This window comes from Actinoplanes sp. NBRC 103695, assembly GCF_030269485.1.
Lineage (GTDB): Bacteria > Actinomycetota > Actinomycetes > Mycobacteriales > Micromonosporaceae > Actinoplanes.
Genome location: NZ_BSTL01000031.1, coordinates 1 through 57,671 on the forward strand (window position 1 = coordinate 1; position 57,671 = coordinate 57,671).

General features: G+C 70.9%; 38 protein-coding genes and 1 pseudogene (1 of these 39 running past the window's edge). 23 read left to right on the forward strand and 16 right to left on the reverse strand.

Annotated features, from left to right (window positions below):
* Nucleotides 1–108 precede the first annotated feature (108 nt).
* Nucleotides 109–873 carry an NsdA family TPR-like regulatory protein gene (locus QSK31_RS39270; RefSeq protein WP_285689819.1) on the reverse strand — a complete coding sequence of 255 codons (765 nt, stop codon included), beginning with the start codon at nt 871–873 and terminating at the stop codon, nt 109–111.
* A 313-nt stretch (nt 874–1,186) separates the two neighbouring features.
* Between QSK31_RS39270 and QSK31_RS39275 the strand changes: the two genes are divergently transcribed.
* The 6 genes from QSK31_RS39275 to QSK31_RS39300 all read left to right on the forward strand — a co-directional run bounded on the left by QSK31_RS39275 (nt 1,187) and on the right by QSK31_RS39300 (nt 5,646).
* On the forward strand, nt 1,187–1,378 hold the full coding sequence (locus QSK31_RS39275; RefSeq protein ID WP_285689820.1) for a hypothetical protein: 192 nt from the start codon (nt 1,187–1,189) through the stop codon (nt 1,376–1,378).
* Nucleotides 1,379–1,436: 58 nt separating this feature from the next.
* Nucleotides 1,437–2,153, forward strand: coding sequence for a hypothetical protein (locus tag QSK31_RS39280; protein WP_285689821.1), 717 nt, complete (start codon nt 1,437–1,439; stop codon nt 2,151–2,153).
* On the forward strand, nt 2,150–3,016 hold the full coding sequence (locus tag QSK31_RS39285; RefSeq protein ID WP_285689822.1) for an SAM-dependent methyltransferase: 867 nt from the start codon (nt 2,150–2,152) through the stop codon (nt 3,014–3,016). Before QSK31_RS39280 ends, QSK31_RS39285 begins: the two co-directional genes overlap by 4 nt.
* Nucleotides 3,017–3,483: 467 nt before the next feature.
* Nucleotides 3,484–4,605: a radical SAM protein gene (locus QSK31_RS39290; RefSeq protein ID WP_285689823.1), complete on the forward strand. Its 1,122-nt coding sequence runs from the start codon at nt 3,484–3,486 to the stop codon at nt 4,603–4,605.
* Nucleotides 4,602–4,766, forward strand: coding sequence for a hypothetical protein (locus tag QSK31_RS39295; protein ID WP_285689824.1), 165 nt, complete (start codon nt 4,602–4,604; stop codon nt 4,764–4,766). Before QSK31_RS39290 ends, QSK31_RS39295 begins: the two co-directional genes overlap by 4 nt.
* A 184-nt stretch (nt 4,767–4,950) precedes the next feature.
* Nucleotides 4,951–5,646: a hypothetical protein gene (locus QSK31_RS39300; protein WP_285689825.1), complete on the forward strand. Its 696-nt coding sequence runs from the start codon at nt 4,951–4,953 to the stop codon at nt 5,644–5,646.
* A gap of 85 nt (nt 5,647–5,731) precedes the next feature.
* Here QSK31_RS39300 and QSK31_RS39305 read toward each other — a convergent pair whose 3' ends face one another.
* Together QSK31_RS39305 and QSK31_RS39310 are read right to left on the reverse strand one after the other, a co-directional pair.
* Nucleotides 5,732–5,953: a hypothetical protein gene (locus tag QSK31_RS39305; RefSeq protein WP_285689826.1), complete on the reverse strand. Its 222-nt coding sequence runs from the start codon at nt 5,951–5,953 to the stop codon at nt 5,732–5,734.
* Nucleotides 5,954–6,217: 264 nt separating this feature from the next.
* A complete protein-coding gene (locus QSK31_RS39310) occupies nt 6,218–6,790 on the reverse strand; it encodes a DUF2637 domain-containing protein (protein ID WP_285689827.1) in 573 nt (190 codons plus the stop codon).
* Between the two features lie 536 nt (nt 6,791–7,326).
* Between QSK31_RS39310 and QSK31_RS39315 the strand changes: the two genes are divergently transcribed.
* From QSK31_RS39315 to QSK31_RS39330, 4 genes are all read left to right on the forward strand, one after another.
* Nucleotides 7,327–7,821 (forward strand): hypothetical protein, encoded by a 495-nt coding sequence (locus QSK31_RS39315; RefSeq protein WP_285689828.1) that lies wholly within the window; start codon nt 7,327–7,329, stop codon nt 7,819–7,821.
* Nucleotides 7,822–7,882: 61 nt separating this feature from the next.
* Entirely contained in the window at nt 7,883–10,972 is a 3,090-nt protein-coding gene (locus QSK31_RS39320; RefSeq protein WP_285689829.1) for a S8 family peptidase, read from the forward strand.
* 84 nt (nt 10,973–11,056) lie between these two features.
* Nucleotides 11,057–14,833, forward strand: coding sequence for a methionine synthase (gene metH / locus QSK31_RS39325; RefSeq protein ID WP_285689830.1), 3,777 nt, complete (start codon nt 11,057–11,059; stop codon nt 14,831–14,833).
* Between the two features lie 5 nt (nt 14,834–14,838).
* Nucleotides 14,839–15,591, forward strand: a complete 753-nt coding sequence (locus QSK31_RS39330) for a VOC family protein (RefSeq protein WP_285689831.1) — start codon at nt 14,839–14,841, stop codon at nt 15,589–15,591.
* A gap of 16 nt (nt 15,592–15,607) precedes the next feature.
* Here QSK31_RS39330 and QSK31_RS39335 read toward each other — a convergent pair whose 3' ends face one another.
* Genes QSK31_RS39335 through QSK31_RS39345 form a run of 3 tightly spaced genes read right to left on the reverse strand, consistent with a single transcriptional unit; the run spans nt 15,608 to nt 18,311 of the window.
* Complete coding sequence (locus QSK31_RS39335) at nt 15,608–16,798, reverse strand: low temperature requirement protein A (RefSeq protein WP_285689832.1); 1,191 nt, start codon at nt 16,796–16,798, stop codon at nt 15,608–15,610.
* Nucleotides 16,799–16,822: 24 nt separating this feature from the next.
* Nucleotides 16,823–17,554, reverse strand: a complete 732-nt coding sequence (locus QSK31_RS39340) for a GAF and ANTAR domain-containing protein (protein ID WP_285689833.1) — start codon at nt 17,552–17,554, stop codon at nt 16,823–16,825.
* A gap of 28 nt (nt 17,555–17,582) precedes the next feature.
* Nucleotides 17,583–18,311, reverse strand: a complete 729-nt coding sequence (locus QSK31_RS39345; protein ID WP_285689834.1) for a GAF and ANTAR domain-containing protein — start codon at nt 18,309–18,311, stop codon at nt 17,583–17,585.
* Between the two features lie 261 nt (nt 18,312–18,572).
* On the opposite strand from QSK31_RS39345, the gene QSK31_RS39350 reads away from it, so the two are divergent.
* The 6 genes and pseudogenes from QSK31_RS39350 to QSK31_RS39370 all read left to right on the forward strand — a co-directional run bounded on the left by QSK31_RS39350 (nt 18,573) and on the right by QSK31_RS39370 (nt 26,528).
* A complete protein-coding gene (locus QSK31_RS39350) occupies nt 18,573–18,959 on the forward strand; it encodes an STAS domain-containing protein (protein ID WP_285689835.1) in 387 nt (128 codons plus the stop codon).
* A 401-nt stretch (nt 18,960–19,360) separates the two neighbouring features.
* Nucleotides 19,361–19,666, forward strand: coding sequence for a hypothetical protein (locus QSK31_RS39355; RefSeq protein WP_285689836.1), 306 nt, complete (start codon nt 19,361–19,363; stop codon nt 19,664–19,666).
* A 95-nt stretch (nt 19,667–19,761) separates the two neighbouring features.
* Nucleotides 19,762–20,385: pseudogene (locus tag QSK31_RS49310) on the forward strand (diacylglycerol/lipid kinase family protein); the annotation flags it as partial.
* 121 nt (nt 20,386–20,506) lie between these two features.
* Entirely contained in the window at nt 20,507–20,740 is a 234-nt protein-coding gene (locus QSK31_RS49315) for a hypothetical protein (RefSeq protein ID WP_502873085.1), read from the forward strand.
* 347 nt (nt 20,741–21,087) lie between these two features.
* Complete coding sequence (locus QSK31_RS39365; protein WP_285689837.1) at nt 21,088–22,587, forward strand: KamA family radical SAM protein; 1,500 nt, start codon at nt 21,088–21,090, stop codon at nt 22,585–22,587.
* Between the two features lie 5 nt (nt 22,588–22,592).
* Complete coding sequence (locus QSK31_RS39370) at nt 22,593–26,528, forward strand: Pls/PosA family non-ribosomal peptide synthetase (RefSeq protein ID WP_285689918.1); 3,936 nt, start codon at nt 22,593–22,595, stop codon at nt 26,526–26,528.
* A 68-nt stretch (nt 26,529–26,596) separates the two neighbouring features.
* Here the strand turns inward: QSK31_RS39370 and QSK31_RS39375 are convergent, their stop codons facing one another.
* The 4 genes from QSK31_RS39375 to QSK31_RS39390 all read right to left on the reverse strand — a co-directional run bounded on the left by QSK31_RS39375 (nt 26,597) and on the right by QSK31_RS39390 (nt 43,522).
* Nucleotides 26,597–28,036, reverse strand: coding sequence for an ATP-binding protein (locus tag QSK31_RS39375; RefSeq protein WP_285689838.1), 1,440 nt, complete (start codon nt 28,034–28,036; stop codon nt 26,597–26,599).
* Nucleotides 28,037–28,113: 77 nt separating this feature from the next.
* A complete protein-coding gene (locus tag QSK31_RS39380) occupies nt 28,114–31,122 on the reverse strand; it encodes an AfsR/SARP family transcriptional regulator (protein ID WP_285689839.1) in 3,009 nt (1,002 codons plus the stop codon).
* A gap of 132 nt (nt 31,123–31,254) precedes the next feature.
* On the reverse strand, nt 31,255–36,849 hold the full coding sequence (locus QSK31_RS39385; protein ID WP_285689841.1) for an RHS repeat-associated core domain-containing protein: 5,595 nt from the start codon (nt 36,847–36,849) through the stop codon (nt 31,255–31,257).
* 37 nt (nt 36,850–36,886) lie between these two features.
* On the reverse strand, nt 36,887–43,522 hold the full coding sequence (locus tag QSK31_RS39390) for a LamG-like jellyroll fold domain-containing protein (RefSeq protein WP_285689842.1): 6,636 nt from the start codon (nt 43,520–43,522) through the stop codon (nt 36,887–36,889).
* A 129-nt stretch (nt 43,523–43,651) separates the two neighbouring features.
* Here QSK31_RS39390 and QSK31_RS39395 point away from each other — a divergent pair, with 129 nt between their 5' ends.
* Nucleotides 43,652–45,334: a cellulase family glycosylhydrolase gene (locus tag QSK31_RS39395; RefSeq protein WP_285689843.1), complete on the forward strand. Its 1,683-nt coding sequence runs from the start codon at nt 43,652–43,654 to the stop codon at nt 45,332–45,334.
* Nucleotides 45,335–45,578: 244 nt separating this feature from the next.
* On the opposite strand, the gene QSK31_RS39400 is transcribed toward QSK31_RS39395, so the two are convergent.
* The gene (locus QSK31_RS39400) at nt 45,579–46,019 is read right to left on the reverse strand and encodes a DUF5994 family protein (RefSeq protein WP_285689844.1); all 441 of its coding nucleotides are present in this window, start codon (nt 46,017–46,019) and stop codon (nt 45,579–45,581) included.
* 203 nt (nt 46,020–46,222) lie between these two features.
* Between QSK31_RS39400 and QSK31_RS39405 the strand changes: the two genes are divergently transcribed.
* Both QSK31_RS39405 and QSK31_RS39410 read left to right on the forward strand, forming a co-directional pair.
* Nucleotides 46,223–47,239: a fatty acid desaturase family protein gene (locus QSK31_RS39405; RefSeq protein WP_285689845.1), complete on the forward strand. Its 1,017-nt coding sequence runs from the start codon at nt 46,223–46,225 to the stop codon at nt 47,237–47,239.
* 141 nt (nt 47,240–47,380) lie between these two features.
* A complete protein-coding gene (locus QSK31_RS39410; RefSeq protein WP_285689846.1) occupies nt 47,381–47,785 on the forward strand; it encodes an RNA polymerase sigma factor in 405 nt (134 codons plus the stop codon).
* Here QSK31_RS39410 and QSK31_RS39415 read toward each other — a convergent pair.
* From QSK31_RS39415 to QSK31_RS39425, 3 genes are all read right to left on the reverse strand, one after another.
* Entirely contained in the window at nt 47,748–48,476 is a 729-nt protein-coding gene (locus tag QSK31_RS39415) for a GAF and ANTAR domain-containing protein (protein WP_285689847.1), read from the reverse strand. The two genes, QSK31_RS39410 and QSK31_RS39415, sit on opposite strands and share 38 nt — an antisense overlap.
* Nucleotides 48,477–48,490: 14 nt before the next feature.
* Nucleotides 48,491–49,195 carry a GAF and ANTAR domain-containing protein gene (locus tag QSK31_RS39420; protein ID WP_285689849.1) on the reverse strand — a complete coding sequence of 235 codons (705 nt, stop codon included), beginning with the start codon at nt 49,193–49,195 and terminating at the stop codon, nt 48,491–48,493.
* A gap of 139 nt (nt 49,196–49,334) precedes the next feature.
* Nucleotides 49,335–51,395: a galactose oxidase-like domain-containing protein gene (locus QSK31_RS39425; protein ID WP_285689851.1), complete on the reverse strand. Its 2,061-nt coding sequence runs from the start codon at nt 51,393–51,395 to the stop codon at nt 49,335–49,337.
* Nucleotides 51,396–51,504: 109 nt separating this feature from the next.
* On the opposite strand from QSK31_RS39425, the gene QSK31_RS39430 reads away from it, so the two are divergent.
* The 4 genes from QSK31_RS39430 to QSK31_RS39445 are packed head-to-tail and all read left to right on the forward strand — an operon-like array spanning nt 51,505 to nt 55,827.
* Nucleotides 51,505–52,815, forward strand: coding sequence for a TolB family protein (locus tag QSK31_RS39430; RefSeq protein WP_285689852.1), 1,311 nt, complete (start codon nt 51,505–51,507; stop codon nt 52,813–52,815).
* Nucleotides 52,816–52,860: 45 nt separating this feature from the next.
* Nucleotides 52,861–54,333 carry an McrB family protein gene (locus QSK31_RS39435; protein WP_285689854.1) on the forward strand — a complete coding sequence of 491 codons (1,473 nt, stop codon included), beginning with the start codon at nt 52,861–52,863 and terminating at the stop codon, nt 54,331–54,333.
* 1 nt (nt 54,334) lies between these two features.
* The gene (locus tag QSK31_RS39440) at nt 54,335–55,501 is read left to right on the forward strand and encodes a 5-methylcytosine restriction system specificity protein McrC (RefSeq protein WP_285689855.1); all 1,167 of its coding nucleotides are present in this window, start codon (nt 54,335–54,337) and stop codon (nt 55,499–55,501) included.
* Nucleotides 55,498–55,827 carry a hypothetical protein gene (locus QSK31_RS39445; RefSeq protein ID WP_285689856.1) on the forward strand — a complete coding sequence of 110 codons (330 nt, stop codon included), beginning with the start codon at nt 55,498–55,500 and terminating at the stop codon, nt 55,825–55,827. Before QSK31_RS39440 ends, QSK31_RS39445 begins: the two co-directional genes overlap by 4 nt.
* On the opposite strand, the gene QSK31_RS39450 is transcribed toward QSK31_RS39445, so the two are convergent.
* Entirely contained in the window at nt 55,812–56,654 is an 843-nt protein-coding gene (locus QSK31_RS39450) for an endo alpha-1,4 polygalactosaminidase (protein ID WP_285689858.1), read from the reverse strand. The two genes, QSK31_RS39445 and QSK31_RS39450, sit on opposite strands and share 16 nt — an antisense overlap.
* Before the next feature lie 119 nt (nt 56,655–56,773).
* Nucleotides 56,774–57,671, reverse strand: partial view of an AAA family ATPase gene (locus QSK31_RS39455; protein WP_285689859.1) — the end only. Its footprint extends 2,186 nt past the window's final position; 898 of the gene's 3,084 nt are visible here — the last part of the coding sequence; the start codon falls outside the window, past its right edge — the gene reads right to left on this strand; it ends in the stop codon at nt 56,774–56,776.

Here is a 57,671-nt window from a genome sequence, read left to right on the forward strand (position 1 = left end):
CTGACGAATACCTCTGGGCGTCGGCCCACCCGGCACCACCCCTCTCAACAACGAGAAGGACAGCCTGCCCGAAACACCCTCAGAACCGACGGATTACACGGCCAACGTTCAAAGACGAGGCACTAGGCGTAGGGCTTGGTGGAAGTATCGCTGCGCTACGCCTTGAACATCTGAGTCGTAGGCGCAGATGCCGGCCAGGGCGGCCAGCCCTCCGGTTGATCGGAAGAGATCCCGGCCCGTTCCGTCGCCATATGAGCCGGACAGTAACGGTGTTGTGTGCTCGTTCAGGAAGTTGACAACTCGGCTTCGCGTGGCGACTCCGCCGACCTGCCTGTACATCGTCTCGTAGCGGGTCCGAGCGGCTTGGAGAACAATGATGTCGCCCGGTTGCACCCGTGGTCCTGCTCGCCGCGAGACGTCGCGGTCCTCTGGCGGATTTTCCCACTCCCAGACGGGAACGATGGCGCGATTGCCGGAGATCACGGGGGAGTCCGATGACCCTGAACGCTGATCTTGGCGCCACAGCGAGCCAGCCCGTGTCACGAAATCAGTCAGCTGAACTGCTTGATCCCCAGCTGATCGCCCCATGCCGACGTCGTGTAAATCAATCCGCCGGCCGAGTTGTTCGCTGAGGATCTCGCAGATGATCTCAGGCGTGCGACCGCGCGGACGTTGGCCATTCACCCAACGTCCAACGGAGGTGTGGTCGTAGCGCGTCAACTTCTGACCCCGAGGCTGGGCCTGGTTGATACGGGCCGCCAGCCCGGCGCGGGACATACCGCTTTCTTCTAGTAAGGCAGCGAGGAGAGCGTTCGACTCCATGTCACCGACCTTCCGCAGCGTGCCGAGGTGCTCAGCGTAGCGGGTTCTCATTCACACCCCGTGTGAACCAGAACCATCAGGTCATCAGTATCAAACTCTTCTGAATGCCCAACGCCGGTAGTTAGCTCGGGTCGAACCTGATGCGGCTCAGATTGCCTCTGTGGTGCGCAATAGGAAGATCTGATTGGAGCTCACAATGTTGATCATGGCCGTCGTTACGGCGCTGGTGGTGGGGTTTCTAGCGGGGCTGCTCTCGTTCAAGGTCAAAGCCCGATGGTGTCCGAGCTGCGGGGGGTCGACCCGGGCGTCGGCTCGTGAGTTGGTCGGACGGTCGTGATGGCAGGGAACAGTGGCCGTCGATCCCTTGACTCGGCTGAGGCGCACCTCCCTCGTCAACAACGCGATGCGCCCGCACGTCGACCCCGGCAGCTACCGCGTGCACATACCCCCGGACCCGCCCGAGCACGTCGACCCGGACAGCTACCGCCAGCTGAGCGCCGCCGGGCGGCCGTACCCGTCGGACCACTACCTGATCGCCGCCGTGATCAACATCTGAACACCACAGACCCGTCCCGCCCGTATCGCCGTGCGCCGCCGACAGAAACCCGATCGCCATGACATCGCTCGACACCGCCAGCCGTGACCAGCTCGCCGCTCTGGTCAACGCCGTGGAAACCAGCACCGGCCGCACACGACGCCGCGCCAGCCGCCAGCTGTGCGCCGTGCTGGACGGCTACCCCGCCACCGTGCGGGCCTGCACAGACCCGGTGCTGGTCCAGGCCGTGCTGTACTACCGACCACAAAGGCGGTCGCAGCGGTGGCGGCGCTTCGAGTGGGTGGCCTACGCCTACCAGGTCACCCGGGAACTCCCCATCGGCAACAAGACCCGGGCCGCAGCCGCCGTGTGCTGGGCGACCCAGCTGAGCGAGCACGGCAACCCCGCAGCCGCCACCAGCGTGATGCGCGAAACGCTACGCGACGATCTACGCGACAGCGGCCCCTACACGATGTTCCTGACCGGGCTCGGCGCCCAAGTCCGCCACGACCGCGGCGAATACGTCAGCGCCCTGAACACCCTCGACCAGCTCTGGGCACACTGGCAGGCCGCTCACCACACCAACCACCAGCTCGGCCACGACCTGCTACACACCTACCACGCGATGCTGACCGCCTGCGGCCACACCACCACCGCGCACACCCTGCTCAGCACCGCCACCGCCCTCCTACCCGCCATCGACCTGACGACGACCGCGCCCACGGCCAAGCCGCTGCGCGACCATCACATTGCCTGCACCAACCGGGCACCGGCAGACCCGGCGGTGCGCCGATGAACCCGACCGGCGGCAGCCCCGCCCAACCTGTTCCGACCCGCGGGTTCGGCTTCGACACCTCGATCATGCACCCCGCCCGCCGCTACGACTACTGGCTCGGCGGCAAGGACAACTTCAAAGCGGACCGCGCCTCCGGCAACGCCATCGCCGCCCGGTTCCCCGGGGTCAGGACCGCCGCGATCGAGAACCGCAACCTCGGCCGCCGGGTCGTCGGCTGGGCGGCCCGCGACGGCATCACCCAATTCCTCGACATCGGCACCGGCATCCCCACCCCCTCGAACAACACCCACGACATCGCGCAAGCCATCCACCCCGACGCCCGGGTCGTCTACGTCGACAACGACCCCGTCGTCCTCGCCCACGCCCGCGCCCTGCTCACCAGCCACACCCCACGGGGCCGGGTCGCCTACCTCGACGCCGACATCGGCGACCCCGCCGCCATCCTCGCCGCACCCGAATTCACCGACACCATCGACCTGCGCCGACCCGTCGCGGTCCTGCTATTCGCCGTCCTGCACTTCCTGCCCGACGACAACCACGTCCGCGACATCCTCACCACCCTCACCGCCCCACTCCCACCCGGCAGCATCCTCGCCGTCAGCCACGCCACCTACGACTACATGCCCACCTCCACCCGCAAAGCACTGCACACCGAACTCGCCCAACACCCCGAACAACACGGCACCCCCACCCCACGCATCCGCGAACAACTGTCCGACCTGTACACCGCCACCAGCCTGACACCCGTCGCACCGGGCCTGGTCCCCACCATCCGATGGCGCCCCGAACTCGAACCCCACCCCCGCGATGGGGTCACCGACGCGGACGCCAGCATCTACGCCTACGTCGCGAGACGGCCATGACCGGCAACAGTCAGCCCACGCCACCGCTCTGCGACACCGGCGACCTGACGTCAAGGACGGCTGGTGTCTTGCTGGCGAAGTTGAACGTCGTCGCGGATATCGCCGCCACCGTCCGCCGACATCGGCGAGCGATCGCGAGCTTGCGGCTCGTCATCGACCGGCCGCCGCCTTCTGCTACCCGTCGAGGACCTCTACACCCCAGAAGGCGGAGGCATGCCGCCAGAGCACGCCGCGCACACCACCCGAACTGCACCGAGCGAGCTGCACCGCCGGGTGCCTAGTTCCGCAAGTGGTCGCTGCTGCTCAGCGCGCACCAGAGCCACCCAACGGAGGACCGATGACATTCATCGAATGACCGGTGGTAGGGCTGTCGGCGCGTTCCGTGGCTGAACTGCCTCGGCGGGGCGCGTGCCCGGTACTGCGCGACACGAAAGTTGAGGTAGGGCGAGTCACCGAGGGAGATTGAGATGCCAGTGATCGTGAGTCCGCAGGAAGACATCTACGTCGCTGTCCGACCCGGCGCTCAAGCCGGCATGCAGCTGCCAACGTCACATTACGACCAGGTCGCCCAGGCCGTTTTCGGCGGCGCGCCGTTGCCGGAGTGGTTCATCGATGCCGCACGTCAAGCGTGGCAGACCGACCTTGCCGGGCAGCCCGCCACCGATGCCGTGCTGGTGCGTCAGCGCTCGACCGCTCCGGTGATTTACAGCCGGGCCACGTGGGAGATCAACAAAGGGTGCAACTTCTCCTGCGAGCACTGTTACCTGGAACAAAGGCCCTTCGCCGGGCTTCCCCTGGCCGAGAAACTGCGCCTGATCGACATGCTCGCCGAGATCGGCGTGCTCTGGTTCCAGATCACCGGCGGGGAACCCCTGATCGATCCGCACTTCCCGCCGTCCTACCTCCGCGCGCATGACGCCGGGATGATGATCGAGATCCTCACCAACGGTTCACGCCTCGCCCGCGAACCTATGATCACCCTGTTCGCGGCTGCCCGTCCGCACAAGATCACCGTCTCGATGTACGGGGCAAGCCCCGAAACCGCTGACGCGCTGACCCAGACCCGGGGAGCGTTCAACAACGCCTACTGCGGCCTGCTGGCAGCCAAGGACGCCGACCTGCCGATCGAAGTCACGATCATCGTCACCAAACACAACGTCGACGAACTCGCCGACATGCGCGCGCTGATCGATGAACTCGGGTTCCCGCGCAATGAGTACGGATCGATCTCGCCGACCTATACCGGCAGCGGATCGCCGCTCGCCGCTCAGGCACCCGGCTGGCTCAACAAGAGCGCCATCTTCGACGGCTGCCCGGCAGGGCACACCTTCTTCCACGTCGACCCGCACGGCATGGCGACCATGTGCAAGGTCGGCCGGGACAACCCGATCAGCCTCATCACCGACGGCCCTGAAGGCCTGCTGCGTCTGCCCGCGATCGCGGACGCCCAAATGCTTCGCACAGGCGGATGCACAGGTTGCACTCTGTCGTCCTCCTGCCGGGTATGCCGACCCATGGCGCGCGTGTACCAGGAAGCGAAGGCACCACTGCAGAATTACTGTCGGCACGGCGAAAGGACACCGTCATGACCATCACCGCTGTTGAGATCACCACCCGGCCCCCGGCCGAGACCACCACCCGGCCAGCAGGCCGCGCCCCGGAGCCGGCGGGCGTGGTCATCGTCGCCAACGTCGAGGCCCTCGCCAGCACGAACGTGGCCCGCTGCAACGACGACAACCCGTACCGCTGATCACTGAATAACAGCCCTCGGACGGTATGCCGCGCCATGGCGGCGCCGTCCGAGGGCAACCATCGTCACGAGGATCCGAATGCCCGTCACACGTGTCAGCTACCACGACCTACCCGCCGCCGTCCGCGACGCGATCGAGGACACGATCGGTCCGGTCGTCAACGCCGCGCCATCGTCGGCGGGAATGAACAGCGCCATCGCCGCCACGCTGCACACAACATCGGGCTCCTACTTCGTGAAAGCCTTGCCCACAAGCCATCGCTGGGTCTGGACACAGCAACGCGAAGCCGACATCGCGCCGTACCTCCGCGCGGTCGCGCCAGCTCTGGTGGATCACCTTGTCATGGACGACTGGGACCTGCTGATCTTCGAAGCCTTGGACGGTCACCACGCCGACTACAGCCCCGGCTCACCCGATCTCCCGAAGATCCTCGACCTCCTCAACCGCATCAGCCACACACCCACACCGGACGTCGAGCTTCGCGACGCCGCCCAGCGCCTGGCCGACTACACCACCCACAAGGCTGACCTCGAATACTTCACCGGCGGCTCGCTGCTGCACACCGACTGGAACAACACCAACGTCATCGTCGGCGAGCAGGCGCGGATCGTCGACTGGGGCTGGGCCACTCGCGGCGCCCCGTGGCTCGACGCCGGCTACTGGATCATTTGGCTCATCGCAGCCGGGCATTCACCGCAAGCCGCCGAAGAGCGGGCCGCTCACATCCAAGCCTGGACCAGCGCGACTCCCGACGCTGTCACCGCATTCGCCGCCGTCAACGCACGACTATGGGCCGACATCGGCGCCGACCGGCCCGACTCCTGGACCCGAGCTTTGGTAACAGCCTCAGCTCAATGGCAACGACACCGCTCGGGGTGACTGCGCCCTCCGCCAGCACCCCCGCCAGCCAGGGATCCGTTCGACCTGGCCGGGGCACGACAGTCCGCCCGATCCGAGAGACGGCTTATGTGGCGGTGATGTCGTCGATCTGTGCGGCCACCGCGACCAGTTGATCGGCAGCATCAAGCCGGACATGGTCGAGGCGCTCGATGACTTCCAGCTCGCGATTGCGTAAGGCGTCTTTCTCGGCGGAGGAGAGCGCTGAGCGTAGATAGTCGTAGGCAACACTCAGCTTGGCGGTTGGGTCAGCGGCTCCGTCGAGTTTCGCCGCCCAGCGACGGTCCATGCATGCCTCCAAGTACTGTCGTGCCCCGTCACGACGGGGTGATCGCCCGCCTATCGACGATCGCCTCTATTTTCCGCGGCTGAGGCCATCGGCGAAATGCCCGCATCCATGAGTGAATCCGGCACCAATGAAGGTGGTCCCGCAGCGCGGGCCCGGCGTTCCAGGCCAAGTTTGCGACACCGAATGGACTGATCCAGGCGGATCCGGAAGGAGCTACAGCCGTACTTGCGAAGCCGGTCATCGGTTCGGACTTTTCCGGGCACGCTAAGCCACTACCTCTGACAACGGATCCGTGTCCTTCGAGTGTGATCGCCCGGACGAAGGGTCGATCGAGATCACATCCCGTTCCGCCTTGAGGATCTTGAGCAGGAGTGAGGCGCGAGCGTTGGACACGCCGTGCCCGTCGTCGCGCATGGCATCCGCGAGGTTGTCTCGCGACAGCGACCGGCCGGCATTGGCCAGCGCCGCCCGAGCCGCCCGCGCGGCCGGAATCAGTTGCGCCATGGAGCGAACCTCCACGGTGCTGCTGCCTGGTCGCCGGTGCGAAGTTGGCCCGGGAGGTCCGGCCGCCCCGGCGGGGGATGCCCGGCCGATCAGCCTGGCCGGGCGCGGACGGAGCGGCGTCGCTCGTCCGATCCAGCCGGTGTGGCGACCGGCGCGACGCTGCGCGACCGGGTAGAGACTGGCCACGATCTCCAGTCCATCGACGCTGATCGGGAAGGCGTAGGACTTCCACCCCAGTTGACCGTGGTGGGTGGCCAGCTCCCGCATGTGCGCGAAGCTGATCGCGCCCGCGACGATGGCCAGGCCGCCGACGAACAACACGGTCAGAATCATCAACGCTGTGTCGGTTCGGGTCCTCGCGCGATCACCTTCCCGTCGCTCGCGGCGAACACGAGCAGGGCCGAGAGCGCATCGATTACGGGCCGCGCGTCATCTGCGCGTAGGGACAGCTCTGCCTCGCCTAGCTGTATCCGCAGGAAGGAGTTGCACGGCCAAGGGGCGCACGCCTCGGTGAGCCAGGCCGTGGCGTCCCGGGCGGTCAGCCCCATCGTCGTAGCGAGATCCAGCCGGACTGGAGCGGAATGGTGTTCGCCGCCCTCGCCGAGCCGGCACCCGTCGGCCTGGCCGACGGGGTCGGCAGTACAGCGGGACCGGTCGCACCACGCCGGGTGCGGACCCCTATGGACGGTTGGGATGTGTTCTGAGCAGCGCAAACGCCGGATCTGAATTCCGGGCTTCTTTCGGTCATTGACTACGGTCAAGTCGCAGACCGCCAGGGGACTGGCCCGGCTGCGTGAACTGCTCGGCGACCCGCCGCCGGGTACCCACGATCCCCGCATTCCCGTCACCGCTTCCGAGAGGACCAACCGATGAACGACGTCAAGGAACTGCTGGGGCGGGCGCTCGGCGGCACGGCGACGCCGGAGCCCGATCCGGCGGACGACGTGACCCGCGGACATGCGCTGCTGCGTCGCCGGCGCCGGACCCTGCTGTCGGGGACGGCCGCGGCCGCGCTGGTCCTGGTCGCGGTGCCGGTGAGCATGAGCGTTCTCGGGGCCGGCGCCACTCCCCCGGGTGCGGGACCGGCGGCGTCGACCGCGGGCCGGGCGCTGCCGGCCGTCGAGCTGGTCGCCTACACGAGTACGCACGACGCGATGCCGGGGCGGGACGGCACCAAGGTTTCGGTGAACGGGCAGCCGGGCTATCTGCGATCCGACGGCGGCGGCCAGTACCTGACCTACCGGTCGGCGGCCCGCTGGGTGGACATCCAGGCCCCGGCATCGCTGGGCTGGAGCGGCGCCGACGTCGTGGAGTTCGCCGCCGGGATCACGGTCAGCAGGAAGGCCCAGGACAGCCACGGCTGAGTTCGTCCGGAAAACCTCGTCCGATGTGCACAAAAGACGACTCGGCTTCGTCTTCCCCCATGTGTTCACACTTCGAAGAAGATCACTGGCAGCGGCACTGATCCTGGCGCTGCCGACGGCGGCGGTCGCGGGCAGCCCGGCCGCCGCCGCGGAGAACCCCACCGGCGGCGCGGCCCGGACCGTCACGCTGATCACCGGCGACCGGGTCAGCGTCACCGGCGCGGCCGTCACCGTGGCCCCCGGACCCGGCCGCGCCGGCATCCCCTTCGCGACCAGCACGGTCGACGGCCGTACCCGGGTCGTCCCGGCCGACGCCATGTCGCTGGTGCGCGCCGGCAAGCTCGACGAACGGCTGTTCGACGTCACCGGGCTCATCACGGCCGGCTACGACGACCGGCGCACCGACCTGCCGTTGATCATCAGCGGGGGCGCGGCGGCGAGCGGCACCCGCGTACGCAAACTGCCCAGTCTCGGCGCGACGGCCGTGCGTACGCCGAAGAAGGATCTCGCCCGGGCCTGGACGGCCCGGACCGGCAAGGGGAAGGTCTGGCTCGACGCCAAGGGCGAGTTCACCGCCGCGGACGGTGTCCAGCAGATCGGCGCCACGCTCGCCTGGCAGGAAGGGTTCGACGGCAAGGGGGTGACGGTCGGGGTGATCGACTCCGGCGTCGACGTCACCCACCCCGACCTCGCCCCGGTCGTCGCCGCGCAGACCGACTTCTCCACCGGCACCCCCACCACCGGGGAGGTGCACGACTACGTCGGTCACGGCACCGCGGTCGCCTCGATCCTGGCCGGCACCGGCGCGGCGTCCGACGGCCGGTACCGGGGTGTGGCCCCCGGAGCGCGGCTGGTCTCCGCCAAGGTCGGCGACTGGGAGGTCACCGAGTCCGCGGTCATCGCCGCCATGGAGTGGACCGCCGGCACCGAGCACGCCAGGGTCGTCAACATGAGCCTCGGCTTCCCGAACACCGCCGGGAGCGATCCGTTGGAGAGCGCGGTCGACGAGCTGACCGAGAAGTACGGCACCCTGTTCGTGGTCGCCGCCGGCAACGACGGCAACAACGGCAACGACCAGAACAACGGCGACGACTACATCATCGGCTCCCCCGCCGACGCCGCCGCCGCGCTCAGCGTCGGCGCCGTCGACCGCGACGACCGGCTCGCGGCCTTCTCCAGCCGGGGACCGGGCCTGGACGGCGAATCCGTCAAGCCGGAGATCACCGGGCCGGGCGTCGACATCACCCACGCGCTGAGCAGCGACGTCGGCAGCGGGCCGTACGACGTCGGCTACGGCACCTCGTTCGCCGCGCCGCATGTCGCCGGTGGCGCCGCCATCCTCGCCCAGAGGCACCCCGGCTGGACGCCCGCGCAACTCAAGGCGGCTCTGATGGGCACCGCCCGGCCGGCCGCGGGCCTCGGCGCGTACGCCCAGGGCGCGGGCCGGGTCGACGTGGCCCGCGCGGTGCACACCACCCTGCTGGCCGACCCGCCGAGCCTGAGCATGGGCAACCAGATGGCCGACCAGCCGATCACCAGGACCGTCAGCTACCGCAATCTCGGCGCCCGGCCGCTGACGGTCGCCCTGCGGGTGACCGCGCCGTTCACGGTGAACGCCGCCGCGGTGACCGTTCCCGCCGGTGGCACCGCCACCGCACAGGTCACCGCTCCGGCCGGCCTGACCGGCGGCGCCCACACCGGCCGGCTCACCGCCACCACCGGCGAGCAGGTCGTCACCACCCCCGTCGCCGTGGTCCGCGAGACCGCGAAGGTCCCCCTGAACCTGCACGTGCTCGGCCGCGACGGGCTGCCCACCGCCGACCATTACACCCAGGTGATCGGCCTGGACACGCCCTACCAGCACGACACGCTCTTCGATTACCCGTGGACGCCGGACGTCGAGCTGCACGTCCCCAGCGGCCGGTACGCGATCATCACCCAGTACTTCGCGGAGGCGGAGGACGGCACCTGGACCAGCTCCGCGGTCGCCCAGCCCTCGGTCCCGGTCACCGCCACGACGGACATCACCGTCGACACCCGCGCCGCCCGGCCGGTGACCGCCACCCTTCCGGACGCCGGCGCCCGGTTCGACGCCGGATCCGTCGCTTTCGGCGTCCGTACGCCGAAGGGCTGGTCCTCCTACGCGGTCAACAGCTACGGCGGCACGCTGAGCAGCGCCCAGCTCGGCGGGAACGACGACGCCCTCCTCTCGGTGGTCCGTCTGGCGTACACCTCCGACGCCGGGGTCTACCACCTGGCCTGGCCGTTCCGGGGCCGTGTGCCGACCGGATTCACCGGCGCCGTCACCGCCGGGGACCTCGCGGTCGAGAACGGCGGGATGCACCGGCAGGCCGCCGACAGCTCGTACTCCCTGGAGGCGGGCGTCCACGTCCCCGGCAGCCCGCTGGTGTTCGCGCAGCTCACCACCGAGCCGTCCGCGACCCGGCACTTCAACACCGCCGGCGGCATCCGGTGGAGCACCAGGACGTACGAGTGGCGCGAGGAGGCGAACTTCGAGGAGGTCTCGACGGCCGGAGAGCCACGGCGCTACGAGCCCGGCAGGCGGTACACGGCCGGCTACGGCGAGCCGGTCATCGCACCCTGCACGAGCGGCGACGGCAACACCTGGACCGGCGACCGGCTGCGGATCCGGGTCGCGATGAGCTGTGACAGCGCCGGGCACGCCGGGAGGACCGGCAACGTCCCGGGCAGCACCGCCCTGTTCCGCGACGGCAGGCAGGTCGCGGTCTCCGGGGTCGGCGGCGAGGCCACCTTCCGGGTGCCTCAGGCCCGGGCCGGCTACCGGCTGCACCTGGAGCAGACCCGCCCGGCCGCGTTCGTCACCGCCACGGCAACCACGCTGGACTGGACGTTCACCGACCCGGCCGCGGTGCCGGCCCTCGACACGGTCCGCATCGCCCCGGCCGGAGCGGGAGTGCGCATGACGGTCCCGGCCGGCACCCGGTCGGTGGCGCTCGACGTCTCCTCCGACGACGGCAGAACGTGGCAGACCGCCGTTGCCCGCCGCGATACCGACGGCACCTACCGGGCAGACGTCCCGCGGAGCGGTTACCTGTCACTGCGAGTGACCGCGAAGGGTTCTGCCGCCACCATCACCCAGACTGTGATCCGGGCGCTTCCCCCAGGATGACGCCGGTCACATAATGACGCCCCGGTGGCCGGCTGAAGGAGAGTTGATTGGCGAGTTGGCATCCCGGGCTGAGAGAATCTTCCGATGCTCTTGCGCCCGGATGCCACAGCACAGCTGACCGAGCTCTTGCGGAATCGGATCCTCGTCCTCGACGGCGCGATGGGCACGATGATCCAGCGGCACGTCTTCGCCGAACAGGACTTCCGGGGTGAGCGGTTCGCCGACTGGCCGAGCGACGTGCGGGGCAACAACGACCTGCTGTCGCTCACCCAGCCCGACGCGATCCGGGAGATCCACCGCGACTACCTGCGGGCCGGCGCCGACCTGATCGAGACGAACACCTTCAACGCCCAGCGGATCTCCCTCGCCGACTACGGCATGCAGGACATCGCGTACGAGCTCAACGTCGCGGCCGCGAGCCTGGCCCGGGCGGAGTGCGACGCGGCGACCGAGGCCGACCCGGGCAAGCCCCGGTTCGTGGTCGGCGCGCTCGGCCCGACCAACCGGACCGCGTCGATCTCGCCGGATGTCAACGACCCCGGCGCGCGCAACGTCACGTACACCGAACTGGTCGAGGCCTACCTGGAACAGGCCAACGGCCTGGTCGACGGCGGCGCCGACATCCTGATGGTCGAGACCATCTTCGACACGCTGAACGCCAAGGCCGCGATCTTCGCCCTGGAGACCCTCTTCGAGGAGCGCGAGCGCCGCTGGCCGGTGATGATCTCCGGCACCATCACCGACGCGTCCGGCCGCACGCTGTCCGGTCAGGTCACCGAGGCGTTCTGGAACTCGGTGCGGCACGCGCGGCCCCTGCTCGTCGGGCTCAACTGCGCCCTCGGGGCCCAGGAGATGCGGCCCTACCTGGCCGAGGTGTCGCGCCTGGCCGACTGCTTCGTCTCCTGCTATCCGAACGCGGGCCTGCCCAACCAGTTCGGCGAGTACGACGAGGCGCCGGAGCAGACCGCCGCGATCGTGCGGGAGTTCGCCGAGAGCGGCCTGGTCAACGTGCTCGGCGGATGCTGCGGCACCACCCCGGAACACATCACGGCGATGGCCGAGTCCGTCGACGGCCTCCCGCCCCGGGCGCCGGCCACGCCTCAGACGGCCTGCCGGTTGTCCGGCCTCGAGCCGCTCAACATCACCGCCGAATCGCTGTTCGTCAACGTCGGCGAGCGGACCAACATCACCGGCTCGGCGAGGTTCCGCAATCTGATCCGCGACGGCGACTACCCCGCCGCGTTGTCGGTCGCCCGTCAGCAGGTCGAGAACGGCGCCCAGGTCATCGACATCAACATGGACGAGGGGATGATCGACGGCGTCGCCGCGATGGACCGCTTCGTCAAGCTGATCGCGAGCGAGCCCGACATCAGCCGCGTCCCCCTGATGGTCGACTCGTCGAAGTTCGAGGTCATCGAGGCCGGGCTGCGCTGCGTGCAGGGCAAGCCGATCGTGAACTCGATCTCGATGAAGGAGGGCGAGGACAAGTTCCGCGCCCAGGCACGGCTGTGCCGCAAGTACGGCGCCGCCGTCGTCGTGATGGCCTTCGACGAGGAGGGACAGGCCGACAACCTCGAGCGCCGCCAGCAGATCTGCGAACGGGCCTACCGGATCCTCGTCGACGAGATCGGCTTCCCGGCCGAGGACATCATCTTCGACCCGAACGTGTTCGCGGTCGCGACCGGCATCGAGGAACACGCGAACTACGGCGTCGACTTCATCGAGGGGACGCGCTGGATCAAGCAGAACCTGCCCGGCGCCCTGGTGTCCGGCGGTGTGTCCAACGTGTCCTTCTCGTTCCGCGGCAACAACGCCGTACGGGAGGCCATCCACGCGGTCTTCCTCTACCACGCGATCGCCGCCGGCATGGACATGGGCATCGTGAACGCCGGCGCCCTGGTCGTCTACGACCAGGTCGATCCGGTGCTGCGCGAGCGCATCGAGGACGTGATCCTCAACCGGCGCCGCGACGCGGGGGAACGCCTGCTGGAGATCGCCACCGAGTTCGCCGGTGACGGCCGCAAGGCCGAGGCGGTCAACGACGCCTGGCGCTCGCTGCCCGTCGGGGAACGCATCACGCACGCCCTGGTGAAGGGCATCGACGAGCACGCGGAGGCCGACACCGAGGAGCTCCGGGCCCTCATCGAGGCCCGGGGCGGCCTGCCCATCGAGGTCATCGAGGGCCCGTTGATGGCCGGGATGAACGTGGTCGGCGACCTGTTCGGCGCCGGCAAGATGTTCCTGCCTCAGGTGGTCAAGTCGGCGCGGGTGATGAAGAAGGCCGTCGCCTACCTGATCCCCTACATCGAGGCGACCAAGACGCCGGAGACCGCGGGCCGCAGCAACGGCGTCGTCGTGCTGGCCACCGTCAAGGGCGACGTGCACGACATCGGCAAGAACATCGTCGGCGTCGTCCTGCAGTGCAACAACTACGACGTCATCGACCTCGGCGTGATGGTTCCCGCGGAGAAGATCCTCGCCGCCGCCGAGGAACACGGCGCCGACATCATCGGGCTGTCCGGGCTGATCACCCCGTCGCTGGAGGAGATGGTCGGCTTCGCGGCCGAGATGGAACGCCGCGGGCTGGAGATCCCCCTGCTCCTCGGCGGCGCCACGACCTCCCGGGCGCACACCGCGGTCAAGGTCGACCAGAAATACCACGGGCCGGTCGTCTGGGTGAAGGACGCCTCGCGCTCGGTCCCGGTCGTCGCGGCGCTGCTCTCCGACGAGCAGCGCCCCGCCCTGCTGGCCGAGGTCAAGACCGACTACGAGGCGCTGCGCGAGCGGTACGCCAACCGCAACGACACGAAGGTGATGCTGCCGATCGAGGCCGCGCGGGAGAACCGCACGCCGATCGACTGGGAGGGCTACCGCCCGCCGCGGCCCCGCCTGATCGCCTCGCAGTCGCCGCGGATCCACCAGGACGGCAGGCCCGCGCCGGCGGCACACCAGTTCGTCAAGACGTTCCACGACTACCCGATCAGCGAGCTGCGCGAGTACATCGACTGGCAGCCGTTCTTCAACGCGTGGGAGATGAAGGGCCGGTTCCCCGACATCCTCAACAACCCGGCAACCGGGGAGGCCGCTCGCCGGCTGTACGACGACGCCCAGGAGATGCTGGACAAGCTCATCGCCGAGAAGTGGATCACGGCGGCCGGCGTCATCGGGCTGTTCCCCGCCAACGCGGTCGGCGACGACATCGAGCTCTACACCGGTGAGGACCGCACCGAGGTTCTCGGCAGTCTGCGCCAGCTGCGGCAGCAGACCGAACACCGGGCCGGGGTTCCGCACCGGTCCCTCGCCGACTTCGTCGCCCCCCGCGACACCGGCCTGTCCGACTACGTCGGCGCGTTCGCGGTGACCGCCGGTCTCGGCATCGGCGACAAGATCACCGAGTTCAAGGCTGCGATGGACGACTACAGCGCCATCCTGCTGGAGTCGATCGCCGACCGGCTGGCCGAGGCCTTCGCCGAGCGGCTGCACGAGCGGGTGCGCACCGAGTTCTGGGCGTACCAGCCCGACGAGAGGCTCGACAACGAGTCGCTGATCAAGGAGAAGTACGTCGGCATCCGCCCTGCCCCCGGCTACCCGGCGTGCCCCGAGCACACCGAGAAGCAGACGATCTGGGAGCTGCTCGACGTCCAGGCCAACACCGGGATCGAGCTGACCGAGAGCATGGCCATGTGGCCCGGCGCCGCGGTCAGCGGCCTGTACTTCTCCCACCCGCGGTCGCAGTACTTCGTGCTCGGTCAGATCGGCCGGGACCAGGTCGAGGAGTACGCCCGCCGCAAGGGCTGGACCATCTCCGAGGCGGAGAAGTGGCTCGCGCCCAACCTCGGCTACCGCTCCGACAACGACTGACTCCCATGGCGCTGCGACCCGCTCAGGTGAACATCAAGGCCGTCGATCACGAGGCGGTCGGCCGGTTCTGGGCGGAGGCGCTCGGCTGGAGCGTCTACCGCGCCGGGTCCGGCGTGACCTCGTACGTCGGACCCGTCGGCGAGTTCGTCTGGCCGGACCCGGTCGTCCTCGGCATCGACGTCGTTCCCGTCCCGGAACTCAAGACGGCGGCCAAGAACCGGGTGCACCTCGACCTCGCCACCGCCTCGGCGGAGCACCAGGCGGAGTTGATCGGCCACCTCCGGGCTCTCGGCGCGACGCCCGCCGACATCGGCCAGGAAACCGTGCCGTGGACGGTCCTCGCCGACCCGGAGGGCAACGAGTTCTGCGTGCTGGAGCCCCGGGAGATCTACCGGGACACCGGGCCGATCGCCGCGGTGCTGGTCGACTGCGAGGATCCGCGGGCGATGGCCCGGTTCTGGGGCGAGGCGCTGGACTGGACCCTGCACGAGGTGACCGACCGGAGCGCGATGCTGCGCTCCGCCAAGGGCGTCGGGCCGTTCCTGGAGTTCCTGCGTACGCCGGGGACGAAGACCGCGCCGGACCGCGTGCACCTCGACCTGCTGCCGTACCCCGGTGACGACAAGGAGGCGGAGGTGGCACGGCTGCGGGATCTCGGCGCCACCGACCTCGACCTCGGGCAGGGCGACGTCCCGTGGACGTGCCTGTCCGACCCGGAAGGCCACGAGTTCTGCGTCCTCGGCCCGGCCCAGACCTGACCTGACAGCCGGAGACTCAGGTCTCGGTGGTTGCCAGCCGGCCATGTCGCTGCTGACGGATGCCCGCCAGCACGGTCGCCACCAGCACCGCCGCGCTCAGGCCCACCGCCGCGGCCGGGACGAGCCAGGGCGCCGCCCCGATCACCGCGACCGCCGGGATGGCGACGATCGGCCACGGCCAGGCCGCGCGCCAGGTCCCCGCGGTGCCGCTCATCACCGCCACGGTTCCGGCGAGGAACAGCGTCGCGCCACCGTGCAGCGCCCAGACCGCCGCGACCGGCAGGTGGTCACCGGGATGCAGGATGAACTGCTCGAGGCCGACCGCGACGATGACCAGTCCCAGCATCAGGGGCAGGTGGCCGTACACGTACGCGTCGGCGACGCCGCTCTCCTGGTCGTCACCCTCGTCGATCAGGTTGCGTTTGCCGGCCGCCCCGCCGAGATCGAAGTAGATCCACCAGAGCGCGGCGACCAGGACGAAGCCGACGGCCGCCACCAGGACGGACGCCGCCTCCCAGTGGGTGTCGTGGACGCCGGCGACGACGGACGCCACCGACTCGCCGAGCACCAGGATCACGAACAGGCCGAACCGTTCCGGCAGGTGGTCGAGGTGCAGCGGGACACCGCCGCCACGTCTGGTCGCGACGATGGGTGCGGTGGCCTCGATCAGGATTCCGGCGGCCCACAGCGCGTAGCGGAGATAGCCGGAGGCGGCCAGCGAGCCCGCCCACAGGGCCGCCCCGGCGCCGGTGCCGACCAGGTAGATGACGATCGTCGGGCGCGCGTCGCGGACGTGCCGGTAGGCGCGGGCGTACAGGGCCAGCAGCAGGAGCCGGGTGACCAGGTAGCTCAGGGCGAACGCGGTCCCCTCGGTACCGGTCGCGTCCTGGGCGGCGGCGGCCATCGCGATCACCGCGCCCGCCCCGCCGAGCTTCGCCAGGCGGTAGATGACGTCGTTGGTGTCGAACCGGTTGGCGTACAGCGTGGTGGTGACCCACGACCACCAGGTGATGGTGAACAACGCGGCGAACACGCCCGCGCCGTGCCAGCTCAGATCCTTGGCGAAGGAGGCGGCGAGTTCCGCGACGACGAGCACGTAGGCGAGGTCGAAGAAGAGCTCGAGGCGCGACGCCGAGCGTTCGCTGTCCTCGGCGCGCAGCCGCGGCGGGCGGATCAGCGGCTCCGGTCGGTCCGTGGCTTCAGACATGGCCGCCTTCATGAAGCGCAGTCGTCAGGAGTACAGAACATGGGGCAGAATGTCCGACTCGGCGACCAGGGCGCGGGCAACCTCGGACAGTTTGCGGTTGTGACGCCGGGAGTAGCTGCGGATGATCGCGTAGGCCTCGTCGACATCGACGCCCGCCGCCTGCGCCACGGCACCCTTGGCCTGCTCGATCACGACCCGGCTGTTCAGGGCACCCTGCAGCTGTTCGGTCAGGACCTCGCCGCGGCGGATGGAGCGTTCCTGCAGCAACCCGATCGCCGCGACGTCCGCCAGGGCCTGCACGACCGGCACATCCGAGCCGTCGAAGTCGCCTCCCTCGGTGTCGCCGAAGACATTCATCGCGCCGATCACCTGGCTGCGCAGCCGCAACGGGAAGGCGTGCACGGACTGAAACCCCGCCGCGGCGGCGGCAGGCGCGAATCGTGGCCACCGTGGGGTGGCCTTGCCCAGGTTGACGTTGATCACAGGCCGGCCGGTACGGAAGGCTTCCAGACAAGGGCCCTCATGGGTCTGCAGCTGGAACAGCTCCACCAGCTTGACGGCCTCGTTCGAGCCGGCCATGAACTCGAGGCGCCCGCGCTGGTCGGCCAGCAGCAGGCCGACGGCGGCCGCGCTGACCAGGTCGGCTGCCCGTTCGGTGAGCATGTGCAGGAAGTCGAGCAGGTCGAAGTCGTCGACGAGGGTGTCGGCGACCTCGACGAAGATCGTCGCCAACCGCTCGGTGGAAACGGTGGTCATTGCTGCCTCCCGGCATGTCCTGCCCTGGTCATGTGATGTCGCGGTCGAAGCTCAGTCGGCGGGCGACGATGTCCCGGGCCACGTCGGCCAGATGGCGATCTTCGGCGTACGCGTAGGCGCGGATTCGCGCCATCGCCTCCACCAGGCTCACCTCCAGTTGCACCATCACCATGCCCTGGGCTTGGAACAATTCCGACCGGAGCCCGATGTCGTCGCCGTCGTCGACGGCCGGAACGCCGCCGCGTCCGGTGTCCTCCTGCTGATCGAGCAGGGCGGCCACGGTGACCTCGGCGAAGTCGAGGGCGTCGGCGAGTTCCTCGCCGCTCAGCGGGCCGGCGCGTTCGCGGAACACGTCCATGACGCCGAGGCGGGCAGCGCCCACCTGCAACGGGAACGCGAACACGGCCCGCAGGCCGTCCCGCCGGGCCGCCGGCGCATAGAACGGCCAGCGGCTCCCCGCGCCGCAGCCGAGCTCGTCGAGGTCCGGAACCAGCACCGGGCGTCTGCTGGCGAAGGCGTCCATACACGGACCCTCACCCAGGACGAACTGCAGGTCCTCGATGCGCTCGCTGATCGGGTCGGACGCGGCGGTCGCTGCTCGGACGCCGTCCTCGGTCATCACGCTCAGACCCGTGCCGGATGCCGACAGAGCCTTGGCCGCTGCTCGGCACACCCGGCGCAGAAGTCCCGCCGTTCCCGCCGGTTCAGCGGGTTGCCGCGCGACGAGATCGGCGATGACCGACTTGCGGTCATCCATGGCAGACCGGAGACAGCGGAGTTCTCGTCGGCACGGCTGCACCTTCCGGATAAGGCGCCGCCGAAGGCCGGGGCAGCAGGACCGGACATTCCGATCGCAACTTCCTTCATACCCGTGGCGATCGAGTCGAACCTCATCGCCTGCCGCGAAGAACGGCTGAGCGCTCGTCCATCGTGTCGCGAGGCGGTAGCCTACGGGTGCGGCCCCCGCGGGCTGTTGCCCCGGACCCCGGCATGTGTCGAACCATGCCGAGGTGTTGTTGTGGAATCGGAACTCACCGATGGCTTCGCCGTCACCATGCATGCCGCTCCGGGCGCCCCGTCCGCACTGATCTGCCTCGCCGGCGAGATCGACATGGCGGCGTCCGCGGCGCTGTCGGATGCGGTTGATCGCTTGTCGGCCGCCACGCCGGCCACGGTCGTGATCGATCTGGCCGATGTCACCTTCGCCTGCGCCACACTGCTCACCTTCCTGGCCCACCTTCGCCAGCGGCTACCGGCCGACGCCACCATGCTGCTGTGCCGCCCCGCGGCCGGCACGCGACGGCTGCTGCGGATGACCGGTATGGAGCAGATCGCGACGCTCCGCGCGGACCTGCCGATCACCGCCAGGTCGCCGCTTCCCGCGGCGGGTGGAGGTCACCAGTGACGGTCACCACCCACGAGGCGGTCACGGGCCGCCTGCTTCGAACCGCTCTCCGCCTCGACGCCGATACCACCCCAGACCCTTGGACGCGTTGACGGCCGCCCTGACCGAGCACGGCGTCCCCGGTTGCGTGCTGGGGGCTCGGGTTCCCCCGCCGGGCCGGGGTGGAGTCCTGCGGCTTTTCCCTCCCGGGCGGCTCCCGTCACGACGGTGGCCGCTGTGCTGACGCTCACCATGGCCCTGTTGAGATGGTCCGTTTAGGGTCAGGTCGCCCGGGTACCCACCGGATCGACGACGACTGATCGTCGTTTCGCGGAGGCCGTTTCTCCGGCCACCGCTTTCTTCCAGTCATCTTCGCCGTAAGACGGCGGGCTGGTCCGCGCTTTATCGCATCGGAGACATTCATGACCAGCGCCAACCTGGAAACCTCCCGGCACGACGTCAATTCCGGCAACGCGGCCGTGCGTCGCCGGCCGGTCGAGACCAAGGCGGCTTTCAAGACCACGGAGTTCATCGTCTACGTGGCGATGACCGTGGCGATCCTGATCGCCTCCGTGGCGGTCGACGGCAACGGCGACGGCGACAACGGCGCCTCCGGCGACTACTTCCGCGCCGACCGCGCGTGGCTCTACATCACGCTGCTGACCATCGGCTACATGGTCAGCCGCGGGCTGGCGAAGTCCGGCAGTCGCGATTCCTCCGACGCCTGATCGACTCTGACCACCGCCGCCTCCCGGACGTCGGCGTCCGGGTGGGCGGCGGTCGCATTTCTCCCGTCGCCATGACAGAACTCGAGGCATATCCCATGCAAGCTGCGCTGCGATCAGCGGTCGTCGTGAACCCGGTGAAGGTGCCCGACCTCGACGAACTGCGCCGCACCATCACCGACGCGCTGGCCGCCGCGGGCTGGCCGGAGCCCCGGTGGCTGGAGACCACAGTGGACGACCCGGGATCCGGTCAGGCCGCCCAGGCCGTACGGGACGGCGCCGAGCTCGTGTTCGCGTGCGGCGGTGACGGCACCGTGATGGCCTGTGTCACCGCCCTGGCAGGGACGGACGTCGCCCTGGCCGTGCTGCCCGCCGGCACCGGCAACCTGCTGGCCGCCAACCTGGGTCTCACCGGCGACCTCGCCGCCGCCATCGAGGTCGTTCTCCAGGGTGGACGCCGCCGCATCGACGTCGGTGCCGTCGGCGAGCAGAGCTTCGCCGTGATGGCCGGGATGGGCTTCGACGCCGACATGATCGACGCGACCAACGACACCGCGAAGAAGCACATCGGCTGGCTCGCCTACGCCGCGGGGGCGGCTCGGCACCTGCGGGGCAACCCCATGCGGGTACGCATCACCCTCGACGACCGCCCGCCGTTCACCTGCCGGCCGCGCACCGTGATCGTCGGCAACGTCGGGCGGCTCAGCGGCGGGATGCGGCTGCTCTCCGACGCCCGGCCCGACGACGGTCTGCTCGACGTCGCCGTCCTCAGCCCGCGAACCCTGGGCCACTGGATCTCGCTCGGCTGGGGGGGTGCTGCGCCGCAAGGACACCGTCTCGAACATGAGGACCTTCACGGCCACCCGCGTCGAGATCCTCAGCAACCGGCCGCAGCCACGCCAGCTCGACGGCGACCTCATCACCGCGGGCAGGCAGCTGCTGGTCACCGTACGGCCGAAAGCGCTGCTGCTCTGTGTGCCGCAACCGGCGACCGATCCCGACCTCGCCAACGACGCCGGCGCCGTCCGCGAAGCGGTCCACGCTCCAGCAGCCGGGAATCAGTCCACGAAGGGCTGACGTCGCGGCGATTCATAACGGCGTTCGCTCAGCGAACAGGTAATGGCAATGGCTCGCGGAAACGCGAGCCATTGCCATTTTCCGAACCCATTTCGCGCCGTCCACCGAACGGGGTCCGCCGTCGGGACAGCTTGTCCGAACGTCGGTGCAGGTTACAGGGACATTCACGGCAAATGGCCAATTGGCGTGTTAGTTTTCGGGCACCGAATACGGCGGCCTGACGCACCGCGCCCGGAAGCAGGCGTCACCGGCAGCAGTTTCGATATTCCCGCCATGCGAATGGGTCCGGCATACGCCGGACCTCTTTGCGTGGCGCCCGCCTGAATTCCTTTGTCGGAGGATCCGTCATGTCCGATCTCGACCACGCGGTAGGCATTGCGCCGGCACCTCGTTCGAGCTCCACTCCCCACCCTGGCACCGATACCGTCGGCAGCACCAGCGCCGAGTCCGCGGGTCAGCCGTACGCGTACCAGCGGCGTCCCCTGGTCGAGCCGGACTGGCGGCGGCTGCCCGGGTGGCGCTCCGTCACCGTGGAGGAGTGGCGGTCCGCGCAGTGGCAGCGGACCAACTGCGTGAAGAACGTGCGTCAGCTGCGAGCGGTCTTCGGCGACACCGTGCCGGACACGTTCTACGCCGACCTGGAACGCGACCAGAGCGACTACGCGACGATGCCGCTCCTGCTGCCGCCGCAGGTGCTGAACACCATGGCGCCGCACGGCCCGCCGACGATGGACGAGCTGTACGCCGACCCGGTGCGCCTGCACATGCTGCCGGTGGCCTCCGACCGGATCCACGACCGGCCGAGCCATCCGATGGCGGGCCGGGACTCCCTGCACGAGCGGGACATGTGGGTGACCGAGGGGCTGACCCACCGGTATCCGACGAAGGCCCTCGCCGAGCTGCTCGTCACGTGCCCGCAGTACTGCGGCCACTGCACCCGGATGGACCTGGTCGGCACGTCCACCCTGCAGATCACGAAGGCGAAGTTCGCGGCCAAGCCGGGCGACCGGCTGGACGCGATGATCGACTACCTGCGGCGTACCCCGAGCGTGCGTGACGTCGTCGTCTCCGGCGGGGACGTGGCCAACGTGCCGTGGCGCGGCCTCGAGTCGTTCGTGAGCCGGCTTCTGGACATCGAATCCATCCGGGACATCCGCCTCGCGAGCAAGGCCTTGGCCGATCTGCCCCAGCACTGGCTCGCTGAGGATGTGAAGGCCGGCATGAGCCGGCTCGCCACGACGGCCCGCGCACGTGGGGTGCAGCTCGCGATCCACACCCACGTCAACGCCGCGCAGTCCGTCACGCCGCTGGTGGCCGAGGCCGCCAAGGCCATGCTGGACACCGGGATCCGCGACATCCGCAACCAGGGTGTGCTGATGCGGGGCGTGAACGACAGCCCGGAGAAGCTGCTGGACCTGTGCTTCGCGGTGCTGGACGGCGCCGGGATCATGCCCTACTACTTCTACCTCTGCGACCTGATCCCGAACGCCGAGCACTGGCGGCTGGCCGTCTGGGAGGCGCAGCAGCTGCAGAGCTCGATCATGGGTTACCTGCCCGGGTTCGCCACGCCGCGGCTGGTCTGCGACGTGCCCATGCTCGGCAAGCAGTGGGTGCACATGGCGACCGCGTACGACCGGGACCGCGGCATCTCGTACTGGAGCAAGAACTACCACACCTCCGCCGAGACGCGGGAGGCCGAGACCCTGCACCGCCGGCACGAGTACTACGACCCGATCTACACCCTGTCGGCCGAGGGCCAGGCGTGGTGGGCGGGTCACGACGCCACAACGGCGGGTCTCGACGCCCCAACGGCGGGACTCGACGACACGACGGGTGACGCCAGGTGACCGACATGCTCACGGCCGAGGCGGCGCCGTCCTCCCACACCAGGGAGACGTGCCTGCACGAGGTCTTCGAGACCCAGGTGGCGCGGACACCGTCGGCCGTGGCGGTCGACTGCGGCGGCAGGACCCTCACGTACGCCGAACTGGACCGCCACGCCAACCTGCTCGCCCGGTGGCTGCGCGACCGCGGCGCCGGACCCGGCAGCTTCGTCGCCATCTACTTCGAGCGCTCGCAGGCGCCGATCGTGGCGATCCTGGCGTGCCTCAAGGCCGGCGCGGCGTACGTGCCGATCGACCCCAGCTACCCGGGTGAACGCATCGCGCACATCGTCGAGGAACTGGGCGTGCTGGTGTGCCTGACGGACTCGGCCCTGGGCCCGGCGGCGGCGGGGCACTTCACCACGATCCCCGTGGTGGACATCGAATCCCGCTGGCACGAGATGCTGCCCGGGTCGCACGCGCCGATCCGACGGGACGAGTCCGGGGTGCGGGGGTCGGATCTCGCCTACGTCATCTACACCTCCGGCACGACCGGCAAGCCGAAGGGGGTGATGGCCGAGCACCGCCACGTCACGCAGTACGTCGAGGCGTTCAACGAGGCCTGCGCCACCGGCCCCCACGACCGCGTCCACCAGGGATTCTCACTGAGCTTCGACGGCTCGGTCGAGGAGATCTGGATGGCGTTCTCCAACGGCTCCACCCTGGTCGTGCCGACCCGTGACGTCCCGAAGTTCGGCGCCGACCTCGGCCGGTACCTGACCGAGAACAACATCACGTACCTGTCGACCGTGCCGACGCTGCTGACCACCCTCCCGGACGACGTACCCTGCCTGCGCACCGTCGTGCTCAGCGGCGAGGTCTGCCCGCCCGAGCTGGTCAGCCGCTGGGCCCGGCCGGGCCTCCGGCTGCTCAACGTGTACGGCCCCACCGAGGCCACCGTGAACACCACGGTCGCCGAGTGCCGCCCCGGCCGTCCGGTCACCATCGGCCGGCCACTGCGCGGGTACGACCTGCACGTGGTGGACGAGAACCTGCGCCCGGTGCCGCACGGGGCCACCGGCGAGCTGCTGGTCAGCGGTCCCACCCTCGCCCGTGGGTACGCCGCCCGCCCGGATCTCACCGCCGAGCGCTTCCTGACCGTCCCCGGGCTCGGGCGCTGCTACCGCACGGGCGACCTGGTCAACTGGTCCGACGAGGGCGAACTGCTGTTCCACGGCCGGATCGACACCCAGGTGAAGATCAGGGGCTACCGGATCGAGCTGTCCGAGATCGAGTCCGTCCTCCAAGACCATCCTTGGGTACGCGCGTCGGCCGTACGCGTCGTCGAACGCAACGGCCTGCCGCAACTGGCGGCGTACATCTGCATCGATCCTCCAGGCGGCCGGCAGCACCACGACCTGGACCGGGACGACGTGCTGGAGTTGTTGAAGAGCCGGGTGCCGGCCTACATGATCCCCAGCCACCTGGACGTGATCGAGGAGCTGCCGCGCACGGCGAGCGGCAAACTCGACCGCGGCCGGCTGCCGCGGCCACGGGTGCCGCTGGTCCGCTCGGGCGGGCAGGGAGCCGCGCCCAGCACCCCCCTGGAGCGGGAGATCGCCCAGGTGTGGAGCGAGCAGTTCGGCGTCGACGCGGTCTCGGTCGACGACGACTTCTTCACCGACCTCGGCGGGCATTCGCTGGTGGCCGCGCAGATGGTGACGAAACTGCGGGCCAGGCTGGACCGGCCGGTCGCCCTGCGCGACGCGTACGAGCATCCGACCGTCCGCGCGCTGGCCACCTACCTCTCGTCGACGGTCTCGCTCGCGCCGGCGGCCGCACCGGCGGATCCGCGGCCGCCCCGCGTGGGCCTCCTCGGGCGCACGCTCGGCGCCGTGCTGCAGGCGATCAGCCTGCCGGTGCTCGGCCTGATCCCCGCCCTGCCGGTCGTCGTGATGCTCCTGGCCATCCGTGGCTGGGTGCTCGGCACGGTGTCCCTCGCCACGCTCGTGACGTACTGGATCGTGGTGATGCTCGGCACCTGGCCGGTGATGCTGACCATCTCCGTCGCCGCCAAGTGGATCCTGGTCGGACGGTACAAGCCCGGCCGGCACCGGCTCTGGGGCTTCTACTACTGGAAATGGTGGCTGTGCGGGCAGCTGAAGTCGCTCAGCGGCGCCGGCTTCCTCTCCGGAACCCCCGCCCTGCCGCTGTACTACCGGCTGATGGGCGCCAAGGTCGGCAAGCGCTGCACTCTGGACACCGTGCAGGTCGGCGCCTGGGACCTGATCTCCATCGGCGCGGACACCAGCATCGGCGCGGACACCCAGCTGCTCGGCCACCGCGTCGAGGACGGCTGGCTGAAGCTGGGCCGGGTCGACATCGGCAGCGGCTGCTTCGTCGGCATCCACAGCGCCTTCGGGCTCGACGTGACGATGGGCGACGGCGCGGCCATGGACGACCAGTCGATGCTGCCCGACGGCGGCCGGCTGGAACCCGGCAGGTCGTACCAGGGCTCGCCGTGCCGCCCCGCTTCGGTGGAGCTGCACGAGCCGGCGCGACCGGCGTCCACCGCGCGGCGCTTCGTGTTCGGCCTGGCCCACTTCGCCGGGGCCGACCTGCTCGGCCTGATCGGGGTGCTCCCCGCCGTCGGCGTGCTCGTCACGCTGTGGCTGGCGTACGTCGCCGGCGGCCTCGTCTGGCTCTTCGCCGCGGCGGCGGCCTGGGTGCCGGTCGGCACGGTCACGTCCTGCCTTTACCTGGCCGGCCTGCGACGCCTCGTCCTCCCCCGGCTGAAGCCCGGGACGTACCGCGTGGAAAGCATGACCTACCTGCGTAAGTGGCTGTCCGACGGGATCATGGCGGCCAGCCGGGCGCTGCTGCTGCCGGTCTACACGACCCTGTACCTGCCGTCCTGGCTGCGGCTGATGGGCGCCAAGATCGGGCCGCGGGCCGAGCTGTCGACGGTGTGGAGCCTCGCCCCCGAACTCGTCGACATCGGACCGGAGAGCTTCTTCGCCGACGGCTCGATCGTCGGTGGCCGGCGCACGTACGGCGGCCGCTGTCAGGTGTCCGCCAACCGGGTGGGTGCGCGCAGCTTCGTCGGCAACGGCGCCATCCTGCCGGTCGGGCACAGCCTCGGCGACGGATGTCTGCTCGGCGTCCAGTCGGTGACGCCGGCGGCCGCCCGGGAACCCCTGCACCAGGCCGAGTACCTGGGCTCCCCGCCGTTCCGGCTGGCCCACCGTCCGAAGAACGGCGACTTCGATCAGTCGCAGACATACCAGCCGACGGCCAAGCTGTACGCCCAGCGGGCCGTGGTGGACGCCCTGCGCATCCTGATCCCCGGCTACCTCGGGCTGGCCGCGCTGGTCGGCTGGGTGCTCGCGATGCTCGCCGTCGCCCCGTACGGCGGCCTGGCCGTGCTGGCCGCCTCGCCGCTCATCGGCCTGGCCATCGGCTCGATCCTCGCGGTCGTGGTCGCCGTCCTGAAGAAGGTGGTGATGGGCACGTTCAAACCCGAGATCAAACCGCTCTGGTCGCTCTACGTCTGGCTCAACGAGATGGTCAACGGAGCGTACGAGTCGGTGACGGCGCCGTTCCTGGCGTCGCTGATGGGCACCCCGTTCGCGGCCCCGTTCCTGCGCCTGATGGGCTGCCGGATCGGCAAGCGCGTCTTCCTCGGCACCACCCTGTTCTCCGAGTGGGACCTGGTCGAGGTCGGCGACGACGTGGCGCTCAACCACGGCGTCGTGATCCAGAACCACCTCTTCGAGGACCGGGTCTTCAAGAGCTCGCACCTGAAGATCGGCGCCGGCGCGAGCGTCGGCAACATGACGGTGATCCTGTACGACTCGGTGATCGAGCCGGGCAGCGTGGTGGGCACGCTGTCCTTGCTGATGAAGGGCGAGACGCTCGCCGCCGGCACCCGCTGGCAGGGCATCCCCACGGCCCCGGCGCCGTAGCCGGCCATCGCATCCACGGATCAGGGCCGGTCACGCGAGTCGCGGGCCGGCCCTGATCCTTTCCCGCCTCAGGGCTGCCAGGCCGCCACGACGTCGCCGGGGCCCCAGACCACGTCCACCGCACCGGGCGGAAGGGCCGTCCCCGAACGGGAGACCGCGATCAGCGGGGTCTGCGAGGCGTCGAAGCCGGGAACCTGGCGCGCGCCTTCCTGCAACTGAAACAGGTCGCGGCTGTCGAACGGCGTTCCCAGCCATTTCAGTGATCCGCAGAAGTGAATCCGCGTGGCGATCGGCGCACGGTCGGCGCCGACCAGGTCGATCTCCGGGTTGAACTGCCGGTTCCACCATCCACCGACGGCCTGAGCATCCGGCCAGGGCAGCGTTCCCCGGATAGCGGCCTGTTCCAGCGACATGCGGATCAGCGGTTCGACGGCCCGGCCGCGCCAGCCGGCCCAACGGGTCTGGAAGAGGGTGTACCCCGCCTCGGGACGACCGCGCTGGGTCAGGTTGTAGACGTCACGCAGAATCGAGAGGTAGAGGCGCAGGTTACTGTCGGCGACCCGGTACAGGGTGGGCTTGCCGCTGACGGTCGACAACGGCTGATCCGCCGCCAGGATCTGTTTGCCGTCGGTGAGCTGCCGCAGCAACGGGGACAGGGTGCCGGAGCTGACGGACTCGCCACGGTTTCCCGCGGTGCTGGCGATGTTCGCGAAGGCGCGGGCGTCGCCGCCGACCGCTTCGACGACCCGCCGGGCGACATCGGGATTGGGAAACTCCGACGCCAGCGACTGCTCCGGCGCGGCGAACAGCGGCGATGCCGGGTCGGCGCACTCGTCGCGCAGGTAGTCGTCGGCGGAGATCCCGGACGGCCAGCGCAGCAGGATTCCCGGCAGGCCACCGGTGATCAGGTGCGCGTCGATGGCATCGGATCCCGCGACCCCGGCCGCCTCGGCCGTCTCGGCCAGGTTCAGCGGACCCAGGACAAGGTTGTCGGCGCGGCCGTAGAACGGCCGGTCGTACGCGGTCAGGCGCTGCATCATGTGCAGATCGCTGCCGAGCAGCAGGAGCAGGATCGGCCGGCGCGACAGGAGACGGTCCCACACCACCTGGAGCTGCCCGTCGAACGTCTCGTCCTGCTCGGCGAGCCACGGCAACTCGTCGAGCACGACGATGCACGGTCGGTCCGGCAGCGCACCGGCGAGGACGCGAAGCATGTCGCCCCAGCCACCGGGCGGCGGCATGCCGGGCAGCAGCGCGTGGTCGTTCGGCAGATCCGACTCGGCCAGAGCCGCCAAGAACTGGGCCGTGGACTCGGTGACCGACGCGCCCTTGACGGCCGTGAAGTACAGATAAGGCAGGCCGGAAACGTCGCAGAACTCCTGAACGAGGCGCGACTTGCCGACCTGGCGCCGGCCGCGGAGCGCGACGGCGACCCCTGTCCCGGTCCGGGCGAGGTGGTCGGTTCGCTTGGCCAAGAGGGTCAACTCGGTGCGCCTGCCGACGAACATGGGCCCCTCCCGGCCGGACAAGTTAGGTAGATGCCATCTACGTAGATGAAATCTACATCAAGACCGGGTCCGTTTCGTCAGGAACACTCGGCCGGGGTGACCAGGGCCGCCAGATGGGCGCGGATGGCCTCGACGGTGGTGCCCTCGTCGTCCGTCCGATCGATGCCCAGGCCGGTCAGGATGTCCAGCACGCGCTGCCAGTGGTGGCCGGCGGGCCCGTACCGGCACAGGGAGTGGTGGGCGTGGGCGAGTCCGTCGTGGGCGCGCGCCTCATCCATCGGCTGGCCCAGCTCGCCGGCCAGGACGAGCGCCAGATCGTGGTGGGCGACGGCGGCCTCCGGGTCGCCGGTGGCGTGCCGCAGCCGGCCCAGGCCCTGCTGGGCCTCGAACTCGAAGTTGCGGTCGCCGGTCCGCCGGGCGAGGTCGAGGACCCGCTGATAACGCTCGCCGGCCCGCGCGTACCGGCCGAGCAACCGTTCGATGTCGCCGAGACCGGTCAGGGTCTGGAGTTCACCGACCAGGTGACCGATGTCCTGGGCGATCCGCGCCGCGCCTTCGTAGTGACCGACCGCCTCGGCGAACCGGCGCCGCGACCGCTCGATCTGACCGAGCCCGGACAGCGCGTTCAGTTCGGCGGCGCGGTGGCCGATGGCGCCCGCGATCCCCAGCGCGCGCTCCAGATGGTCGGCGGCTTCCGGGTAACGGCCCCGCATCCAGTCGAGGTGGCCGAGCCCGACCAGGGCGTCCAGTTCCCCGGGGCGGTGACCCTCGGCGCGGGCGATCGTCAGGGCCTGTCCGAAGTGGTCGGTGGCGTTCGCGTACCGCCCCCGCATCCAGTCGACATGGCCGAGGCCGACCAGGGCCTCCAGCTCTGCCGGACGGTGGCCCACGGCACGCGCGATCCGCAACGCCCGCCCGAAGTGGTCGAGGGCGTCCGCGTGCCGGTCCAGCAGCCGGCAGATGTGGCCGAGAGCGGCCAGCACGTCCGCCTCACCGGCCTGGTCGCCGGCGAGACGGGCGGCGGTCAGAGCCTCCTGGTGCAGCGTCTGGGCGTCGTGGTACCGGCTGCGGCTGCGCAGATACCTGTGCACGATGGCCGACAGGTGCGTGACGAAGTCGTGCCGGTCGTGCCCGGCCGCGTATCTGGCGGTGGCCAGGAGATTGGGCAGCTCGTCGTCGAGCCACTCCAGGGCCGCGGCCGGATCCGGCAGGTCCGGGACGGCGGTGCGCACCGCGGGCGGCGGCAGGCGGTGCATCTGCTCGAACGGGTAGGCGACGCCCATGGCGATCCACGCGGTGTGCCGGTAGTGGTCGAGCAGCCGATGCAGCGGAGCGGCCCGGTCGGCTGCGGCGAGGTTCGCGGCGTGCGCCCGGATCAGGTCGTGGAACCGGTAGCGGCCGGCGGTGGGCTCGATCAGCAGGTGGACGTCGAGCAGCTGGTCGAGGATCCGCCGGGACTCCGGCACGCTGTCGCCGAGGAGCGCGGCGGCGGCGTACGCGTCGAGGTCCGGGCCGGGGTGCAGGCTCGCCAGCCGATAGGCCCGCTGCTGATCGGGGTCGAGGTGCCGGTAGGAAAGGTCCAGGGCGGTGACGACGCTGCGCTGGCCGGCCTCCAGCTCGCCCAGCCGGTGCTGCTGGTCGCGGAGCCGCCGGATCAGGTGGGAGAGACCCCAGGTGGGATGCGACCGCAGCCGGCCGGCCGCGATGCGGATCGCCAGCGGCAGCCCGCCGCACAGCTCGGCCAGCTCGGCCAGCTCGGCCAGCCGGTCCGGCGACTCGTTGCCGAGCCGATCGCCGCCGGCGGTGGAGACCAGCAGCCGGACGGCGTCCGAGGTGGGCAGAGGATCCAAGGACAGCGTACGGGTGTGATCCAGCCCCGCGAGCCGGCGGCGGCTGGTGATCAGCACCAGGCAGCCCGGCGCGCCCGGAACCAGGGGCAGCACCTGGTCCTCGCCGGCGGCGTTGTCCAGCAGGATCAGCACCCGCCGGCCGGCCAGCCGGGTCCGGTACAGCGCGGCCCGCTGCTCCAGGCCCTCCGGCATCTGCGTCTCCGGCACGCCCAGCGCGCGCAGCATGTGCTCGAGCGCCTCCGCCGGCTCGATCGGCTCCCTGCAGTGCGTGTGGCCGTGCAGGTCGATGAACAGCTGCCCGTCGGGGTACTTCCCGGCGAGCCGATGCGCGGTGTGCACCGCGAGGGCCGTCTTGCCGATCCCGGCCATCCCGTCGATCGCGCTGATCACCACGGTGGACACGTCCTGGCCCTGCTCGACCGTTTCCAGTTCCCGGACCCGGCCGGTGAACAACTGCGGCGCCGCGGGCAACTGCCGGGGCACGGTTCGATGCGCGGCCGGGGCCGCCGGTTCCGGGGCCTTGCCGGCGAGCAGTTCGGCGTAGATGTGCTGGAGTTCCGGGCCCGGGTCGGTGCCGAGCTCGTCCACCAGACGGGTACGGATCGCCGCGTACTGTTCCAGCGCCTCCGCCGACCGCCCGCCGCGTTGCAGCAGCAGAAGCAGGCGCGCCCACAACGTCTCGCGGAGCGGATGCAGCGCGGTCAGGTCGCGCAGCTCGGCGACCAGGCCCGCCCTGTCCGGCCGCAGATCGACGAACCGCTCGATCGCGGCCAGCCGGCGCTCGACAAGGCGCGGCGTTTCGGCCTGGGCCAGCCACTCCGACGGCACGTGACCGAACGGCGTTCCCCGCCAGAGCCGTAACGCGTCCCCGAGCAACGCTTGCTCCACCGCCGGGTCGGAGGTCAGCGCCGCCTCGTCGAGGAGCCGGAGGAATCGCAGGGCGTCGACCTCGTCCGCGGTGACGTTCAGGACATAGCCGGTCGCGTCGGCCGAGATGGCGCCGGCGCCGAGGACCGCGCGGAGCCGGGCGACATAGGTGTGCACGGTCGCCCGGACGGCGACGGGCGGGCGGGCGCCCCAGACGGCCTCCGCGATCCGGTCCATCGTGACCGCGCGGCCGGCCGACATGGCCAGCACCGCGAGCAGGGCCCGCTGGCGGCCGGCCGTCAGGTCGACGGGCCGCCCGCCGACCGCCACGTCGAGCGGGCCGAGCACGCCGATGCGCAGAACGTCCATGTCGGACGACGATAGGTCGAATCCGCGCCCCGGCGGGACCCATTTGACGGTGCTCGAATAGCTCCCCGACGACACCGCGCCGCCGGCAGGTTCACCGGCGGCGCGGGCATCAGGGGTTTCACCGATGCGCGGTCAACACCCTTCCTGCTGGAAGCCTAGATAGGAGGAGTAGGTGGCGCCGCCGGCCACCGCGCCGCCCGCAAGGGAAATGACCTTTCCGACAGGGTCGGGGACGACGATCGCGCCCGCGATGCCCAGGACGACACCCATGCCATTCGAGGCAAGCCCGATTCCCTCCTTTTTGCACTTCGGCGTGATGCGAGGGTTCGCCTTGGCGGAGTAGGAGCAGTTCTCACCCGACGCGTTGTACTTGCAATTGCTGATGACCCGCGACCCGCCGTCGACGGTGAGGTTCACGATCTGGACGCTGGTGGGGGTTCGCATCTTGACGGTCAGCGTGCGCCCGGTTCCTTCGTGACTTCCGGCGAAACAGATCAGGGTGCCGAAGCCGTTACCGTCGTAGCAGAGGCTTCGCGGCGGGGCGTCGGTGATCGTCGGGCCGGGTTCCCAGCCGGCGGCGGCGGTGCAGGGCGCCTCGCCGTCGGGGCAGTTGGCCTTGTTGCGGTTCGGCTGCGGCGCCGCGGCCGGCGAGTAGTACCAGGCCGGCGGTTGCGCCCGCTTGGGTGTGCCGAGACCGTTGGCGCAGACGCCGTCGGGGCAGAGCCCCCGGCGGGCCGGCACCGCCGGGCCGATCGGCGGCGCGTACGGGACAGACGGTCCGACGGGCGCGGACCAGACCGGCGGCGCGGCGACCGGCGGCGGTGAGTAGCAACAGGTGTCGGCCTTCTTCCCGCCGTCGCAGGCGATGCCGTCGACACCGCAGTTGACCGCCAGGCCGGTCGGGTCGGCGAAGGTCACCGGCGAGTTGTTCGCGTACGCGTACCCGTTGAGCTGCTGGGGATCCTTGATGTCGGCGACCGGGTCGACCGAGAGGAAACGCCCGTTGCCCGCGTCGTACTGCCGGGCGCCGACCGTCACCAGCCCGGTGGACGGGTTGTCGGTGCCGCCGACGAACCCGCGTTCGGTCGGGAACGACGCCGCCTCGCCCCGGGGCACGCCGAACGGTGTCTGGCGCCGCTTCACCACGGCCTGGGTCGCCTCGTCGACGGACAGTTGCAGGGTGCCCTGGTGGTCGCCGGCCAGCCAGGTGGTCCCGGCCGTGGTGCGCATCGCGATCGTCCTACCGCCGAACGAGTAGTACCTGGTGGGCGCCTGCGCGCCGGTCCTCCGGTCGATGCGGAGTTCCTGCCCGCCCAGGTAGAGCGTGATCGCGGACGGGTCACGGCGCAGGAGCACGGTCCCCTCGGCGTCGTACCGGAACGCCGTCGTCAGGTCCTGCTCGGTGACCGAGAGCAGCTTGCCCTCGAGGCTCCAGTCGAGCTGCTGGCCGGGCCGGGCCACGGTGTTGCCCGTCTCGTCGTACCCGAAGGTCTCGGTCCTGGGTGTTGACCCTGGCGAGGTGGTCGTGACGCTGCCCAGCTTGTGCCCGGCGGGGTAGGCCGACGTGCGGACCGTGTCGCCGGCGGCGCCGTGCCGGGTCTCGGAGAGCCGGTTGCCGGACGCGGAGTAGGTGTACCCGTTCCAGTACGGCGCGGTGGTACCGAGGGTGGCCGTGCTCGGGCCGGACGCGCACTCCCCGGTGCTGGTGAACGCCTCGGTGAGCCGGCGCAGGTGGTCGTACCGGAAGCACTGCGTGTCCTGGGCCAGACCGTCGGGCTTGTCGGCGACGGACAGGATGTTGCCCGCCGGGTCGTAGGTGTAGGTGGTGTCGGTCTGCATCGGGCGGGGCAGTTCGGCGTCGACGATGCTGCGCTGCGGCCGCCGGGTGCCGGTCTCGTAGAGGGACGTCTGCCAGACCCGCCGGCCCTCGACGCCGTACTGGATCCGCTGCGGCTCGCCGTACCGGGTGAGGTCGGTGGCGGTGACGTAGTCGGCGTTGGTCCGCACCGGGGTCGTCTGCAGGGAACCTTTGAGCCCGACCGGGTTGCCGAGGTCGTCGTAGACGGTGGTGACCGTCTCGGCGGGCAGGTCGCCGATCTGCGGCAGCACCGTGCCGTCGACGCTGCCGTCGGTGTTGTAGGCGGTCGTGACGGTGTACGAGGCGGCCATCATGCCGTCCGCCTCGGGGAAGCCGACACTGGCCCGGGTCACCTGGTAACGCTCGGAGTACCCGCCGACGGTCGAGGTGTACGCCTTGCCGCCCTCGTAGCGGGTGCTGGTCGCGGGATGGCCCTTGCCGCGGGGCACGGTGTCGTAGGTCCAGGCGGCGCGGATCGGGCCGTCCGCCGAGCCCTCCCGGCCGCTGGTGACCCGGTCCAGGTCGTCGTAGGTGTAGGCGATCGTCCGGTCGCGGGCGTCGGTCACGGTCCGGATCCGGTCGGCCGCGTCGTACGTCTTGCGGGTGGTGCCCGCGTCCACGTCCTCGGCGCGGATCTCGCGGCCCCGCAGGTCGTAGAACCAGCGCCAGGTCTCGTTGCCGGCGTTGGTGACGCCGGCGAGCTGTCCCGCCCTCGTGTACGTGTACGAGGTGACGTGCGCGGGTTCGGCGCCGCGGTGCTGGAGCCGCTGCACGGTCTGCCCGCGCGCGTCGGTGACCGCGGTCGTGGTGGTGCCACCGGCGGGCGGCACCACGGTGACCCGGTCGCCGCCGTACGTGGTGGTGGTCGGCCAGCTGCTGTGCGCGGTGCGGAACGTCTGCGTGACGGGCCGGCCGGCGCCGTCGTAGCCCACGTCGGTGAAGGCCGGCAGCACGGTCTGCAGCGGCACGGTGAGGCGCTGGTCGATGTCGCCGTCGTTGAAGTACGGCCGGGTGCTGCGGGCGACCTGGCCCCGCCCGTCGTACTGGGTGTAGGTCAGCAGGCGCCCACCGCCGGGCGCGGGCGTCTGCGTCTGGCGGACCCGCATCCGGCCGTCGTGGACCGTGGTCGTCGCGATCCGGTTGCCGTTGGGCTTCACGACGGTGGAGACGATGACGTTGGCGGCGGTGTTGCTCACCACGTAGTCGTACTGCTGGTGCGGTTCGCTGCCGCCGGGCAGCCGCCGGGCGTCCGGCAGCCACACCTTGGTGAGCCGGCCCACCGGGTCGTAGACGGACGTGGTGGTGCGCCCGTTGGCGTCGGCGACGGTCAACGGCTTGCCCCACGCCGGTTCCAGGGTCGTGGTCTCGGTGTGCCCCAGCGGGTTGGTGACCGTCGTGGCGGTGACCGGGCCGCCCTCGGCCGGCGTGTAGGCGGTCGTGGTGGTGCGGCCCAGCGCGTCCGTCCGGGCGGTCACCCGGCCGTGCTTGTCGTAGGTGGTCGTGCCGCTCAGGACACGGACCGGTTCGGTGGTCCAGTGGTCGAGGACGCGGACCGCGGTGGGGTTGCCGTCGTCGTCGTAGGTCGTCGCGGTGTCCGCGATCGCGTCGGCCGGGTGGTCCGGCGTGACGTCGCACGCCACGCCGTCGGTCCGGGACCGGGTGACCGGGTCGAGGATCCAGCGGCCGGTGTCCGGGCCGTAGGTGAGCCTGGTGCAGCGGTCGTCGGCCGCCGTCGCGTCGTCACCGCGGTCGTCGATCCGTTCCGGCAGACCCCGATCGGTCCAGGTGGTGGTGGTCCGGGTGGTGCGCTGCCCGCCGGCCGCGAGCGTGGTGAAGGTCCGTTCGAGCCCCATTCTGGTGAGGTACGACTTGAGCGCCCCCCGGCTCGCGAACGGCCCCTGCACATCGGGGGTGTTGACCGTACGGGTGAGGACCGTGCCCGTGTCACCGGCGTAGGTGGTCGTCTCGAACTCGAAGCCGGCCAGCCAGTCGTCGTCGGTGCGGGTGGCGCCGGTGGCGTCCTCCACGGTCACGGTGCCGGCGTCCCGGTCGCCGCTCATGCCCCGGTGGTAGCGATGCTCGGTCTTGCCGACCGAGTCCGCCGCCCCGCTGCCCCGGCGCACGACGACCTTGCCGTAGCCGCGGAACTCGTTCCAGTCGCGCTTGTCGTCCTTGGTGAACTCCGAGGTGTCGTAATGCCAGGCGGCGCCGCCGAGGTACTCGTAGCGGGTCTCCATCGGGGTGGTGCTGGCCAGCTGATCCGTCTCGACGATCTTGCTGACGACGTACTTGTGGAAGTGGTCGGTGCGTTCGGCGAGGGCCGCGTTGCGCCAGGTCACCGGGAAGCACCGCTTGGTGTTCCCGGCGCCCTTGGCCGGCGCGGTCGTGCAGTCCGGGTCGGCGTAGATCACCCCGGTGACGGCGCCGGTCTCGGTGACCACGCGATTGATCCGGTAGCGGCGCAGCGGGAACGCGGTCGGTTGCGGGTCGACCCGGTTCGCCAGGGCCATGCCGGCGAACACGGTCGGTGGCAGGTCGAGCGCCTGGCCGACGTGGCCGGTGTGGGTGACGGAGGACAACCACAGCGCGGGCTGGCCGCCGTCGCCGGGCTTGGGGAACTCGTGGGCGAGACGCCAGCTGTCGACCAGGGCGAGCCCGCCGGCCCGCCGGACGAAGGTCTTCACCGATTCCAGGCGCTTGGTCGACCAGAACGTCGGCGCGTGCTGATCCTTGCAGGCGCCGCCGTCGCAGGCGGACTTCCAGGGCACGTCGACCCAGTTCTCCGGGTGGTCCCGGTTGCAGGTGCTCTCCTTGACGCACCGGTCGGCGGTCCCGAACTCGATCACCGCGGCGGGGCTGCCGCCGGCCCGCATCCCGTACTCGATCTTCCGCAGGGTGCCGCCCCGGGTGTACGGCGCGGCGGTCTCCTTGAGGTTCTGGCCGTAGTTGTTCGTCTCCGCGTCGTAGGTGTACTCGATCGTGTTGCCGTTGCGGTCCACGATCCTGTCGAGGTTCCAGCGCCAGGCCTGGCGGCACGAGGACGCCTCGAAACTGCCGGCGTGGCAGGGTTCGCCCTCGTCGTCGCCGTAGACGGGCACGGTCCAGGTCGACTTCGCCGCGGCGCTCGAGCCGAAGAAGTACTGGGTGCCGCCGGTCGTGGTGATCTTCCACGACTCGCCGTCGTCGTCGCCGTTGCCCTCCTCGGTCACCCGCTCGATGCGGGCGCCGTCGTCGCTCTGGGCCCGCCAGAGGCGCGACGTGCCCTCACGGATGAGCTGACCCCCTCCCCCGGGGTACGACGCCACGGCGTTGTCGGTACGCCAGCACAGGTCGCCGGTCTTCGGCGGCGTGGTCCCCTCGGTGTCCTCGGAGCAACCGCCGTAGATCCGCTCGACGAAGCCCGCCGACAACTCCCAGCCGTCGCCGACCCAGGAGGACTGGTTGTTCGTCGCGCTGTTGCGGCCGTCCAGGCTGGACGACGAGTACGACAGCGCGAGCGGCGGCTGCAGCCCGCCTGGCGCGGGCGGCACAGCGAACGGGTACGACCAGGTGAAGTCGCCGGTCTGCGCCGACACCTCCCAGGTCGCCGACGGTGCCAGCGGGGTGGCGGAGTAGGTGCCGGCGCCGTCCTTCGGCGGGATCCCGGCGGTGGGCTGGTTGCCCCGCAGGATGTTGGTGCCCACCTCGTCCGCCGGGAGCCCGCCGAGGTCCTGGCGCCCGTCGGTGGTTCCGGGCACCGACGCGACGGTCGGCAGCGGAACGGTGGGGGTGGCCGCCGCGGCCGCCGCGGGCCGCCCCAGCACCGCGAGGGTGGTCGCGATGAGTGCCACCACCAGGGCGGGCGACACTCGTCTTCTGATATTTCGCACGTGCTTGCTCCTCGGACGAGACACGGATGTGGCGGGGTCAGCCGGTCACGGGCTGGTCGCCCGGCACCGTGGTGAGCACGTAGCCGAGCAGGCCGACGACGGTGGAGCCTTGGCAGTCCGCGGCCACCGACAGGAACCGCTCCTGGCGCAGCGAGCAGCTGTACAGCGCCCGGCTGCCCGGTCCGGGTGGCGCCGCGGTCCAGACCCGCCCGACGGCGCCGACGACCCGCTTGCCCTCGCAGGCGGCGTCGGTGCTGACGAACTGGTCGAGGCCGGTCGCGCAGGCGTACACCGCGACCGTCCCGGCCTGGTTCGTCAGCGGCAGGACACCGAGCGGGCCCTCCAGGCGGTAGCCCGGCAGCAGCGCGTCGGTGGTGCTGGCGTGGTCCCACCCCGGGCCCAGGTACCGGTTGAGCGGCGCGTAGGCCAGGGTGTGACCGAGGACGACCTGCTGGGCCGGATCGGCGCACGGATCCCGGGACTCGAACCGGTCGCCGGCGGTGGTGCACCGGTAGACGGGCATCGTCGCCACGCCGGTCGGCGCGCTCGCATACACCCGGCCGATCTCGCCGAGCGACGTCCCGCCCTCGCAGGCCGGGTCGATCGAGGTGAACCGGTCCGTCCCGCCGGAGCAGGCGTACAGCAGGCGACTGCCCGCGGGCGCGCTGGCCAGGAGCAGCCCGAGCGTCGCGTCGAAGTGGTACCCGGCCGGGACCGCCTGGCTGGTCGCCCCACCGGCCCGGTCGCCGTCCGTGCTGACGTACCGGCCGAACTGGCCCGCCGCCGGCGCCGGCCAGGTCGCGAGCCGGGCGATCTCGTCCGGCGCGAGCATGCCCGCGTCGGTGCGGACCTCGTCGACCAGGCCGGGGAAGAACTCGGCGCGGCCGCCGTTGACCAGGCTCCGGCCGATCGACGTGCCGCCGCCGGCCAGCCAGACGCCGTCGACCCGTTGCATGCCGGCGAGCTGGCCGTCGACGTAGAGCCGGATCTGGCGGGCGGCCTGGTCGTAGACGCCGGCCAGGTGGGTCCAGCGGTTCAGCTGGGCCGGGGCCGCCGACGACGCGTAGACGTACGGTGCGCCGTCCGCGTCCTGAGTGGACACGCCGAACACCCACCGCTGGGCCGCCGGGCGGTACTGCAGGACGAAACCGCTCATCCGGCTGCCGTCCTGGGCCAGAACCGTGGCGATCTGGCCGTCCTTGGTCAGGTTGGCCCACGCGCCGACCGTGAAACTGTCCCGCATCGGTGCGGCCTCGGCACTGGTGCGCACCGCCTCGCCGGCGCCGTCGAGGCGGACCGCCCGGCCACTGACGCCGGGGCCGAGGGCGACACCGGTGCCGGACGGGATGCCGGTCAGCTTGCGCCAGCTCGCGTCGTCGAGGGTGCCGTCGTCGAACCGGAACAGGCCGTGCAGGACCGGGCTCACGTCGTCGTGGACCTTGGCCACCTCGCCGTCGGTGAGCGCCCGCCCGTAGGCGCGGACGTCGTCGACGACGCCCGGCCAGAAGTTCGCCGCCGCACCGCCCACCTTGGCCCGGCCCACCGCGAACGAGCCACCGGCGTTGAAGACCGGAGCACCCGCCTGCGCCCCCTTGAGGACGCCGTTGACGTACAGCCGGAGCTGCTGGGTCTGCGCCCGGTGCACCAGGGTCAGATGCGTCCAGAAGCCGGGGGCGGCGGGCTCGGTCGCGACCACGGTCGTCGTCGCCGGATCGGCGGCATCCGTGCCGGCGACGGTCGCCGCCCAGGTGTTGGTCCCCGGGTTGTACTGCACCGTGAACCCGCTGGTGGTGTCGCCGTCCTGGGACAGCACGACCCGGTTGGCGCTGCCACCGCCCTGGTTGAGCACCGCCCAGGCCGACACCGTGAAGTCCCGGGAGGTGTCGACGGCGCGGCCGGCGGTCTCGGCGTAGCCCTTCGTGCCGTCGAACGAGGCGGCCGTGCCGTCCCGCCCGTTGCCCCAGCCGGCGCCGCCCTTGAGCGTCAGCGGACGCCGGTTCGGGCTGGTGTCGCCGGCGGTGGTGCCGCCGCCCTCGTCCAGCCGCCAGCGGCCGGCGTCCTCGATCGGCAGGGTCGCGGTGCCGTTCTCCGCGCCGTACGAGCCGACGAGCTCCTCGACGCGATCGGCGGTGAGCACGCCGTTGTAGAGCCGGACGTCGTCGATCTTGCCGCGCCAGTGGTTGACCGGGGTGCTGCCACTGCGGCCGCGGCCGATCTGCAGCCCACCGGTGGCCGGCCAGGCGTTGAGCAGGGTGCCGTCGTCCACCGCGCCGCCGTCGACGTACAGGTGCAGGACCTTGCCCGCCGCGTCGTACGTGCCGGTCAGGTGCACCCAGGCGTTGACCTGGCTGTCCTCGACCGAGACGGCGGCCTTGGTGACCGGTGCGTCCGGGGCGTCCGACTCGGGCATCTCGAAGATCCAGGCGCCCCACGGCTTCTGCCCGTCGTCGATGTAGTGCCCGAGGCGGAACTTGCTCGTCGCGGCGCCGTCCTGGGTGACCGCGTCGAGCCGGCAGGACGTGACCGTCGACGAGAACGGGCAGGACTTGGCCTCCTCGTCGGGCAGCCACACCCAGGCGCTGACCGTGAAGCTGCCGGCGGTGGAGACGTCGACGCCGTTCGTCCGGGCCGCGCCAGCGCTGCCGTCCAGGCTCAGCGCGTTGCCGGTCCGGCCGGCCGCGAAGGAGGCGCCGCTGACCAGGGTCGCGCCGCGCGTGCCGACCGCGTCACCCGCGGTGCCGCCGGACGGCTCGTCGAGCCGCCAGTTGTGGGCCAGGCTCAGGTCGCGGCCGGCGAGGGTCTTCACCTCGTCGCCGAACAGGGCCCGTCCGTACAGGGTGACGTCGTCGACGGCGCCGCGGAAGCCGTCGACCGGCTGGCCGTTCCACTGGCCACGGCCGATCGCGAGCAGGCCGGCCGGAGCGTTCCAGGCGCCGGAATGCGCGACGCTCGCGGAGGGGACGCCGTTGACGTACAGGACGAGCCGCCCGTCCGTGGCCGAGTACGACGCGGCGACGTGGGTCCAGATGCCGGGCTGCGCCGCGGCGCCGACCGCCCGGGTCGCGGCGCCGCCACCGTCGGCGTCCCGGGCGAACATCGCGGCCGCCCAGTGCCCGTCGGCGGTGAGCTGGAGCAGGAAGGAACTGACCCGGCCGCCGTCCTGGGAGACGATCGTCTGTGCCGCGCCGGTCCCGTCGGTACGCGCCCAGGCCGAGACGGTGAAACTCCTGGACGTGTCGACAGCCCGGTCGGCGGTGAGGTGCGCCGGCCCGTCGAACTGGGCCGCGAGGTCGTCCGGGTCCGGGAAGGTCCCCCGGCCGGCGGTCCACTTCAGGGCGCCGACGATCGAGCCGGGCCTGGTGCGCCTGGCGTCCCGGGCGTCGCCGTCGAGCCGGAACTCGGCCGCCTTCAGGTCGGCGTTGAGCAGACCACGGACCTCGTCCGCGCCGATCGCACGGCTGTAGACGCGCACCTCGTCGATGCCGCCCGGCCAGTGGTCCGCCGGGCTTCCCGCGGTACGGCCCCGGCCGACGGTCAGCGCCCCGGTGGTGTCGGCGAACGGACCGGCGTTGTCCTCGTCGGCGCCCAGCCGGCTGCCGTCGACGTAGAGGAACGCCTTGCGGGTGGTGGCGTCGAACACCCCGGCCAGATGCACCCACTGACCGGTCTGGACGGTTCCCGCCGGACCGGCCGCGGTGGCCAGCACCTTGCCGGCGCCGTCGGTCAGCTCGAACACCCAGGCACCGTTGCGCTGCTGCAGGACGAACCCGCTGGACGTGATGCCGTCCTGGGACAGCGCGGTCGCGATCCTCGACTGGTCGAGCCGGACGTACGCGGCGACGGAGAAACTGCGGTTGGTGCGGACGACCGCCCCGGAGGTGGCCGCGTGACCGGTGACGCCGTCGAGCTTGAGCGAGCCACGCATGGCGCCGCCCGCGACGAGCGACCCGCCCTCCTTGACGACGAACGACTCGGCGCCGTCCACGGAGTTGCGGGCGGTCGTGCCCTCCTGCTCGTCGAACGTCCAGCGGCCGAGCTGGACGTTGTCGTTACGGACCAGCGCGCCGACCTCGGGCGCGGACAACGGCCGGTCGTACAGCTCGACCTCGTCGACGGCGCCGTTCCAGTAGTCGACCAGGGCGCCGTTCCACATCAGGTGGCCGATGCGCACCGGGCCGGTGGCGTTGCCGATCGGCCCGCCGGTGGTGGCGGAGCCGGCCTCGACGCCGTTGACGTACAGGCGTAGCTGCGGGTTCGAGGCGGGGTTGTAGACGCCGGTGAGGTGGGTCCAGACGCCGAGCTGCGCGGGTTCGGCGGAACGGGCCATGTCGGTGGCGGACAGGTCGGCCCGGACCGCGCCGAACACCCACTGGCCGCCGTTGTCCGGCCGGTACCACAGCACGAACCCGGACCGCGGGCCGAAGTCCTGCGCGACCACGGCCTGGGCGCCGCCGCCGCTGTCGAGCTTCGCCCAGGCGGACACGGTGAACGCCGCGTCGGTACGGATCGCGTTGGGCGCGGTCGCACCGGCCGCGGCGCCGTTCAGCCGCAGGGCCTGGCCGACCGCTCCCGGTCCGTAGGTGGCGGGGCCGGTCAGCGTGCCGTGCCGGTCGCCGAGGAACGCGTCGTCGGTGAGGTTGCCGTCCAGCGACCACGACGCGACCGCCCCGTTGCCCGCCCGGACGTAGAAGCGGTACGTCTGCATCGGGCTCCGGTGCCCGGCCCGGTCGACGCTCTGCACGTACAGGATCCGGGGGCCGTCACCGGGCGGGGTGAGCTCCACCGTGGCCCTGCCGCCGAGAGACTCCGCGTCCACCCACTGGTTGGGCGAGTCCGTCCAGCCGTACAGGTAGCCGTTGATGTCGGCGACGCCGCCGGCCTGGAAGGTGAACCGGTCCGGCGTCGAGGCGCTGCCGTGCCAGCGGTTGTCCGCCTGGTACAGGATCCCGGAGACGACCGGCGGCCGGTCCACGCCGACCCGGTCCACGACGAAGGACCGGGGGCCCATCCGCTGCGGGCCGTCGGCGGACCGGTCGTTGGCGCGGACACCCCAGGACACCTCGGCGCCGTCGCGATTGCTCAGGTCGAGATCGGTGACGAACCAGTCGCCGCTGGTCTGCTCCCCGCCGGCCCGCTCCTCGACCTGGTTGCCGTTGTGCAGGATCCGCCAGCGCGGCGACAGGTTGTCGCCGTCGCCGTCGCTCAGCCGCGCCTGCAACCGGATCGCGGACTCGCCGAGGTACGGCTTCCCGTCGCACCAGCGGCAGGCCGCGGGCAGCTCGGGACTCGTCGACAGGTCCTCCGGCGCGTTCGGCGGGGTGTTGTAGGCGACGATGAGCTTCGTCGCGGCGGTGTCGTACTTGCGCCAGGCCAGTCCGTGACCCTCGTCGCGGGCCTTGAGGAAGTACGCCGAGACGCCGCCCGCCTCGACCTCCTGCGGCGCCATCAGGAAGTTGTAGAGCAGGCCCCCGTTGCACGAGGTCCCGATCATGTTCTCCGAGACCTTGCCGCCCTGCGGCGCGTTGTTCCAGGTGGTGTCCGGTCCGATGTCGCCACCGGGGTGGTACAGGTCGTGGATGACATTGGTCGCGCAGTCCGGCGAGTAGTTCATCACCGTCTGCAGGTTCGCCGACGTGATCTGCTTCCCGGCCAGCCAGCCGGTGTCGAACTGGTAGTAGGTGCGGACCGCGCCGATGCCACCGCACTGCGGCGACGGGTAGCACTGGCCGACCTTGCTCTGGTCGCCGTCGATGCCGCCCATCCACACCCGCGCGTTCGGCAGGCCGCTGAACACCTTCGCCCAGCCGGTGTGCTGGAAGTCCGCGAGCGTCGGATCGATGGTCACCGGATACCGGACGCCCGCGCCGGTGAGCACCTCCGGGTCCGGGGTGAGCACCAGGGCCCGCCGCTCGACACGGACGCCGACGGCCGACCGGCGCGCGCCGGTCGAGTCCCACATCATCGCGGGCGGACCGGCGAACACGACGGCGCCGGCCTTGTCGCGGGCGGTCAGCCCGCCGTCGCGGGTGACCCGCAACGTCAGCCCGTCGGTCCTCAGCGGCAGCCGGATCGACCGCAGCGCCCGGTTCGCCGCCGCCGCCGCGTTCCTGACGACGAGGTGCTGGCCGTAGCCGCCCCGATCGGCGCGCACGACCAGGTCGACGCCGGGCAGCACGTCCGGGTAGGTGGCGGTGCTGCCGCTCAGCCGAGGTGCGGGCAGCTTCCCCGGCCACGACAGCGACATCGACCGGCCCGGCCCGCCGAACCGCAGCAGCGGCACGCCGGCGCCGCCGGGCGAGAGCTCCAGCGGCGGATCGGTCGCCACCGTCCCCACCGTCCCGTCGGCACGGCGCGCCAGCGTGGTGTCGATCGTCACCCACTTGCCCTGGCGCATAAGCCTTGCCGGGGTGGTGCTCAGTTCCGCGGTGAACCCGCCGGCGGGCTCCGCGCGTACCAGCCGGGTCTCGCTCGTGAGGGCACCCACCGTGACCGGCGTCCCCTGCGTGCGTGCCGCCGACATCGCCGTCCGGAGCGTCGATGCCTCCGCGACGGGCGGACCCGAGGGAACCGGCGGCTCTCCCGCGGACCGCACCACCACCAGCACGAGTCCGATCAGGAGGGCCAGCAGGACGGGCACGGCGAGCGCCCGCCGCCGGCGCGATTGTGTTTTCACCCCGACACCCTCGCAACCCCCTCTTTCGTACGGCCTGCGCAGCGCTGTCGCGACGCTGTCGCCGGGGGACGTGGCCGCTTCCGGACTTCCGGGTTGTCGCCACGCGGTCAGGCCCCGAGGGTGACCTTCATGAGTGTCGTTGCTCGCAAACCGGTGCTGATCGCGGCCGTGCTCCTGATCCTGACCGGACTCGGCGCCGCGCCGAGGCCCGCCGACGCGGCCGCCGAGACGCCGTTCGTCACGGCCGCCGGCACCCGGTTCGTCCTCGACGGGCGGCCCTTCTACGTCGCCGGGACGAACAACCACTACCTCGGCTGGGGCACCCGGGCCGAAGTGGACTCGGTGCTCACGTCGGCCGCCGGCTCCGGCTACAACGTGGTCCGGGGAATCCTCAACTCCGTCAAAGGTTCACCGGACGGCGTCACCAGACGGCACGTGTGGAACCCGGCCAGCACCGCCGACTCGTCCAACATGGGCGTGCACGGCACCTACCTGGCCTACTGGGACACCACGCGCAACACCTACGCCTTCAACGACAGCAGCACCGACGGCCTGGGCCGGTGGGACTACGTGATCTGGAAGGCCGGCCGGCTCGGCCTGCGGCTCGACATCGCCATGCTCGACTTCTGGCAGTGGGCCGGCGGCGCCCAGCAGGTCAACGCCTGGTACCTGGACGGCTTCGACGCGGCGAACGATCCGCGCCGGTACACGTTCTTCTACCAGGACCCGCGCGCCAAGCAGTTCTACCGGGACTGGACCGCCCACGTCCTCGACCGGGTCAACCCGCTGACCGGCCTCCGCTACGCCGACGACCCGACGATCTTCGCCTGGGACCTGATGAACGAGCCCGAGGTCGGCTCCGTCAGCCTCGCGCAGAGCTGGATGCAGGAGATGGCGCTGCACCTCAAGGCGCGGGGCGCCCGGCAACTCGTCGGCAGCGGCAGCGAGGGCTTCTACGACGGCCGGGCCGGCAGCGACCCGGACACCGAGCCGGTCGCGGCGCCCGCGGTCGACTTCCAGACCTGGCACACCTACCCGACCTATCACAACGTGACACCGCAGGGCGTCGTGGACCTGATCGCGAGGCACTGCGCCTCCGCCCGCCGCGCGGGCAAGCCGGTCCTGCTGCAGGAATTCGCCTACCCGGCCACGACCGCCGCCGAACGGGACAGCCGGGCCGCGCTCTACCGGACGTGGCTGGACGCGGTGTTCGCCGACGACGACTGCGCGGGGTGGACGTACTGGCGGCTCGAAGGCAAGGTCAAAGCGCAGCCGACCAGGCCGCACCCGCAGGACGACGACGCCGACCCGGGCGCCTTCGTCTGGCCGCCCGACAACGGCGAAGGGTTCAGCATCGACGGCGAGACCGACCCGGCCTACCAGGCGTTCGCCGACCACGCGGCCCAGCTGCGCGGCAAGAACCGGACCGTCGTGGACGACCCGGGCTGGACGTACGGCGACGGATGGAGCCACTGCACCGCCTGCGACGAGCCCGCGGTCACGTTCCACGGCGCGTCCCAGAGCTGGAGCGCGGTGACCGGGCGGACCGCCACGCTCACCTTCACCGGCGCCCGGGTCACCTACCGGGCGGTCATCGCGAGCCACCACGGGATCGCCGCCGTCTCGATCGACGGCGGGGCCGAGACGTCGATCGACCTCTACAGCGCCACCAAGACCGGCGACGTCCCGGTCTGGACCAGCCCGGCGCTGAGGTCCGGCACCCACACGCTCCGCGTCCGCGTCACCGGCACCCGGAACCCGGCATCCACCGGCACCGGCGTGACCATCGACCGGGCCGACGTGATCGGCTGATCGGAGGCCACCGTCCGGGCGACGCGATCGCTGAGCTGACCGCTCACCGTCGCCGCGGCCGGTCTGCCCGGCGGCCCGGGTGCCCGCTCGCCGTCGCCGCCGCCACTCACGGGCGCGGCCGGCGCGGCCGGGTCCGCCAGGCGCACACACAACGCGCGCCCCGGCCACCCGCGCAGACGGCGACAGCGCCGGCAACACCTGAGGCCCGAACCCGGCCCTCAGCGGATCTCCATCGCGAGAGCCGCTACCCGGCCTGGCCGGAGTGCTCGATCTGGGCGAGGAGTTCGGGCGTGCGGCGCCTGTCGGTGGCGTCCGCCGCGGCGTCCAGGGCGATGCCGGCCGATGCCCGGCTCGCGTCCGGCGGGACGACCAGCAGGTCGAAGCGGTCGCGGCCGAAGTCGATCATGATGGTGACCAGCCCGGCCGGCTGGGAGGTGTACCAGCCCAGCCGTACCGCCCGGCGGCCGGCGGCGGCCCGGCGCGGGTGCGGGAGGTCCCATTCCGCGGTGTTCAGCAGCACGTGCGTGATCTCGCCCCGGAGGTCCTTCAGGGCGGCCAGCAGGGCGGGGAGCTCGGCCACCGCGTCCGTCGTGCGCGGCCACCAGGCCCCGTCGAGGAGGGTGGTGCGGGAAGGCTCCGGGTCCATCCGCAGGCGCACGGGAGCCATGGTGGTGGTGTCGGTCATCGCGATGCCTTCCTGTCGACGACGTCCGCGCCATCAAGGGGCGGGCGCGTTGCGCTCGTCGAAGGACGTCGAGAAAGCCGGTGTCCCCCAACCGTACGCGCATCCGCCCCTGTTTATCGGCTCGTGCACCGGGGTATCAATGGAATCCGGCCGTCCAGACTCCGCGGCCTCGTCAGTCTGCATGCAAGGTTAGGAGTCGCGCCATGAGCGCATCTGTCACGCAGCGGCCGAGAACGGCCGGTAGCGATTTCGCCTCTCTGAATCGCCGGATCATCGACGCCGGGCTGCTCGAGCGGCGCCCGGCCTACTACGCGGTCCGGGCGGCCGTCGTCGCCGCGATGTTCGCCGGCGGGTGGGCCGTCTTCGTCCTGATCGGATCGTCCTGGTGGACCCTCGCGGCGGCGGCGCTGCTCGGGGTCGTGTTCACGCAGGCGGCGCTGCTGGCGCACGATGTGGCGCACCGGCAGGTGTTCCGCACGAAGCGGCCCAGCGAGGTGGCCGGCCGGATCGCCGCCAACGTCGCGGTGGGGATGAGTTACGGCTGGTGGATGGACAAGCACACCCGCCACCACAACAACCCCAACCACGACGATCTCGATCCTGACGTACGACCTGAGGTGCTGATCTGGGCCACCGAGTCGGCCTGGGGCCGGCGTGGCCTGAAGGGCTTCATCACCCGTCATCAGGCCGGGTTGTTCTTCCCCCTGCTGACGCTGCTCAGCATCGATCTGCGCATCTCCAGCTTCAAGGCGCTGCGGCGTCCGGGCATGAAGCGCCGTGGCCTGGAAGCCGGCCTGATGACCCTGCATCTGGCCGCCTATGCGACCGCGTTGCTCGTGGTGCTGTCCCCGCCGCAGGCTCTCGCCTTCTTCCTCGTACACCACGCGGTCTTCGGGGTTTATCTGGGCATGACGTTCGCGCCGAACCACAAGGGCATGCCGCATCCGACCGGAGCCGAGGACTATCTGCGCAAGCAGGTGCTGACCTCCCGCAACGTGGCCGGCGGCCGGTTCACCGACGCGGCCCTCGGCGGCCTGAACTACCAGATCGAGCACCACCTGTTCCCCGGGATGCCCACGCCGAACCTGAAGAAGGCCCAGCCGATCGTCGAGGCCTACTGCCGCGACCTCGGTGTCTCCTACGAGACGACGAGCCTGGTCGAGTCGTACCGGCAGGCGCTACGCCACCTGCACGAGGTCGGCGCCCCGCTACGCGCATGATGAATCTCCCACGGAGAATCACGGTGGCCCCGGTGGCACCGGCGGCCCCGAAGCCGTAACGTTGTGACACTGCTCGATGACATCGAGTGCGTCGCTCCGGACCCCGGCGGCAGAGTTGGCCGCCCGCCCTCTGGAGCCTTCATGAGCATCGACTCGCCAAAACCCGATGGCCAGCAGTTCAGCGATGCCACGTTGGTGGAATTGATCTCCTGCGGCAGCGTGCCCGCCTTCGCCGCACTGTTCGCGCGCACCTCGGCAGCGGCCCGGGCCGAACTGGTGGCGCGTCTGCCCGATGCCGGCCGGGCCGATGAGATCCTCGCGGCCAGCTATGTCGAGGTGTGGTGGCTGGCCGGTTGCCATCGCGCGCCGGAGGTCGACGTCACGACCTGGATCACCGGCATCGTGCGGCGCCGGGCCGCCGAACTCCCCACCTGGGAGGGTCCGCGTCCCAGCTATGCGGAACTGGAGTTCGCGGCCATCCTCCGGCGGTCGGTCGACCGGGACGACATCACCGCGTCAGCCCGGGCAGGCTCGCCAGATCGGTGACGATCAGATAGGCCACCTCGGTGAGCCGCAGGTTGTTGCTCCGGGCGTAGGCGCGGATCCGGCGGAACGCCTCGTCGACGCTGATGTCCTGGACCTGGGCCAGGGCGCCCTTGGCCTGCTCGATGACGATCCGGCTGTTCAGCGCACCCTGCAGCTGCTCGGTCAGCGCCTCGCTCCGGCGGATCGCGCGTTCCTGGATCAGGCCGATGGTCGCCACGTCGGCGAGAGCCTGCATGATCGGGACGTCCGCCGGGTCGAAGTTACCGCCGGTGGTGTCACCGAAGACGTTCAGCGCGCCGATCACCTTCGTCCGCAGCCGCAGGGGGAAGGCGTGCACCGAGCGGAAGCCCGCCTCGGCGGCCCGGGTCGCGAACCGCGGCCAGCGTTCGGTCGCGGCCTCCAGGTCGACGTTGATCACCGGCCGGCCCGTCCGGAACGCCTCCAGGCAGGGGCCCTGGTCGTTCTGCAGCTGGAACAGCTCGACCAGGCGGACGTTCTCGTCGGAACCCGCCACGAACTCGAGCCGTCCCCGCTCGTCTGCCAGCATCAGCCCGGTGGCGGGCGCCCCGACCAGGCTGGTGGCCCGGGCGGTGAGCATGTGCAGGAAGTCGAGCAGGTCGAACTCGTCGACCAGGGTGTCGGCGACCTCCACGAAAATCGTGGCCAGCCGCTCAACCGAAACGGTGCCCATGCCCTGTCTCCCACTCATTCCTTGATCCCGTCCAATCGCAGTTGCCGGTTGACGACATCACGCGCGATGTCCTCGAGACGACGGTTCTCGGCGTAGGCGTACGCCCGCATCCGCACCAGAGCTTCCCCGATGGTTACCCCGAGTTGCACCATGACCATCCCTTGCGCCTGGAACAGTTCGGCGCGCCGCCCGACGTCCAGAACCGCGGCGCGGTCATCGTCGTGCGCGTCCCTGTCCTCCTGCATGTCCAGCAGTGCGTCCACGGTGACCTCCACGAAGCCGAACGCGGTGCGGAGTTCCTCGTCGGTCAGCGCCCCGACCCGGGCGCGGAAGATGTCCATCACCCCGAGCCGCGCGGCGCCGACCTGCAGGGGAAACGCGAAGACGGCGCGGACACCGTCCTCCCGGGCCGCCGGAGCGTACACCGGCCACTGGTAGGCCTCGGTCTCCGCCAGGTCGGCGGTGAGCACCGGCCGGCGCGAGGCGAAGGCGTCGATGCAAGGCCCCTCACCCAGGGTGAACTGCAATTCCTCGACCCGTTCGCTCACCGGGTCGGAGGTCGCGCTCACCCCCCTGGTTCCGTCGGCGGTCATCACGCTGATGCCCGCGCCGGAGGCCGACAGCGCCTCCGCGGCGGCACAGCAGACCCGCTGCAGCAGATCGAGGTGTCCCGGCTGCCGGTCGATCAGGCCCCGGACCACCGTCCGGTGATCGTCCATACCGGCATGCCCTCCCCAGTCCGTCACCTACGCCAGGGACCAGGGCAGCAACCGGCTCACCATACCCCGGCACCACGGCGCGCGAGTCGACCATCGAGGACGAGTCCCTCGACCCCGCTGCCGCGCCGCTCGGTGGCGGTCACCAGCTCCACTTCTGGAACCGGCCGCCGTTGCAGGTCTGGATGATGACGGCCGCCCGCTGGACCGATGACACCGGAGCCAGACACAGTGTCGTCCTCGCGGCCGGGCGGATCGTGCCGTCCGCGCCGAACTGCCAGGTCTGCGCGGCCGTCCGGTTGCAGGTGAAGGCCCAGATCCTGGCGCCGCTGACGTAGGAGCTCGACGGCACGTCCAGGCAGTTGCCGAGGACCCGCAGCGACCGGTCGTCCGGCAGCCGGGTCAGCGCCTGCGCCTTGGTGCTGTTGCAGTCGTACGTCTGCAGGTAGGTGCGTGGCGCGGTGCTGGAGGCAGGCAGGTCGACGCAGCGGCCGGTGTCGCTCCTGACCTGGCTCATCAGCGGGTTCGGGCCCTTGGCGACCTGCACCATCCTGGCCACGGACGGGACACCGGCGGCGTCGATGACGAAGAGCATGTAGTAGCCGGGCGGGGCCACGCCACCGTTCGGCGGCCCGGTGACGGTCAGCGTCGTACCGGAGGCCGTGAACCGCAGCGGGACGTACCGCTGGCCCTGGTCGACGCCGTGTGTGACGTCGCCGAGGCCGACCAGCGCGACCTTCCGGACGCTCGCCGCCTGCGCCGACGTGATCGTGAACGAGCCGCCGACGCCGACACCGGCCGGCGCCGCGGAGATCACCGGCCGCGCGGCGAGAGCCCCGCTGCCGTCCTTGCTGTACAGGTACGGCGGGGTGAAGTACTCGACGTTCTTCTCCAGGTACCCGGTCTCCATGCAGACGTCGCAGATGCCGCCGCCACCGGTCAGCACCCGGCCGTCCGGCAGCAGCGCGGCCGTCGAGTGGTACTGCCGGACGCGGCTCGCGCTCGCCAGCAGGGTCCACGTGCCGGTCGCCGGATCCCAGCGTTCCGCCGCGGTCACGGCATGGTTCAGGTCGACGAGACCGGAGGGGGCCGCGCTGGTCATGCCACCGGTGGCCAGCACCGAGCCGTCGGCGAGCAGGGTCGCGTTGAGCTGCTTGCGCGGGACCGACAGCGGGCCGGACAGCGTGATCGCCGGGTTCAGGCCGGTGTTGCTGTCGACGACGACGGTGGTCCGGGTGGGCACGTTCGTGGCGCCACCCTCGGTGATGTTGCCCCCGCCGACCACGACCGTCCTGCCCACGTCGTACCCGGCGAAGCTCCCGTAGTCGCGGTTGATCGCGTCGCGCCGCACGGTCGCCGTGACGGTTCCGTTCCCGGAGGTGTTGATGGTGTACGCCGAGCGGAACGGCCCGATCAGCCCGAGCTGGGTATCCGGTCGCGAGGCCATGAAGGGATACACCCGCGCGCTGTAGCCGGTGAACCCGGGCAGCGCACGGATGGCCCCGTCGGCCTGGTACACCTCGGGGATCGCGGGACCGCCGCCGAGGATCACGTCCTCGCCGTTGGCCATCTGGGTGACCGACGGATACCAGCGTTCCTCGGCCATGTCGTTGCCGCGGGTCCAGGTCTCGTCCTGCCAGTCGAAGACGTACGTCCGGACCGTACCGTCGAGCTCCGCATTGGCATTGCCGCCGGCGACGAGAATGTTCCCGTCCGGGAGATGCGCGAACCCGGCGCAGAAGATGTTGGAGCCCTGCAGGTCGACCCGCTTGTACGTGTCGTCGGCCGGGTTCCAGACCATCACCCGGGTGAAGCTGTGGTCCGGGTACCCGGACGCCGCGTCGTCGCCGACGGAGTCCCAGATCAGCACCTTGCCGTTCGGCAGCACCGCCTGGAACACCGGCACGACCGGGGTGTCCAGCACCGGGCTCCACTCCCCCGACCGCCCCGGGTCGGCGGCGACGGCGGCCCTGGCACCGGCCCGCGCCACCCCCGGACGCACGCCGGTGGAGCGCTGGATCCGTGCCGCGTTGACGGCGGTCCGCTGCTCGATGACCCGCATCGGCGTCCCGGCCAGATCGGTGGCCGCGTGCGCGCTCCCGTCGCTGTGGTCGTGAACATGCTGATGACCGGCCGCGGGGGAACCGGAAAGGATCACTGTGGACAGTAATCCGCCGGCGAGAAGGGAACGACGTCTACGCATGGTATTGGGACGCTAACGCGGCATCCATGAGTCGCGATGCCGTCCGAACGGCCGATGAGGGATGGCCGTTCACCCAATGTGATCAACAATTAGGTCTAGCATCGAGAGAATGCGAGCCCTGGGCACCATTGCCGTCGTCCTGGCTGGTTCACTCTGCGTGACAACTCCGGCATCGGCCGCTCCGGCCCGGCCCGGCCGGATCGAGCTGGTCTCGGTCAGCCCCGGCGGGGACGACGTCGAGTACGCCAACGACCCGTCCCCGGCGATCTCCGCGGACGGCCGGTTCGTGGCGTTCACCTCGAGGGCGGTCGACCTGGCGCCCGGCGACACCAACGGACGCGAGGCCGACGTCTTCGTGCGGGACATGCGGGCGGGCCGGACCACGCTGGTCTCCCGCACGCCGGGCGGCACCTCCGGGAACCTGGGCAGCGGCGCCCCGTCCATCTCGGCCGACGGCCGGTACATCGCCTTCCACTCGGGCGCGTCCGACCTGGTGCCGGGCGACACGAACGGCGCCGTCGACGTCTTCGTCCGCGACCTCCGGCGAGGACGGACCGCCCGCGTCGGCCTCGGCCCGGGCGGTGTCCAGGCCGACCGGGGCGGCGGCGTGCCGGACATCTCCGCGGACGGGCGGCACGTGGCCTTCGCGTCGTCGTCCACGAACCTGGTGCCGGGCGACACGAACGCCACCGCGGACATCTTCGTGCGCGACCTCGACGCCGGACGTACCGAACGGGTCTCGCTCACCGCCGACGGCAGGCAGAGCGACTCCTTCGCGTACGAATCGTCGATCTCCGCCGACGGCAGCCGGGTCGCCTTCCTCAGCAGCCCCGGGCTGACAGCGGATCCGTCCGATCCGATGGCGTTCACCGCCGCGTACGTCCGCGACCGCCGGCGGCACACGACCGTCAACCTGTCGGCCGGCGTCGTCCGCGACCCGGGGTTCTTCGTCAGCGACGTCGCCGACCCGGAGATCTCGGATGACGGCCGGACCGCGGCGTTCACCTTCTCCGGCGTCCTGGCGATCGGCGCGGAGTGGGTCAACAGCGTCTGGGCGTACGACCTGCGCACCGGCAAGCTCTCCCTGGTGTCCCGGAACTCCCGCCCCGACGATCGGACCCGCGGGAGCTCCCAGCCGTCCCTGTCCGCCGACGGCCGCTACGTGGCATTCACCAGCGCACACCGGATGCGCCCGCAGGACACCAACCGGATCTACGACATCTACCTGCGCGACCGGCGAACCGGGGGCCTCCGCCTGCTGACCGCCGGCCAGCAGAACCCGTACGACTCCAGCCTCGGCAGCCAGACCCCGGCGATGTCCGCGGACGCCCGGCGGGTCGCCTTCTACGCCGACTCCGCCGGGCTGGCCCCCGGTGCCGCACCGGGCGCCCCGCACATCTACCGCTGGTCGGCCGGCTGACGCTCGCCCTCGTACACAGAGGACGCCGGTGACACAACCATCGGCGTGCCGAGCATCGACAGCGCCGACGTCATCGCCTCCGTCCGTGAACAGTTCGGTCCCGGATTCGTCTCGGGCCGGATCGACGCCGAGGATGAGGCGCGCCGATTCATCGAGGGCCACCTGGGGCGGATGGATGCCGCGCGCATCGCCGAGCTGGGCCGGATCTTCAACCGGCACGAGAAGCTGGGCCGCATCCGCTACGACCGCTTCACTCCCGGCTTCACCGGCGCGATCATGGACAAACTCGGCCGCGACCCGGAGACCTTCAACCGGATGACCGACCTGCTGTGGCGACCACCGATCGAGGAATCACTCACCACGCTCGGGCAGATCTTCGCCTACCGCCCCACCTTCGCGCATGCCGGTTCGTCGCTACCCAGCTACCTGCTCTATCTGCGCGATCCGGTCCGGTTCGGCGTGTGCATCAACGCGACGATGCGGGGACTCCACGCGATCACCGGCAACGACTACCGGGCGAACGGCCGGGACGCGTACGAGCGGTTCTGCGCCGACCTGCGGCACTGGCGGGAGACGAACGACGTCGCGCCGCAGGAGGCGGACGCGATCCTGACCACCGTCATGCGACGGGATGTCCCCCTGAAGACGGAACCCGCGCTGCCACCGACCGGACGGCGGCTGACCACCGAGGAGGTGGCGACCCGCTGTTACCTGCCCGTCGAGCAGGTCGACCAGTGGGTCGAAGCGTTGACCACCGGGATGCGGCAGGCGGTCTTCCACGGGCCACCGGGAACCGGGAAGACCTTCGTGGCGAGGCTGCTCGCCCGGCATCTCGCCACCTCGCCGGACCACATCGAGATTGTCCAGTTCCATCCGGCCTACTCGTACGAGGACTTCATCGAGGGTCTCCGGCCGGAGGCCGGGGACGGTGGTCTGCGGTACGAGGTACGGGCGGGACTCTTCGCGCGCCTGTGTGACCGGGCCGCATCCGCACCCGGCGAGACGTTCGTGCTGATCGTCGATGAGATGAACCGGGCCGACCTGGCGGCCGTCTTCGGGGAGCTGCTGTTCCTGCTCGAATACCGGGGCGACACCCTCGTGACGCTTCCGTACTCGCAGCGCCGGTTCTCCGTACCCGAGAATGTCTTTCTGCTCGGCACCATGAACACCGCCGACCGCAGCCTGGCCCTGATGGACTTCGCACTGCGGCGTCGATTCAACGCCTTTCCCTTGCTTCCTGACGAGGCGGTGCTGGCCGGCTGGGCGGGCGAACGATCGGCGCACAACGCCGACCTCGCGGGCGGGGTCTTCCGGCTCATCCGCGATCGGGTGGGCCTCGAGGCCTCGGTGTGTCCCGGTCACTCGTACTGGATGACCGAGGCGCTGGACGCGGCCGCCGCCGTGCGCATCTGGGACTACCAGCTGCGGCCATATCTCGGTGAGTTCTGGTTCGAGCGGCCGCAGGAACTGGCCCAGCTCGACACCGAGGTCCGCGCTCTCATCGCGGAACTGGCCTGACGTGATCGACCTCGTCGAGTACCAGACATCGACGGTGGAGCTCGACCACGATGAGGCCGCCGAGCTGAGCGAGCTGGCCCGCGGTACCGGGACCGGCGACCGGCCGCGGGTCATGGAACGGCTGAGCCCGGCACCGGGCGGCTCGTACCGGGTCCAGCCCGGACCGTATGTCGGCCGGTTCCAGCTACGCAGCGGGCGGGTCGTGAACGTCACCGGGCGCTTCCCGTTCCAGGACCTGGCCGCACTCCTCGGGCTCGGGGCGCGAGCCACGATGCTGTACGACTCTGCCGCGTCGGCCGGCGGTGGATACGGCTTGATGGATCTGATCGGTCTGGCGTTCGCCAGGGAAGCCGAGCTGATCGCCGGGCAGGGTCTGATCAAAGCGTACGAACGGCGCGAGTTCACCCGGCCGCCATACCCGGGGCGTCCCGCGGCGGCCCTGCACGTTCGCGCGCATGCCGGCCGTCCCGACCGGCTCGCCACCACCGCCAACCGGCTCACCTCGGACGTGCCGCTCAACCGGCAGGTGGCGGCCGCGCTTCGCCGGCTGTGCGGGCTCCGCTACACGGACGACCGGCTCACCGTCCGGCTGCGCGCCCTGCTCCCGGTGTTCCAGACGATCGGCGACGGCACCGATCCTCCGCCGCCCGTCGCCGGGGTGCCGGCCCGCTACCGGGAGATCGACCGGCTGGCGCGACTCGTGCTGGATGGGCGTACGACGCTGCCGACCGGTGCCGGGGTGGCCGGTGTGAGCGTGCTGTTCAACATGACCAAGATCTGGGAGCGGCACGTCGGCAGATGGCTGGCCGGCGGTCATCCGAGCGACGCGGTCAGCGGCCAGCACCGGATCGCACTGACCGACTCCGGCCCGGATCGGCCGGTGTATGCCGACTTCGTCCTCCTGCGACGCGGCCTGCCGGTCGCGGTGTTCGACGCGAAGTACCGCCCGTGGCGTGGCAAGCCCGCCACGGGCGAGATCTATCAGCTCTACACGTACGCGCGCCGCCTCGGCGTCAAGCGGGCCGGACTGGTCTACCCCGGTGCCTCGGCAAGGAGCGTGAACGTCGCGATCGGTGAGGTGACCATCGAGAGTCACGTCGTCCCCGTGGTCGCGGACGGCGTCAGTGGTGGAGCGGGGCACCCAGCAGGTCGGGGTCCGACCGGGTGAGGCAGGCGGCGCTGGGCACCAGGATCGTGCGGCCCCGGATCGCCACCGAGGTCGGGGTAGAGAGGCCGTCGGCGGCGGTGAGCAGGACGGTCCGGCGGTTGTGGCGGACGGCCACCACCTCGCTCGTGGAGATGAGCGCGGCGATGACCTCGTCGCCTCGCCCGGTGAACGCGGATCAGATCCTGGTCGCCTGCACGGCACCGGCGGGTTCGCCCTCGGCCGCGGCGCTCGCCCTGCTGGCGCACGTCAGCGGTGCCGAGGGTGAATCCGGGCCCGTGCCGGAACGGGGGATCCAGCACGGGCCCGGTGGTCAGCAGGCCTGGTAGGGCCCGTTCGGCGAGACGGCGGTGTCCCGCCGGACGACCGACACCGAGGCGCCGACCGCGTTGCACGCCTTGGTGAAGCCGTTCGCCGTGTACTCGATGACGATCACGTTGTTGCCGTACAGCTCCTGGTAGCCGCCGCACTCGGTGTAGCGGCCGCACTCCTCGGCGACGGCGAAGTCGAGACCGGCGTCGCGCCCGGCCGTGCCGATGCCGCCGTCCCCGAGGTCACCGATCGTGTTCTTCTGGGCGATGGCCAGGCCCTTGCTGTGCGCGTGCGAGATCAGCAGCGAGATGTACGCGATGGCGTCCTGCTCGTCGATCAGCCCCTGGGACCGGCTGAACGAGTCGAGGTTGTCCGGCTCGACGGCCTTGAACCCGTTGGCCGCGCAGCCGTCGATCCACCCGTTCACCACGGCGGCGACGGCCCGCCGCTTGGCGTCGGTGGTGATGTCCAGCAGGATCTCGTCCCACTGCCCGTCGACGACCTCCTTGCCGCGGGAGTCTTTCAGGGTGAGGCCCCGGGACCGCCAGTCGTCGATCTCCGACTGGATCGGCTGCGTCTGGAAGGCGTTGACGTAGCAGATGTTGTAGAGCCCGGCGGCCGGCGGGTCCTGCCGGTCCCGGCTGACCACACGGACCCCGGAGGGCGGTGTGTAGGCGCCGCCGATCTGGTAGTCGAACTTGGCGTTGGCCGTGGGCGGGGTGACGGCGGCGGCGACCCGGGACACCCCGGCGTCGGCGGTGGCGACGGTCGTGGTGATGCCGATGCCGGCGGTGACGATGGCGCCCAGCGTGAGCGCGAGAATGCGACGTGATGCGATGGCCACGGGAAAGTCTCCGATGGTCAGGGATCTGCCCCGCCTCAGGCAGGCAAACGCATGCCCTGGCGATCTGGAGGGCTCGATCGCGTCGACGCAACCCTATCAATAGGTGTCAATAAGGAAGATCAGGTCCAGATGATCGGTTCGGGCGGATCGTATCGGCAGGTGAAGCCGGTCGACACGGTCGCGCGGAGGTGCCCGGCCAGCGCCGGGTGGCCGCTGTCCAGGCGGCGCAGCGTGGTTCGGATGCGTTCGGTGACCGCCTTGCGGGTGCGTTCCGCCTGGTCGCCGAGGCGTCGTGATCTGCCGCCCAGGCCGGTGGCGCGGCGGATCTCGTCGATCAGGACCCCGCGTTCGCCGTCCAGCTCGGCCGCCCTGCCGTCGTCGCCGCGGGCCAGGGCCGCCTCGATCCGCTCGTCGAGCTGGTCCAGCCGGGCCCGGTAGGACGCCTTCGCCCGTTCGTCGATGACCGGGTCGGCGCCCATCCGGCGGGCGGCGCCGGCCGCCGCGCCGGCCGCGGGAGCCAGCAGGTCGGCCGCCGGTACGTCGACGCCGGGGCGGCCGAGCAGCACGCGCAGGTCGTGCAGCCCCTTGGTGTCGGGCAGGTGCACGGTCACCCCGTCGTACGTCAGCGTCCACACGCGGCCGTCGAGGCGGAACACGTTCGAGGACGACGCCGGGACGGCCGCCGCCGGGGCGGAGTCCACCAGGTGGGTCAGGCGGGTGGCCGCCGCCTCGCGTGCCACGACCGCGGCGATCTCGGCGGCGCGCCGGTCGTCGCCCGGCCGGCCGCGGGCGGCGAGGGCCCGGCTCTTCCCGTGCCGTGCCCGCAGCGACCAGGCGACCGCTCCCATCCGCGCGGCCGCAAGCTCCGCGTCGGTGAACGCGGCCACCGCGGCGTCCCAGTCCCGGTCGGCGGCGTCGAGCACCGCCAGCCAGTAGGCGACCGGCCCGTCGATCGACGACCCGAACATCGTCAGCCAGCTGCCGGCCAGCGGCGCGAGGTCGGCGCGGACCCGTTTG

Coding starts and splice junctions, on each gene's coding strand:
- QSK31_RS39400 (WP_285689844.1), bottom strand. CDS start 46,019: ATGACCGACACCACCACCATGGCTCCCGTGCGCCTGCGGATGGACCCG.
- QSK31_RS39355 (WP_285689836.1), top strand. CDS start 19,361: ATGACCAGCGCCAACCTGGAAACCTCCCGGCACGACGTCAATTCCGGC.
- QSK31_RS39415 (WP_285689847.1), bottom strand. CDS start 48,476: ATGGGCACCGTTTCGGTTGAGCGGCTGGCCACGATTTTCGTGGAGGTC.
- QSK31_RS39405 (WP_285689845.1), top strand. CDS start 46,223: ATGAGCGCATCTGTCACGCAGCGGCCGAGAACGGCCGGTAGCGATTTC.
- QSK31_RS39295 (WP_285689824.1), top strand. CDS start 4,602: ATGACCATCACCGCTGTTGAGATCACCACCCGGCCCCCGGCCGAGACC.
- QSK31_RS39375 (WP_285689838.1), bottom strand. CDS start 28,036: ATGTTCGTCGGCAGGCGCACCGAGTTGACCCTCTTGGCCAAGCGAACC.
- QSK31_RS39280 (WP_285689821.1), top strand. CDS start 1,437: ATGACATCGCTCGACACCGCCAGCCGTGACCAGCTCGCCGCTCTGGTC.
- QSK31_RS39370 (WP_285689918.1), top strand. CDS start 22,593: ATGCTCACGGCCGAGGCGGCGCCGTCCTCCCACACCAGGGAGACGTGC.
- QSK31_RS39425 (WP_285689851.1), bottom strand. CDS start 51,395: ATGCGTAGACGTCGTTCCCTTCTCGCCGGCGGATTACTGTCCACAGTG.
- QSK31_RS39300 (WP_285689825.1), top strand. CDS start 4,951: ATGAACAGCGCCATCGCCGCCACGCTGCACACAACATCGGGCTCCTAC.
- QSK31_RS39365 (WP_285689837.1), top strand. CDS start 21,088: ATGTCCGATCTCGACCACGCGGTAGGCATTGCGCCGGCACCTCGTTCG.
- QSK31_RS49315 (WP_502873085.1), top strand. CDS start 20,507: ATGAGGACCTTCACGGCCACCCGCGTCGAGATCCTCAGCAACCGGCCG.
- QSK31_RS39345 (WP_285689834.1), bottom strand. CDS start 18,311: ATGGATGACCGCAAGTCGGTCATCGCCGATCTCGTCGCGCGGCAACCC.
- QSK31_RS39310 (WP_285689827.1), bottom strand. CDS start 6,790: ATGATTCTGACCGTGTTGTTCGTCGGCGGCCTGGCCATCGTCGCGGGC.
- QSK31_RS39410 (WP_285689846.1), top strand. CDS start 47,381: ATGAGCATCGACTCGCCAAAACCCGATGGCCAGCAGTTCAGCGATGCC.
- QSK31_RS39420 (WP_285689849.1), bottom strand. CDS start 49,195: ATGGACGATCACCGGACGGTGGTCCGGGGCCTGATCGACCGGCAGCCG.
- metH (WP_285689830.1), top strand. CDS start 11,057: ATGCTCTTGCGCCCGGATGCCACAGCACAGCTGACCGAGCTCTTGCGG.
- QSK31_RS39270 (WP_285689819.1), bottom strand. CDS start 873: ATGAGAACCCGCTACGCTGAGCACCTCGGCACGCTGCGGAAGGTCGGT.
- QSK31_RS39430 (WP_285689852.1), top strand. CDS start 51,505: ATGCGAGCCCTGGGCACCATTGCCGTCGTCCTGGCTGGTTCACTCTGC.
- QSK31_RS39380 (WP_285689839.1), bottom strand. CDS start 31,122: ATGGACGTTCTGCGCATCGGCGTGCTCGGCCCGCTCGACGTGGCGGTC.
- QSK31_RS39290 (WP_285689823.1), top strand. CDS start 3,484: ATGCCAGTGATCGTGAGTCCGCAGGAAGACATCTACGTCGCTGTCCGA.
- QSK31_RS39335 (WP_285689832.1), bottom strand. CDS start 16,798: ATGTCTGAAGCCACGGACCGACCGGAGCCGCTGATCCGCCCGCCGCGG.
- QSK31_RS39315 (WP_285689828.1), top strand. CDS start 7,327: ATGAACGACGTCAAGGAACTGCTGGGGCGGGCGCTCGGCGGCACGGCG.
- QSK31_RS39330 (WP_285689831.1), top strand. CDS start 14,839: ATGGCGCTGCGACCCGCTCAGGTGAACATCAAGGCCGTCGATCACGAG.
- QSK31_RS39395 (WP_285689843.1), top strand. CDS start 43,652: ATGAGTGTCGTTGCTCGCAAACCGGTGCTGATCGCGGCCGTGCTCCTG.
- QSK31_RS39340 (WP_285689833.1), bottom strand. CDS start 17,554: ATGACCACCGTTTCCACCGAGCGGTTGGCGACGATCTTCGTCGAGGTC.
- QSK31_RS39305 (WP_285689826.1), bottom strand. CDS start 5,953: ATGGACCGTCGCTGGGCGGCGAAACTCGACGGAGCCGCTGACCCAACC.
- QSK31_RS39285 (WP_285689822.1), top strand. CDS start 2,150: ATGAACCCGACCGGCGGCAGCCCCGCCCAACCTGTTCCGACCCGCGGG.